47 protein-coding genes and 1 pseudogene (1 of these 48 cut by a window edge) are annotated in these 56,833 nt (G+C 71.8%); 28 read left to right on the forward strand and 20 right to left on the reverse strand.

Annotation, left to right across the window (positions count from 1 at the left end; translation table 11 throughout):
- Window positions 1-26 precede the first annotated feature (26 nt).
- Window positions 27-1,748, forward strand: a complete 1,722-nt coding sequence (locus tag ACIGDI_RS07295) for a hypothetical protein (protein ID WP_399891795.1) — start codon at window positions 27-29, stop codon at window positions 1,746-1,748.
- Window positions 1,749-1,821: 73 nt separating this feature from the next.
- Here ACIGDI_RS07295 and ACIGDI_RS07300 read toward each other — a convergent pair whose 3' ends face one another.
- From ACIGDI_RS07300 to ACIGDI_RS07335, 8 genes are all read right to left on the reverse strand, one after another.
- Entirely contained in the window at window positions 1,822-2,463 is a 642-nt protein-coding gene (locus tag ACIGDI_RS07300; protein ID WP_272175000.1) for a cutinase family protein, read from the reverse strand.
- Between the two features lie 80 nt (window positions 2,464-2,543).
- On the reverse strand, window positions 2,544-3,794 hold the full coding sequence (locus tag ACIGDI_RS07305) for a PucR family transcriptional regulator (RefSeq protein ID WP_399891799.1): 1,251 nt from the start codon (window positions 3,792-3,794) through the stop codon (window positions 2,544-2,546).
- A 122-nt stretch (window positions 3,795-3,916) separates the two neighbouring features.
- The gene (locus ACIGDI_RS07310) at window positions 3,917-4,861 is read right to left on the reverse strand and encodes an alpha/beta hydrolase (RefSeq protein ID WP_399891803.1); all 945 of its coding nucleotides are present in this window, start codon (window positions 4,859-4,861) and stop codon (window positions 3,917-3,919) included.
- 22 nt (window positions 4,862-4,883) lie between these two features.
- Complete coding sequence (locus ACIGDI_RS07315; RefSeq protein ID WP_399891806.1) at window positions 4,884-8,879, reverse strand: beta-ketoacyl synthase N-terminal-like domain-containing protein; 3,996 nt, start codon at window positions 8,877-8,879, stop codon at window positions 4,884-4,886.
- Window positions 8,876-10,633 (reverse strand): fatty acyl-AMP ligase, encoded by a 1,758-nt coding sequence (locus ACIGDI_RS07320; RefSeq protein ID WP_399891811.1) that lies wholly within the window; start codon window positions 10,631-10,633, stop codon window positions 8,876-8,878. Before ACIGDI_RS07320 ends, ACIGDI_RS07315 begins: the two co-directional genes overlap by 4 nt.
- A 60-nt stretch (window positions 10,634-10,693) precedes the next feature.
- Window positions 10,694-12,310: an acyl-CoA carboxylase subunit beta gene (locus ACIGDI_RS07325; RefSeq protein WP_399891814.1), complete on the reverse strand. Its 1,617-nt coding sequence runs from the start codon at window positions 12,308-12,310 to the stop codon at window positions 10,694-10,696.
- 86 nt (window positions 12,311-12,396) lie between these two features.
- The gene (locus tag ACIGDI_RS07330; RefSeq protein ID WP_399891817.1) at window positions 12,397-13,848 is read right to left on the reverse strand and encodes a purine-cytosine permease family protein; all 1,452 of its coding nucleotides are present in this window, start codon (window positions 13,846-13,848) and stop codon (window positions 12,397-12,399) included.
- A 101-nt stretch (window positions 13,849-13,949) separates the two neighbouring features.
- Window positions 13,950-15,398, reverse strand: coding sequence for a glyceraldehyde-3-phosphate dehydrogenase (locus ACIGDI_RS07335; RefSeq protein WP_399891820.1), 1,449 nt, complete (start codon window positions 15,396-15,398; stop codon window positions 13,950-13,952).
- 177 nt (window positions 15,399-15,575) lie between these two features.
- Between ACIGDI_RS07335 and gndA the strand changes: the two genes are divergently transcribed.
- The 7 genes from gndA (at window position 15,576) to ACIGDI_RS07370 (ending at window position 22,428) form a co-directional block, all read left to right on the forward strand.
- Window positions 15,576-17,015 carry an NADP-dependent phosphogluconate dehydrogenase gene (gene gndA / locus ACIGDI_RS07340; RefSeq protein WP_399891822.1) on the forward strand — a complete coding sequence of 480 codons (1,440 nt, stop codon included), beginning with the start codon at window positions 15,576-15,578 and terminating at the stop codon, window positions 17,013-17,015.
- A 46-nt stretch (window positions 17,016-17,061) separates the two neighbouring features.
- Window positions 17,062-17,544 (forward strand): hypothetical protein, encoded by a 483-nt coding sequence (locus ACIGDI_RS07345; RefSeq protein ID WP_399891825.1) that lies wholly within the window; start codon window positions 17,062-17,064, stop codon window positions 17,542-17,544.
- Window positions 17,545-17,685: 141 nt separating this feature from the next.
- Entirely contained in the window at window positions 17,686-19,185 is a 1,500-nt protein-coding gene (locus ACIGDI_RS07350; RefSeq protein ID WP_399891828.1) for a purine-cytosine permease family protein, read from the forward strand.
- Window positions 19,182-19,730 (forward strand): cysteine hydrolase family protein, encoded by a 549-nt coding sequence (locus ACIGDI_RS07355; RefSeq protein WP_399891831.1) that lies wholly within the window; start codon window positions 19,182-19,184, stop codon window positions 19,728-19,730. The genes ACIGDI_RS07350 and ACIGDI_RS07355 overlap by 4 nt, the downstream gene beginning before the upstream one ends.
- Entirely contained in the window at window positions 19,727-20,461 is a 735-nt protein-coding gene (locus tag ACIGDI_RS07360; RefSeq protein WP_399891834.1) for a Type 1 glutamine amidotransferase-like domain-containing protein, read from the forward strand. Before ACIGDI_RS07355 ends, ACIGDI_RS07360 begins: the two co-directional genes overlap by 4 nt.
- 170 nt (window positions 20,462-20,631) lie before the next feature.
- A complete protein-coding gene (locus ACIGDI_RS07365; protein WP_200697733.1) occupies window positions 20,632-21,033 on the forward strand; it encodes an SseB family protein in 402 nt (133 codons plus the stop codon).
- 273 nt (window positions 21,034-21,306) lie between these two features.
- Window positions 21,307-22,428 (forward strand): hypothetical protein, encoded by a 1,122-nt coding sequence (locus ACIGDI_RS07370; RefSeq protein WP_399891837.1) that lies wholly within the window; start codon window positions 21,307-21,309, stop codon window positions 22,426-22,428.
- Between the two features lie 271 nt (window positions 22,429-22,699).
- On the opposite strand, the gene ACIGDI_RS07375 is transcribed toward ACIGDI_RS07370, so the two are convergent.
- Window positions 22,700-23,617 carry an oxidoreductase gene (locus ACIGDI_RS07375; protein ID WP_399891840.1) on the reverse strand — a complete coding sequence of 306 codons (918 nt, stop codon included), beginning with the start codon at window positions 23,615-23,617 and terminating at the stop codon, window positions 22,700-22,702.
- Window positions 23,618-23,717: 100 nt separating this feature from the next.
- Here ACIGDI_RS07375 and ACIGDI_RS07380 point away from each other — a divergent pair, with 100 nt between their 5' ends.
- Window positions 23,718-24,317, forward strand: coding sequence for a TetR/AcrR family transcriptional regulator (locus tag ACIGDI_RS07380; RefSeq protein WP_399891843.1), 600 nt, complete (start codon window positions 23,718-23,720; stop codon window positions 24,315-24,317).
- Here the strand turns inward: ACIGDI_RS07380 and ACIGDI_RS07385 are convergent, their stop codons facing one another.
- The 7 genes from ACIGDI_RS07385 to ACIGDI_RS07415 all read right to left on the reverse strand — a co-directional run bounded on the left by ACIGDI_RS07385 (window position 24,318) and on the right by ACIGDI_RS07415 (window position 30,208).
- Window positions 24,318-24,704 (reverse strand): MarR family winged helix-turn-helix transcriptional regulator, encoded by a 387-nt coding sequence (locus ACIGDI_RS07385; protein ID WP_200697737.1) that lies wholly within the window; start codon window positions 24,702-24,704, stop codon window positions 24,318-24,320.
- A 73-nt stretch (window positions 24,705-24,777) separates the two neighbouring features.
- On the reverse strand, window positions 24,778-25,128 hold the full coding sequence (locus ACIGDI_RS07390) for a VOC family protein (RefSeq protein WP_399891846.1): 351 nt from the start codon (window positions 25,126-25,128) through the stop codon (window positions 24,778-24,780).
- 103 nt (window positions 25,129-25,231) lie between these two features.
- Window positions 25,232-25,975 carry a methyltransferase domain-containing protein gene (locus ACIGDI_RS07395; RefSeq protein ID WP_399891849.1) on the reverse strand — a complete coding sequence of 248 codons (744 nt, stop codon included), beginning with the start codon at window positions 25,973-25,975 and terminating at the stop codon, window positions 25,232-25,234.
- Between the two features lie 48 nt (window positions 25,976-26,023).
- Window positions 26,024-27,055 (reverse strand): LacI family DNA-binding transcriptional regulator, encoded by a 1,032-nt coding sequence (locus tag ACIGDI_RS07400; RefSeq protein WP_399891853.1) that lies wholly within the window; start codon window positions 27,053-27,055, stop codon window positions 26,024-26,026.
- Window positions 27,052-27,957, reverse strand: a complete 906-nt coding sequence (locus tag ACIGDI_RS07405; RefSeq protein ID WP_399891856.1) for a carbohydrate ABC transporter permease — start codon at window positions 27,955-27,957, stop codon at window positions 27,052-27,054. The genes ACIGDI_RS07400 and ACIGDI_RS07405 overlap by 4 nt, the downstream gene beginning before the upstream one ends.
- Window positions 27,954-28,880: a carbohydrate ABC transporter permease gene (locus ACIGDI_RS07410; RefSeq protein ID WP_399891859.1), complete on the reverse strand. Its 927-nt coding sequence runs from the start codon at window positions 28,878-28,880 to the stop codon at window positions 27,954-27,956. Before ACIGDI_RS07410 ends, ACIGDI_RS07405 begins: the two co-directional genes overlap by 4 nt.
- Window positions 28,877-30,208 (reverse strand): ABC transporter substrate-binding protein, encoded by a 1,332-nt coding sequence (locus tag ACIGDI_RS07415; RefSeq protein WP_399891862.1) that lies wholly within the window; start codon window positions 30,206-30,208, stop codon window positions 28,877-28,879. The genes ACIGDI_RS07410 and ACIGDI_RS07415 overlap by 4 nt, the downstream gene beginning before the upstream one ends.
- A 230-nt stretch (window positions 30,209-30,438) precedes the next feature.
- On the opposite strand from ACIGDI_RS07415, the gene ACIGDI_RS07420 reads away from it, so the two are divergent.
- The 3 genes from ACIGDI_RS07420 to ACIGDI_RS07430 all read left to right on the forward strand — a co-directional run bounded on the left by ACIGDI_RS07420 (window position 30,439) and on the right by ACIGDI_RS07430 (window position 34,685).
- Window positions 30,439-32,460 carry a beta-galactosidase gene (locus tag ACIGDI_RS07420; RefSeq protein ID WP_399891865.1) on the forward strand — a complete coding sequence of 674 codons (2,022 nt, stop codon included), beginning with the start codon at window positions 30,439-30,441 and terminating at the stop codon, window positions 32,458-32,460.
- 181 nt (window positions 32,461-32,641) lie between these two features.
- Window positions 32,642-34,201, forward strand: a complete 1,560-nt coding sequence (locus ACIGDI_RS07425; protein WP_399891868.1) for a glycosyl hydrolase 53 family protein — start codon at window positions 32,642-32,644, stop codon at window positions 34,199-34,201.
- Between the two features lie 196 nt (window positions 34,202-34,397).
- The gene (locus ACIGDI_RS07430; RefSeq protein ID WP_399891871.1) at window positions 34,398-34,685 is read left to right on the forward strand and encodes an ArsR family transcriptional regulator; all 288 of its coding nucleotides are present in this window, start codon (window positions 34,398-34,400) and stop codon (window positions 34,683-34,685) included.
- Window positions 34,686-34,707: 22 nt separating this feature from the next.
- On the opposite strand, the gene ACIGDI_RS07435 is transcribed toward ACIGDI_RS07430, so the two are convergent.
- Window positions 34,708-35,547, reverse strand: coding sequence for a ribonuclease BN (locus ACIGDI_RS07435; protein WP_399891875.1), 840 nt, complete (start codon window positions 35,545-35,547; stop codon window positions 34,708-34,710).
- Window positions 35,548-35,730: 183 nt separating this feature from the next.
- Here ACIGDI_RS07435 and ACIGDI_RS07440 point away from each other — a divergent pair, with 183 nt between their 5' ends.
- From ACIGDI_RS07440 to ACIGDI_RS07500, 13 genes are all read left to right on the forward strand, one after another.
- Window positions 35,731-36,693 (forward strand): SMP-30/gluconolactonase/LRE family protein, encoded by a 963-nt coding sequence (locus ACIGDI_RS07440; RefSeq protein WP_399891878.1) that lies wholly within the window; start codon window positions 35,731-35,733, stop codon window positions 36,691-36,693.
- Window positions 36,694-36,861: 168 nt separating this feature from the next.
- A complete protein-coding gene (crcB, locus tag ACIGDI_RS07445; RefSeq protein ID WP_399891882.1) occupies window positions 36,862-37,323 on the forward strand; it encodes a fluoride efflux transporter CrcB in 462 nt (153 codons plus the stop codon).
- The gene (locus tag ACIGDI_RS07450) at window positions 37,320-37,700 is read left to right on the forward strand and encodes a DUF190 domain-containing protein (protein ID WP_399891884.1); all 381 of its coding nucleotides are present in this window, start codon (window positions 37,320-37,322) and stop codon (window positions 37,698-37,700) included. The genes crcB (ACIGDI_RS07445) and ACIGDI_RS07450 overlap by 4 nt, the downstream gene beginning before the upstream one ends.
- Entirely contained in the window at window positions 37,697-38,071 is a 375-nt protein-coding gene (gene crcB / locus ACIGDI_RS07455; RefSeq protein ID WP_399891887.1) for a fluoride efflux transporter CrcB, read from the forward strand. Before ACIGDI_RS07450 ends, crcB (ACIGDI_RS07455) begins: the two co-directional genes overlap by 4 nt.
- 72 nt (window positions 38,072-38,143) lie before the next feature.
- Window positions 38,144-38,980 (forward strand): undecaprenyl-diphosphate phosphatase, encoded by an 837-nt coding sequence (locus ACIGDI_RS07460; RefSeq protein ID WP_200697752.1) that lies wholly within the window; start codon window positions 38,144-38,146, stop codon window positions 38,978-38,980.
- A gap of 168 nt (window positions 38,981-39,148) precedes the next feature.
- Window positions 39,149-39,826, forward strand: a complete 678-nt coding sequence (locus tag ACIGDI_RS07465; protein WP_200697791.1) for a FadR/GntR family transcriptional regulator — start codon at window positions 39,149-39,151, stop codon at window positions 39,824-39,826.
- Window positions 39,823-41,274 (forward strand): amino acid permease, encoded by a 1,452-nt coding sequence (locus ACIGDI_RS07470; RefSeq protein WP_399891891.1) that lies wholly within the window; start codon window positions 39,823-39,825, stop codon window positions 41,272-41,274. Before ACIGDI_RS07465 ends, ACIGDI_RS07470 begins: the two co-directional genes overlap by 4 nt.
- Before the next feature lie 31 nt (window positions 41,275-41,305).
- Entirely contained in the window at window positions 41,306-42,322 is a 1,017-nt protein-coding gene (locus tag ACIGDI_RS07475) for an asparaginase (protein ID WP_399891894.1), read from the forward strand.
- Window positions 42,323-42,440: 118 nt separating this feature from the next.
- Complete coding sequence (gene aspA, locus ACIGDI_RS07480; RefSeq protein ID WP_200697755.1) at window positions 42,441-43,856, forward strand: aspartate ammonia-lyase; 1,416 nt, start codon at window positions 42,441-42,443, stop codon at window positions 43,854-43,856.
- A 323-nt stretch (window positions 43,857-44,179) separates the two neighbouring features.
- Window positions 44,180-45,205 (forward strand): UDP-glucuronic acid decarboxylase family protein, encoded by a 1,026-nt coding sequence (locus ACIGDI_RS07485; protein WP_399891898.1) that lies wholly within the window; start codon window positions 44,180-44,182, stop codon window positions 45,203-45,205.
- Window positions 45,202-47,058, forward strand: coding sequence for a glycosyltransferase (locus tag ACIGDI_RS07490; protein ID WP_399891901.1), 1,857 nt, complete (start codon window positions 45,202-45,204; stop codon window positions 47,056-47,058). Before ACIGDI_RS07485 ends, ACIGDI_RS07490 begins: the two co-directional genes overlap by 4 nt.
- A gap of 79 nt (window positions 47,059-47,137) precedes the next feature.
- On the forward strand, window positions 47,138-48,160 hold the full coding sequence (gene galE, locus ACIGDI_RS07495; RefSeq protein WP_384811425.1) for a UDP-glucose 4-epimerase GalE: 1,023 nt from the start codon (window positions 47,138-47,140) through the stop codon (window positions 48,158-48,160).
- A 55-nt stretch (window positions 48,161-48,215) separates the two neighbouring features.
- On the forward strand, window positions 48,216-49,646 hold the full coding sequence (locus ACIGDI_RS07500) for a UDP-glucose dehydrogenase family protein (protein WP_399891905.1): 1,431 nt from the start codon (window positions 48,216-48,218) through the stop codon (window positions 49,644-49,646).
- On the opposite strand, the gene ACIGDI_RS07505 is transcribed toward ACIGDI_RS07500, so the two are convergent.
- Window positions 49,577-51,325 carry a right-handed parallel beta-helix repeat-containing protein gene (locus tag ACIGDI_RS07505; RefSeq protein ID WP_399891908.1) on the reverse strand — a complete coding sequence of 583 codons (1,749 nt, stop codon included), beginning with the start codon at window positions 51,323-51,325 and terminating at the stop codon, window positions 49,577-49,579. The two genes, ACIGDI_RS07500 and ACIGDI_RS07505, sit on opposite strands and share 70 nt — an antisense overlap.
- 205 nt (window positions 51,326-51,530) lie before the next feature.
- Between ACIGDI_RS07505 and ACIGDI_RS07510 the strand changes: the two genes are divergently transcribed.
- Window positions 51,531-52,460 carry a glutaminase gene (locus ACIGDI_RS07510; RefSeq protein ID WP_200697760.1) on the forward strand — a complete coding sequence of 310 codons (930 nt, stop codon included), beginning with the start codon at window positions 51,531-51,533 and terminating at the stop codon, window positions 52,458-52,460.
- Window positions 52,461-52,473: 13 nt separating this feature from the next.
- On the opposite strand, the gene ACIGDI_RS07515 is transcribed toward ACIGDI_RS07510, so the two are convergent.
- Entirely contained in the window at window positions 52,474-53,238 is a 765-nt protein-coding gene (locus ACIGDI_RS07515) for an alpha/beta fold hydrolase (protein ID WP_399891911.1), read from the reverse strand.
- 171 nt (window positions 53,239-53,409) lie between these two features.
- Here ACIGDI_RS07515 and mptB point away from each other — a divergent pair, with 171 nt between their 5' ends.
- The gene (mptB, locus tag ACIGDI_RS07520) at window positions 53,410-54,807 is read left to right on the forward strand and encodes a polyprenol phosphomannose-dependent alpha 1,6 mannosyltransferase MptB (RefSeq protein ID WP_399891914.1); all 1,398 of its coding nucleotides are present in this window, start codon (window positions 53,410-53,412) and stop codon (window positions 54,805-54,807) included.
- Window positions 54,804-56,141, forward strand: a complete 1,338-nt coding sequence (locus tag ACIGDI_RS07525) for a glycosyltransferase 87 family protein (RefSeq protein ID WP_399891917.1) — start codon at window positions 54,804-54,806, stop codon at window positions 56,139-56,141. Before mptB ends, ACIGDI_RS07525 begins: the two co-directional genes overlap by 4 nt.
- A gap of 50 nt (window positions 56,142-56,191) precedes the next feature.
- Here the strand turns inward: ACIGDI_RS07525 and ACIGDI_RS07530 are convergent.
- Window positions 56,192-56,833, reverse strand: a pseudogene (locus tag ACIGDI_RS07530) (D-alanyl-D-alanine carboxypeptidase family protein); its annotated part runs 303 nt beyond the window's last position; the annotation flags it as partial.

Genomic DNA, 56,833 nt, shown 5'->3' on the forward strand with positions numbered 1-56,833 from the left:
GTCCCGCGCGGTCCTACGGTCCGGCCATGGACACGAGTCGTAGCAGAGGAAGAACCCCCAAGGCCCTGCGCACGGCCGCGCTCGCGGCGCTGCTGACCACCGGGGCGCTCACCGCGGCCGCCCCGGACGCCCACGCGGGCGGCGCGCGCACCGAGACGCCGGTGGGCACCGTGGCCGGGGTCGTCGAGTCCGTGGTGCGGGTGAAGGTGCCGCTGCCGGCGTCCTTCGGTGCGCGTCCGGCGGCCTGCGACTGGCTGTCGTACCTGCGCTACCGCTCCTCCGACGGGCCGGCGGCCTCGGCCGACGCCGATCGCGTCCTGGTCGCCCAGCCGGGCATCCTGGAGGGCGCCGGAGCCTTCGACAGCGTCGCCCGCAACACCGTGACCCGCGCCGCCGAGCAGGGTGAGCACATCGAGTTCTGGGCGCTGGACCGGCGTTCCAACTGCCTGGAGGACCACACCGGCGTCGACTCCGGCGACCAGCACGCCGCCGTCGACTACTACTACCGCGGCAAGCAGGTGAACGGCCGCACCTTCGCCGGTTTCGCCGACAACGGACAACTGGGCTGGATGGCGGGACTCGGCATCCGGCAGACCGTGCGCGACCAGTACGACCTGCTCACCGCCGAGCTGCCCGACCAGAACCTGCGCAAGCGGAAACTGCTGTGCGGCGGGCACTCGCTCGGCGGTGTCGTCACCGGCTACTTCGCCACCGCCGACTTCGACGGCGACCCCGCCACCACCGCCGACGCCGGATACAACCAGTGCGCCGGCTACTTCGCCCTCGACACCACCGTCTCGACCTCCCTCGCCGACCTCAGCGGTTCCATCCCCGGCGACACCAACGTGCCCGACGTGGGCCTCGGTTACGGTGCCGTCCAGGCCGGCCTGGACAGCGGCGTCCTCCCGCGCTCGCTGTCCGCGCCGGTGTTGCTCAACCCCGAGACCATGACCCTGCTGGCCATCGCGGGAGTGGGCGCCCTGCAGAATCCCGGCGGTGAGTCCGACCTGCCGGCCTACCTGCCTTCCAACACCAATATCGAGGCCACCAACCGCTTCCTGTTCTCCAAGGACACCGCCACCTTCCTCACCGGCTCGCCCTCGGTGAAGGACTTCCGGCTCACCAACCAGGCCGTGCTCGGAGCCCTGCTGGACGACAACTCCGTACCCCTGGCCTTCCTGCAGAGCAGCGTCGGCTTCTTCGACGGCGGACCCGTCACCGACAAGAACTTCCCCGCCGCCAACGGAGGTTCACAGCAGCCCGGGCTGTTCGGCACCCGGTACAAGGCCATCCCGGCCGAGCCGCACGGCCCGCTCTACACATGGCGCGATTACGACCGTGTCGGCGCGCCGGACGACCCCGGGTACCGCTCCTCCGACGGCACGCCGTTCACCGACGCCGGTGAAGAGGTCACCGACATCCAGGAGTTGGCGCGCAGCCTGGCCCGGCAGCCGCTGGACTTCACCGAGCAGTACTTCCCTACGAAGCTGGTCACCGACATCGAACTGGCCACCTCGCCGCAGGTGAGACGACTCGTCGTGCACCCGGACGGGTTGACGGCCGATCCGACGCTCACCGTGCTCGCGGGCGACGGACTGCTGGCCGGCCGTTTCCCCGCCGACCTGCACCCCGTGATCGCCGACGGCTACCAGCACCTGGACGTGCTCACCGCCGCGCCCGTGCAGAACGACGGGCGGCCCGAGCCCGTCTCCACCAACCTCGCACGCTTCGCCGAGAACCCCGAGTGACCTGCGCACAGCACGAGCCGAGGGCCCGGGAGGGGATCCCCTCCCGGGCCCTCGGCGTGGCCGGCGCCGGCCGTCAGACCTTGGTCGCCGCGAAGTCGGCCGCCGCGCCCGCGTCGGCGGTGTAGCCGAGGTGGGCCAGGACGTCACCGCCGCCGTTCTCGCAGATCGGGTCGCCCTTGGCGCAGAAGTCGATGGTGCGGCTCTGGTAGGGGCCGGTGACGCTCTTGCCCAGGGCCCGGATCGGGTTGCCGAACAGCAGCACCGCCGCGACTCTCGGTGCCACTGCGGCGGGAAGCGTGGCCACGATGGGGCTGCCCACGACCGCGCCGTCGCTGCTGATGCCGATGGAATTGTCGACCACATTCGCGCCCTGCGAATAGCCGACGAGAATGAAACGCTGGTTCGGGCAGGCCGCCGCCTGACCGCTGACGTGGTTCACGAGGTCCGCGTTTCCCTGCGCGGCCGACGTGAGAGAAAGGTCGGCCGGGTAGTTCACCTTGTAGCTGGAGAGATTACGGCCGGTCAGTTTCTGCTGCAGCGCGGAATACACCGGGTCGCCGACGATCGCGCCCAGTGTGCCCGGCTCGAACGTGCCGCGGGCCGCGACGACGTCGATGTCCGAGCAGGTGGCGGCCGTTGCGGTGGGCGCCGAGAGAGTGGTGAGTCCGGCCCCGCCGACCAGGGAGAGCGCGGCGAGGCACAAGCGGATACGCATGGGGATCCTTTGCGGGTCGGGCGCGTTGCGCGCCTGGGGAAAAGGACCCCCCGAACGTATTCGCGTTCAGTCGCGGGGTGTTATTGCTGGGAATTCAGAAATTCCCCTGATTTTGTTGCGTGCAGACGTGTCTCCTCGGCGCGCAGCGCGAGAATCATCTCCAGGCGGGCATCCGGGTCGTGCAGAGCGTCGCCGAAGACCTTCTCCAGTTGCCGCATCCGGTAGCGGACCGTCTGGGGGTGGACGTGCAGCCGGGTGGCGACGTCGGGGACGTTGCTGCCGCTGAGCAGCCAGGCCAGCAGGGTCTCGGCGAGGCGGGCGCGCTGGCCCTCGGAGACCCGGTCCAGCGGTGCCAGGGCGCGCGCCCGGAGCTGGACGAGCAGGGGTTCGTCGCTGTGCAGCAGCAGGGTCGACAGGTGCTCGTCGCACCGCACGACACCCTGCCGGGGCAGGATGCCCCGCCCCATCAGCCCCAGCGCCAGCGACGCCCAGCGCAGCGACCGCGCGGCCTCGGCGAGCGGCACCGTCGGCCCGATCGCCGCCGGCCGGCCGCGCAGCGCCAGCGCGAAGGCACGTCCGGCGAAGCGGCCCGAGCCGTCCGGATCGGGCACCAGCATCCGCGGCGGCCGCGCCCCCATGTCCACCAGTGCTCCCGCGGCCGCGAGCGGCCGGTCGTCCTCGCGCCGCTCGCCGGCGGCGGCCAGGGCGACGACGGCCACGTACCGCGGCACCGACCACCGTGCCCCGTGCGCCAGTTCGTGCACGGCCTCCACCGGCACCGGCCCTTCGCCCAGCAGCAGCTCCAGCAGACGCCGGCGCCGCCGCTCCAGCTCGTCCGTGCTGCGCAGCCGCGCGTCCGCGTAGCCTTCGGCGGCCGCCTCGGCGACCTCGTGCACGGTCCGGAAGGCGAGTTCGCCCAGCGCGGCCACCACCTGGGAGTCCAGCCCGAGCTCTTCCACGGTGCGGCCCATCAGCCGCCAGGCGTGCAGCCCGCCGATCCGCAGCGCGGACTGCAGCGCGTCCAGACCGCGACCCACCAGGGCCTCGCCGCGCCCGAGTTCGTAGTACGTCGCCGCGATCGCGTCGCCCGGGCCGCGCGGATCGGCGATGTGGTCGACGAACAGGGTCAGGGCCTGCACCACGCCGGCCCGCAGATTCCTCGTGTAGGCCCCGTCCGCCGGGCCCGCGTACTCGGGGACCTGTCTGCGGACCTCCTCCTCCACCTCGTCGGCGACCGCCTCGAGCCGGGAGCGCAGCAGCTCTGCCAGATCGGGCGGGAGCAGTGGGGCCGCCCGCCCGGCCGGCCCTTCGTGGGGGGTGGGGACGGCCATCGAGGTCACTCCTTTCACCCGGAACCGGCTCACCCGCGGGCTGTTGCCCGTGGGACGGGGGGCATGTCCCGTGTTGGACGGTCCTCCCCTGCGCTCCGTTCCGTGCCCCGACGGCACCGACATCACTCCGGCACTCCCAGCGCACGGGCGAGCATCGGCCACGACGCGGTGAACTCCTGCTTCCAGTACTGCCAGCTGTGTCCGCCGCCGGAGTAGAAGTGCTTCGTCACGGCGATACCGAGCCGGTCGAGGGAGTCGGTGAAGCTGTGCGCCGACGGCCACAGGGCGCTCTCCAGCGCCTCGGGCAGCCAGTCGCCGGTGCCGCCCACCACACCGCTGCCGCCGGAGACGTACAGGGGCGTGCCGCGCAGTCCCTGCGCGCGGGCCCTGGGGTTGAAGTTCTGCCAGGTGAGCAGGTCCAGCACCGGGTTGCCCCACAGGGACAGGGGCGCCAGGTTCTCGCGGGCCACGATGGCGTCGACCAGCGTCGGCACGCCGGGGAAGGTGGTGTCGAGGATGCCGCTGTAGGAGGCCGCGGCCGTGAACGCGCCCGGGTGGCGGGCCGCGTGGGCCATGGCGCCGTAGCCGCCCGTGGAGACGCCGGCGACGGCCCGCACCGCGGAGGCCCGGTAGTCGCGGGCGAGCAGCGCCGGCACCTCCGAGAGCTGGAAGGTCTCGTAGTCCGGGCCGCCCCGCCAGGCCGTGGGAATGCCCGTGGGGCCCGCGTCCGGCATCGCCACGATCAGGTTCCGGCCCTCGGTGAAGGCCTCGATGTCGGTCTCTCTCGTCCAGGACGTGTAGTCGTCGTGGGCGCCGTGCAGCAGGTACAGCACCGGGTACGTCCGCCCGGGCTGGGTGTCGAAGCCCGACGGCAGGATCAGCCGTACGGGCGCGCTGCGGCCCAGCGCGGCGGACGGGAGCGACACGTCGAAGGTACGGGCCGTCAGACGGGTGGCGGCCCGCGCGGTGCCGGTCACGGCGCCGAACAGGGCGGCCAGTCCGGTGACCGCAGCTGCCTTGGCGACGGTGCGTCGGGACACTGCGGCGGGGCGGTTCGGGTGGGACATGGCGGCTCCTCGGTTCTCCGGTTCAGCGGACCTGCTCGGCGAACGCCCGCCGCAGCCGCGCGGCGAGCTCGTCGACGTGGGGCGGGTCGAGGAGCGACAGATGGTGCCCCGCGACCGGTACGACGGTCAGCCGAGGACACACCTCGTCCCAGCCGAGCGCCTCGTCGTCGCGTTCGTAGGCCGGGTCGCGCACGGTGTGCGGCGCGGGCTCGGTCGCCCGGTACAGCACCACCCGCCCGTCGTAGCGCCGCGGCCGGTGCGCCTCGCCGATCCTCAGGTCCAGGTAGGAGGCGCGCTGGTGCTCCAGCGCGGCGGCCGGCACCTCGGCGGCCTCCCGCAGGGCCCGCAGCACCGTGTCGATGCGCTCGCCGTCGTCGTCCATCGCGACGAGCTCGTCGTACGGCAGCTCCAGCCGCACCCCGTAGACGTCCGCGACGTGGGCCGCGAAGCCCATGAGGTGGGCGCGCAGCCGGTCGGGCCGGGGCAGGGGCCGTACGGAGTCGATGAGCACCACCAGCTCCACCTCGCGTCCGGCGTCCGTCAGCTGACGTGCCGTCTCCTGTGCGACGAACCCGCCGAAGGACCAACCGCCGAGCAAACACGGCCCGTTCGGGTGGGCGGCCGTGATGGCTTGGGAGTAACGGCGGGCCTTCTCGGTGACCGTGCGGGCCTCTTCGAGCCGGTCGAGCCCGTACACCGACCGGTCGTCGCCGAGGCGTTCGGCGAGGGTGCGGTAGACGTCGGTCGTTCCCCCGGCTGCGTGGACCAGGAAGAGCGGGGCCGCCTTGGAGGCGGTGGCGTTCAGGGGCCGCAGGAGCTCGAACTCCCCGGTGGGGAGGGCTCGTCGGAGGCGGCCGGCGAGGTCGCCGAGGCGGGCGGCGCCCATCAGGTCGCGCAGTGGCAGTTCGATCCGGAACTCGCGCTCCAGCGCCGTGCGGATGCGAACGGCCATCAGCGAGTCGAGTCCGAGGTCGGCCAGCGGGGTGTCGGCGGTGAGACGGCCCGGCGGATGGCCGGTGACGGCCGCGAGGTGGTGACGCAGGCGGCCGGTGACGGAGTCGTCGTCCTCCACCGGCTCCTTCTTGGGCGCCGCCGGGGCCGCCGCCCGCCCGTCCGTCCACCAGTGCCGCGCGTGCCGCCAGCGCGGAGCGGGCAGGTCGATGACGCGCCCGGCCGGCAGCGGCAGCCGCAGGCCCGCCGCGTACAGGGTGCCCAACCGGCCGAGGAAGGCGGCCGAGTCGTCGGCGTCACGGCGGAGCGTGCCCAGGGCCAGGGCGCCCGGCGCGGTGCCGGTGAGGGCCCGCAGCAGGACCGGGTGGGGCGAGATCTCGACGAAGGCGCCGTGACCGTCGGCCGCGGCGGCCGCGACGGCCCGGTCCAGACGGACCGGCCGCCGCAGGTTCGCGACCCAGTGGGCGGCGTCGAAGACGCTCTCCCCGCGCGGGTCGTCGAGAACGGTGGAGTAGACCGGCACGCGAGGCCGCCTGCCCTGGACGTCGACCAGCGACTCGGCCAACTCGGTCAGCAGCGAGTCGACTTGAGGGGAGTGCCCGGCGCCGACGACCTTCATCGCCTTGGCCGCGCGCCCCAAGCCCTGCAGCCGCCGTACGAGCCGGGCCACCGCCTCCTCCTCCCCGGTGACGACCTGCTGTCCGGGTGAGGAGTGCACGGCGACATGAACACCGGGGAAGTCCCGTGGCAGCGCGTCGACTTCGGTCTCGTCGAGGTCGACCACGGCCATCGAGCCGCCCCGCAGCCGACTGAGCAGCCGCGCCCGTACGGCGACGATCCGCGCCCCGTCCGACAGGTCCAGGGCCCCCGAGCACACCGCGGCGGCGACCTCGCCCATGGAGTGGCCGATCACGGCGGCGGGCTCGACGCCATGGGCGCGCCACAGCTCGGCGAGGGCCACCTGCACCCCGAACAGCACGGGCTGGGCGACCTCCAGGCGCTCCAGTTCGCCGCCGGAGGCGAGGTGGTCGTACAGGGAGAACCCGCACTCGGCGGCGAGCTGGGCGTCCGTCTTCTCCACGGCGCCGGCGAAGGCCGGCTCCTCGGCGAGCAGCCGGCGCCCCATGCCGGCCCACTGGCTGCCGTACCCGGAGAAGACCCACACCGGGCCGCGCCCGACACGGTCCCGGTCCTCGGTCACCACCCCGTCATGCGCCCGCCCGGAACCCAACGCGCCCAGGGCTTCGACGAGTTCGGCGCGGTCGCGGGCGACGACCGCGGCCCGAACGGGACCCCGGCCGGTCCGTCCCGCGAGCGTGCGCGCGACGTCGGCCGGGTGCGCGCCGGCGCCTCCGGGGGTGCGCAGCCAGTCGGCGAGCCGGGACGCGGTGTCCCGGATCCGTCCCGCGTCGACGTCGGACAGCAAGTGCAGCCGGGCGGCCGGGCTCTCGTGGGGTGGAGTCGGGGCGGGCCGCCATTCCTCCAGCACCGCATGGGCGTTGGTGCCGCCGAAGCCGAACCCGGAGACACCCGCCACGGCCGTGCCGCCGTAGCGCGGCCAGGGCTCCGGCTCGGTCACCACCCGCAGCCGCGTGCCGTCCACGGCGCTGCCGTCCGCGCAGTGCAGGGACGGCGGGATGAGGTCGTGATGCAGGGCGAGGACGGTCTTGACCAGCCCGGCGACGCCCGCGGCCGACTCCAGATGACCGAGGTTGCCCTTGACCGAGCCCAGCAGCAGCGGCTGGTCGGGATCGCGGTCCGTGCCGAGGACCGCGCCGAGCGCGCCCGCCTCGATCGGATCGCCGAGCGGAGTGCCGGTGCCGTGCGCCTCGACGTAGTCCACTTGCCCCGGTACGGCACTCGCTCGCGCGTACGCGGTGGCCAAAAGGGCTTGCTGAGCGGCCGGATTGGGAGCCAGCAGGCCGTTGGAGCGGCCGTCGGAGTTGACGGCCGTGGCCCGGATGACGGCCAGCACGCGGTCGCCGTCCCGTTCGGCGTCGGACAGCCGCTTCAGCAGTACGGCGGCGCAGCCCTCGCCGCGCCCGATGCCGTCCGCCGCCGTGGAGAACGGCTTGCAGCGCCCGTCCGGGGCCAGGGCCCCTGCCCGCCGGAACGCGACGGTCACGGTGGGGGAGAGCAGCAGGTTGACGCCGGCGGCGATCGCCGTGTCGCACTCGCCCGTCCGCAGGCTCACACACGCGTGGTGCACGGCGACCAGCGACGAGGAGCAGGCGGTGTCGACGGCCATGCTGGGTCCCCGGGTGTCCAGGACGTACGCCAGCCGCCCCGCGGTCACGCTGAGCGCGGCGCCCGCCGGGGCCCACGGGTCGACCGAGTCCGCGTCGGCGCCGGTGAGCCCGCCGTACTCGGGCGCCGAAACGCCCACGAACACACCGGTGTCGGTGCCGGCCAGGGAGGCGGCCGGGACGGCGGCGTGGTCGAGCGTCTCATGCACCACCTCCAGCAGGATCCGCTGCTGCGGGTCCATCACGGCGGCCTCGCGCGGGGTGATGCGGAAGAAGTCCGCGTCGAACCCGGCGATGTCGTCCAGGTAGCCGCCGTGGGGGAGCGCGTCGGCGGGCGGGAAGGCGGTGAAGTCGCGCCAGCGGTCCTCGGGCACCCGACGGATCGCGTCGACGCCCTCGCCCAGCAGCCGCCAGTAGTCGTCCGGACCGTGCACCCCGCCGGGCAGCCGGCAACCGACGCCGATGACCGCCACGGGTTCGCCGGAGGTCACCGGCCGTCCGGCCGCCACGGGCTCGCCGGAGGTCAACAGCCCTCCGGATGCCGCGGGTTCGCGCCCGGCCGTCGAGGTAGCCGCCCCCCACGGGCCGCACAGGCGCTCCACCAGCGCCTCCCCGGTGGGCGCCTCCCACACCAGCGTGGCGGGCAGCTCGCGCCCGGCCAGGACCGACAGCTCCCCGGCCAGGGTCACCGCGTCCCGCGAGGACATGCCGAGGTCCGCCAACGGCCGGTCCATCGGGGCGTGTTCGGCCTCCGTGCCGCCCCACTCGGCCACCCGCCGGGCGATCAGCCGGCGTACCGCCCGCTCGTCGACGGCGCTCACCGCACCCCCTCGGCCGGGTACGCGCCCGCCAGATACCGCTCTCGGGTCAGCGCCCGCGACACCTTGCCGCTGGAGGTCCGCGGCACGGTGCCCGGCGGCACGAGGACGACGTCGGCCAGCCGCAGCCCGTGCCGGGATGACACGGCCGCGCGCACGGCACCCACCAGGGCCGGTACGTCGATCTCGGCCAGGGACGTGCCGCGCACATGCTCGGCGACGACGACCACCCGCTCGCCCGAGGCACCTGAGACACCCGAGGCACCCGAGACGCCCGAGGCCGCCGAAGTGCCGAAGGCGGCGAGCCGGTCGGGCCGCAGGGCCGGGTGGGCCTCCTGGGCGGTGGCCTCCACGTCCTGCGGGTAGTGGTTGCGGCCGTCCACGACGATGAGGTCCTTCAGCCGGCCGGTGACGATCAACTGCCCGTCCAGCACGGTCCCGAGGTCTCCGGTGCGCAGCAGGCCGTCGGGGCCGAAGACGCGCCGGGTGTGCTCCTCCTGGTTCCAGTAGCCGCGCCCGACGTTCGGTCCCTGGACCCGGATCTCGCCGACCTCGCCCTCGGACAGGACGGCGTCCGTCACCGGATCGGTGATGTGCACCCGCTGGCCCGCCGGAGTACCGCAGCCCGCCAGCAGCACGGCCCTGGGGTCCTCGGCCCGGGCGGGCAGCGCCTTGCCGGCCGCCAGGGCGTCCCGGTCGAGGGCGAAACGGTGCGGCGGTTCGCCGGGCCGGGCGGCGCTGACGAAGACGGTGGCCTCGGCCAGCCCGTACGACGGGCAATGCGTCGCAGGATCGAGTCCCTGGGCGGCGAAGGCGGCGTGGAAGCGGTCGGCGGTGCCCGGGCGGACCGGCTCGCTGCCGTTGATCAGCGCGGCGATGTCACCCAGCCGCAGATCCGCCTTCTGCGCCTCGGTGACGGCGGCGGCGCAGTAGTCGTAGGCGAAGTTGGGTGCCGCGCTCACCGCGCGCGGATGTGCGCCCAGCAGTCGCAGCCAGCGCACCGGCTCGTGCAGGAACGCCACCGGGTCCATCAGCACCGACAGCAGCCCGCGCACCACCGGGGCGGCCACACTCAGCACCAGCCCCATGTCGTGGTAGAGCGGCAGCCAGCCCACGCAGGTCACCGGGTGGGCGTCGGCGCAGTAGGCGGTCAGGGCCTGGCGGGCGTTGGCGACGACGTTGGCGTGGGTGATCTCCACGCCCGCCGGGGTGCGGGTGGAGCCGGAGGTGTACTGGAGGTAGGCGACCGCCGACTCCTGAGGCGTCACCGGCTGCCACCCCTCCGCGGCCGCGTCCGGCACCTGGTCCGCGAGGACGACCCGGGCCGCGGTGTCCGCGCAGAAGTCCCGTACCAGGTCGGCGGCCGGGCTCGTGGTCACCACCACCGCCGGGCGGGCGTCGGCGAGCACCGCCGTGAGCCGGTCGCCGTGGCCGGGCAGGTCCGGCGGATACAGCGGTACGGCGACCAGACCGGCCGTGAGCGCGGCGAGGAAGGCGGTGACGTACTCCGTGCCCTGCGGACACAGCAGCGCCACCCGCGCGCCGGGTTCGGTGTCCTCGGCGAGCCGGGCGGCCAGAGCGCGCACCCGCAGGTCCAGGCGCCGCCAGGTCAGCGTGCGGTGGACGCCCCGGGACCCCGGCGCGGGATGGTCGACGTAGGTGAACGCCCGGCGGTCGGGGGTGGTCTCGGCCCAGTGCCGGACCAGTTCCGGCAGGCTGCGGTGGGCGGGCACGAGCGGGGGACGGCGGCTGTCCATCGGGCATGGCTCCTGACGTGGTCGGCGTGTGGGGCGCGGCGGTGGGAGCGGTGCGCGGGGTCAGAGGGGGATGTTGCCGTGCCGGCGCTCCGGCATCGGGGCACGCTTGCCGCGCAAGGTCCTGAGCGCGCGGCACACCTGCTCGCGGGTCTCGCGCGGTGCGATGACCGCGTCGACGTAGCCGCGCTCGGCGGCGAGGTACGGGGTGCCGTGGGTGCTCTCGTACGCGGCGACGAGCCGGGCGCGCAGCGCCTGAGGGTCGGCCGCGGCGGCGAGTTCGCGCCGGTGCAGGATGCCGACGGCGCCCTCGGCGCCCATCACCGCGATGCGGGCCGTGGGCCAGGCGAGGTTGACGTCGGCGCCCAGGTGCTTGGAGCCCATCACCGCGTATCCGCCGCCGTAGGCCTTGCGGATCACGACGGTGACCTTGGGGACGGTCGCCTCGGCGTAGGCGTACAGCAGTTTGGCGCCGCGGCGGATGATCCCCGCCTGCTCCTGGCGGACGCCGCTGAGGTAGCCCGGCACGTCGGCGAAGGTCAGCAGCGGGATGCCGAACGCGTCGCAGAACCGTACGAAGCGGGCCGCCTTCTCCGAGGCGTCGATGTCCAGCACACCGGCCGCGTGCAGGGGTTGGTTGGCGACGACGCCGACGGTGCGGCCCTCGACCCGGGCCAGCGCGCAGATGATGTTGGGCGCGAACAGGGCCTGGACCTCCAGGAGTTCGCCGTCGTCGACGACTGCGTGCAGGATGTCCCGCATGTCGTAGGCCTGTCCCAGCCGGTCGGGTACGACCTCGTCCAGCCAGGCGCCGTCGCGTACGCAGCCCGGGGCGTACTCCGGGGGGCGTTCGAGGTTGTTGGCGGGCAGGTACGACAGCAGGTCGCGCACGGTGTCCAGCGCGTCCTCCTCGTCGGCGGCGAGGAAGTGCGCGTTGCCGTTGACGGCGTTGCTGGTGCGGGCGCCGCCCAGCTCCTCGGCGCTGGTGCGCTCGCCGGTGACGGCCTCGATGACGTCGGGGCCGGTGACGAACATGTGGGAGGCGCCGTCCACCATCACCGTCAGGTCGGTGATGGCAGGGGAGTAGGCGGCGCCTCCCGCGCAGGGTCCCAGGACGACGGAGATCTGCGGGATGACCCCGGAGGCCCTGACGTTGCGGCGCACCAGCTCGGCGTAGAGGGCGAGGGAGGCGACGCCCTCCTGGATGCGGGCCCCGCCGCCGTCGTTGAGCCCGACGACCGGGCAGCCGATCTTCAGGGCGAGGTCCATCAGGGCGACCGTCTTCTCGCCGAAGGCCTCGCCCATGCTGCCGCCGAAGACCGTGGAGTCCTGGGCGAACACGCAGACGGCACGGCCGTCGACGGTGCCGTGCCCGGTGACCACGCCGTCCCCGTACGGGCGCCGGGCACCGTCCCCGGCCGGGCGGGCCCGCACGAACAGACCGGTCTCGGTGAAGGAGCCCGCGTCCAGCAGCCGTTCGATCCGCTCCCGCGCACCGAGTCGCCCGCGCCGTCTCGCGCCGCCCGGGGCCACCGCCCGTACGCGACGGCTCTCCAGTTCGGCGAGCCGCGCGGCGGTGCGGCCTGGGGCGTGCGCCGCCGTGTCCCCGTCCCGGGATGTCGTCGCCTCTCGCGTCACAGCCACCTCCGAAGTGGCTTTCGAATATGGCAGCGAGGCCATGGCGAGGGGGATGGTTGAGGGTTGTGTTTTGCGGGAGTTGAGTGCCCGGGGAGCGCCGTTAGTGCGGCGGTGACAAGGCGGGCGGGTCAGGGCTCGCGGTGCTCGTGCGCCGCGAGCTCCAGTGCCTCGGCCTCCGCCTCGGCCACCCGTTGCTCGGCCGCCACGTCGATCGAGCGGGTCAGCCACCAGTACAGCACCGCGGAGACCGGCAGTCCGACGAACAGCGAGATGTCGGCGCCGTCGAGGGCGTGGGCGATCGGGCCGGTGTAGAGGGTGCCGACGGCGAAGAACGGGATCATGACGGCGAAGCCGACCAGGTAGGAGATGATGCCGTGCCAGCCCCAACGGCCGTACATGCCTCGCGGGTTGAAGATCTCGGCGATGGCGTAGTGGCCGCGGCGCACCACGTAGTAGTCCATCAGGTTCACCGCGGTCCAGGGGATGAAGAGATAGAGGACCAGCAGCAGGAAGTTGTTGAAGTTCTCCAGGAAGTGCGAGGTCGCGGCCAGCGCGCCGACCAGGGAGAGGGCCGCGGTGAGGCCGATGGTGACCAGTCGGACGGCGAGGGTGGGCCGCACCCGCTTGAACGAGTCGATGGCGCTGATGAGGGTGAGCGAGCCCCCGTACATGTTCAGCGCGGTGACCGAGACCAGGCCCAGCGCGGCGAACAGCAGCACGATCGCGCCGAAGCCGCTGAACACCTTGTCGCCCGCCGCGTTGATCGACTTGATCGTGTCGAAGTCCTTGCCCGCCCAGGCGGCGAGCAGGGCGCCGAGGACCATCAGCCAGATACCGCCGAGAGCGGAGCCGAAGTAGGTCCAGTAGAAGGTCTTGCGGACGGTGACGTTCGGCGGCAGGTAGCGGGAGTAGTCGGAGACGTAGATCGCCCAGCTGATCTGGTAGCCGGCGACCACGCCGAACTGGGCCAGGAACGGCGTCCACTTGAAGGCGCCGAGGTCGAAGGAGCCGGCCGGGTAGTGCAGGGTGACCAGCATGCCGACGGTGAAGATGCCGAAGACGACCAGGAAGGTGTAGGTCAGGAACCGTTCGGCCTTGTGGATGATGTCGTAGCCCACCAGCGCGATCACGAGGGCGAGCACGGTGACCACGACCACCCACAGCTTCACTCCGCCGTGCACGGTGGTGTGCATGGCCTCGCCCGCGAGGATCGTGTTGAAGACGTTGAAGCCCGCGTACTGGACGTAGGCGAACAGCCAGACCAGCAGGGCGCCGACGTAGCCGAACTGGGGCCGCGACTGGATCATCTGCGGCAGGCCCAGCTGGGGGCCCTGCGCCGAGTGGAAGGCCATGAAGAAGGTGCCGAGGACGGTGCCCGCCACGATCGCGATCAGCGACCAGATGAGATTGCCGCCCTCGGTGATGCTGATCAGGCCCACGGCCAGTGTGGCGATCTGTGCGTTCGACATGAACCACAGCGGGCCGAGGTGCCACAGCTTGCCGTGGCGCTCGTCCAGCGGGACGTAGTCGATGGACCGGATCTCCAGGCCCTGTACCCGCGGTTCCGACGATGTGGTCACGGCGCCTCCAGCGAACAGATCCACCCTGTGGCCGGATTCATTCCCTGGAAACGTCTGGCCAAAGGTGGCATTGCCGACCCTTGACCAGACGGGTTCCCAGGTCAGGCCGCCGGACTCGGGAAGGTCGGGTATTCGACCCCGGAGACGTGCTGGACGACGCGGATCACCTGGCAGGAGTAGCCGAACTCGTTGTCGTACCAGAGGTAGAGGATCGCGTTGTCGCCCTCCACCTTGGTCGCGCCGGCGTCGACGATGGAGGCGTGCCGCGAGCCGATGAAGTCGCTGGAGACCGCGTCGGGGGCGGTGGTGAAGTCGATCTGGCGCTTGAGCGGCGAGGTCAGCGACACCTCGCGCAGGTAGTCGAGGACCTCCTCGCGGTCCGTCTCCCGGGCGAGCTGCAGGTTGAGGATCGCGATCGAGACATCCGGGACCGGGACGCGGATCGAGCTGCCGGTGATCCGTGCCTTGAGGTCGGGCAGCGCCTTGGCCACGGCGGAGGCGGCGCCGGTCTCGGTGATGACCATGTTCAGCGGCGCCGAGCGGCCGCGGCGGTCGGCCTTGTGGTAGTTGTCCAGCAGGTTCTGGTCGTTCGTGAACGAGTGGACCGTCTCCACGTGGCCGCGCAGCACGCCGTACTCGTCGTCCATGGCCTTCAGCGGCGGCACGATGGCGTTCGTGGTGCAGGACGCGCAGGACAGGATCTGCTCGTCCGGCTTGATCGTGTCGTGGTTGACGCCGTGCACGATGTTCGGGACGTCGCCCTTGCCCGGCGCGGTCAGCACGACCTTGTCGATGCCGGGGCGCAGGTGCTGCGACAGGCCCTCGCGGTCGCGCCACTTGCCGGTGTTGTCGATGAGGATCGCGTTGCGGATGCCGTACGCGGTGTAGTCGACCTCGGAGGGGTCGTTGGCGTAGATCACCTTGATCGCGTTGCCGTTGGCGAAGATCGTGCTCGACGCCTCGTCCACGGTGATGGTGCCCTGGAACTGCCCGTGGATGGAGTCCCGGCGCAGCAGCGAGGCCCGCTTGACGATGTCCTGCTCGCCGCCGCCGCGCACCACGATCGCGCGCAGCCGCAGGCCGTTGCCCGAGCCCGACTTCTCGATGAGCAGCCGGGCCACGAGCCGGCCGATGCGGCCGAAGCCGTACAGGACGACGTCCCGGCCCTCGCCGCGCTCGATCTTGTTGGCGCCCGCGGCACCCGCGACGGCCTCGGCGGTGAACGCCTCCACCGTCAGACCGCGGTCGTCGCCGCGGTAGGTCGCGGCGAGCATGCCGATGTCGATCTGGGAGGGGCCGAGGTCGAGCGCGGTCAGCGCCCGCAGGAACGGCATGGTCTCGGTGACCGACAGCTCCTCGCCGGCGATCTGCCGGGCGAAGCGGTGGGTCTTGAGGATGCTCACCACCGACTTGTTCACCAGGGAGCGGCTGTGCAGCAGGACGGTGACGTCCCGCTCGCGGTGCAGCTTCCCGATGATGGGGATCATCGACTCCGCGATCTCCTCGCGGGTCTTCCAGTTGGTGAACGAGTCGTCGTTGACAGCAGTCACTGATCCATCTTTCGAGCTAGGCAGCGCTCATATGTTAAACCCTGGTTGATCGATCGTTTGAGCGGGGTTCGTCACATCCGCCTCTCGCGGAAATCGAGACGATCCGGCCGCCCGTCCGTACCTGACGGGCATGGGGCACGCCCGCCCCGCCACCGCTCCGATCGAGGGACGAACTCCATGAACGCAACCGCAGCCATCGGCGTGACCGGCCTGGGCGTGATGGGCCGCAACCTGGCGCGCAACTTCGCCCGCAACGGATACACCGTCGCCGTCCACAACCGCTCGGCCAGCCGCACGCGCGCGCTGATCGAGGTGTACGGCGACGAGGGCGCGTTCGTGCCCGCCGAGACGGCCGAGGAGTTCGTCGCCGCCCTCGAACGCCCCCGCCACCTCATGATCATGGTGCAGGCGGGAGCGGCCACCGACGCCGTCATCGACGAGTTCGCCCCGCTCCTGGAGCCCGGCGACATGATCATCGACGGCGGAAACGCGCACTACTCCGACACCCGCCGCCGTGAGGCCGCCCTGCGCGAGCGCGGTCTGCACTTCGTCGGCACCGGCGTCTCCGGCGGCGAGGAGGGCGCGCTGGAAGGACCGTCGATCATGGTCGGCGGCTCGGCGGAGGCGTACGACGTCCTCGGGCCGATGTTCGAGAGGATCAGCGCCAAGGTCGACGGCGAGCCCTGTGCCGCCCACATCGGCAGCGACGGCGCCGGGCACTTCGTCAAGATGGTCCACAACGGCATCGAGTACGCCGACATGCAGCTCATCGCCGAGGCCTACGACCTGCTCCGCCAGGTCGCCGGGTACACGCCCGCCGAGATCGCCGACGTCTTCCGCAGCTGGAACCGGGGCCGCCTCGGCTCCTACCTGGTGGAGATCACCGCCGAGGTCCTCGCCCACATCGACGCCGAGACCGGGGCCCCCTTCGTCGACATCGTCGCCGACGCCGCCGGCCAGAAGGGCACCGGCCGCTGGACCGTGCAGACCGCGCTCGACCTGGCCTCGCCGGTCACCGCCATCGCCCAGGCCACCTTCGCCCGCGCCGCCTCCGGCCAGAGCGAACTGCGCGCCGCCTACGCCGGGCTGCCCGGCGGCACCCGGCCCCCGCTCAGCCGTACCGAGGCCGAACGCTTCACCTCCCAGGTCGAGCACGCCCTGTACGCCTCCAAGGTCATCGCCTATGACCAGGGGCTGAAGATGATCCAGGACGCGGCCGCCGAGTACGGCTGGAAGATCGACCTCGGCACCGTCGCCCGGATCTGGCGCGGCGGCTGCATCATCCGCGCCTCCTTCCTCGACCGCATCCGCGCCGCGTACGCCGCCGACCGCGAACTGGTCAGCCTGCTCGGCGAGATGGAGTTCGCCATGGAGATCACCGACGCTCAGGTGCCCTGGCGGGAGACCGTCGCCTCCGCCGCCCGCCGCGGCATCCCCGTCCCCGCCTTCTCCGCCGCGCTCGCCCACTACGACACCCTGCGCGCCGACCGCCTGCCCGCCGCCCTCCTGCAGGGCCAGCGCGACTACTTCGGCGCCCACACCTACCTCCGCACCGACCGTCCCGGCGCCTTCCACACCCACTGGGCCGCGCCCGCCCGGCCCGAGACCCCCGCCTGACCCACACCGCCGTGACCCCCGGGCGCAACGGGTCGTTCCCTTCTGCATGATCCACATCAAGCGCGGACTCCTCACGGCCGCCGCGGCGCTCGCCGCCCTGGCGGCCCTGACCGCCCCCGCCGCCCACGCGACCGACAACGTGCCCTGCCACAGCCCCGTCAAGCGGGACCTCACCGACCCGCTCTCCGGCCGGGTGTGGCCGGGCACCACCGTCCTGCACTGCAACCTCACCCGCGGCCATGTCCCGGTGTTCGCCTCGCGCTCACCGGGCGCCCCGGTCGTCGGCCACCTCGAACAGGGCGGCGCGGCGAACTGGTTCGTCACCGAGATGAAGGGCGAGACCTTCCGGGACGGCGCCGCCGAGAACTACTGGTGGGGCAGCACCATGGCCGACAACGGCCGCTGGGGCTGGGTCCCCGAGGTCTACTTCGCCGGCGGCGACAACAACGAGGACGACGCGGGCCTGCTCATGCCCGGCGGCTACACCTGCGCGAACGTCTGCGCGCCACTGCCGTTCTGGGCGCGCTGAGGCTCCCGGGCCACCGGTGGAACGGGAGCACCCCGCCCGGTTCACGGCGAGCCGGGCCGGGGTCCCGCCCGTTGATCATTGACGGCCGCCCGGCCCCCACTTAGCCTCCAGCCATCACGCGCGCAACACGGGAGGTCGTCGATGGCAGGGTCCCCGGACAACCCCGAGGGCAGAGCGGCGGCCCGGCAGCTCCAGGTGGAGACGCACGGGCTCGACGTGATCGGTGACGCCGAGCGCAAGGGCACACCCCGCACCCTGTTCTGGCCCTGGTTCGGAGCCAACGTCTCCATCCTCGGACTCAGCTACGGCGCCTTCGCGCTCGGCTTCGGGATCTCCTTCTGGCAGGCGCTCATCGCCGGGATCATCGGCATCGTCTTCTCGTTCCTGCTGTGCGGCTTCATCGCGGTCGCCGGCAAACGCGGCTCGGCGCCGACGATGGTGCTCGGCCGCGCGGCCTTCGGGGTGCGCGGCAACCGCCTGCCCTCGGTGATCTCCTGGGTGCTCACCGTCGGCTGGGAGACCGTGCTGTGCGCGCTGGCCACCATGGCCACCGCCACCGTCTTCTCCCGCCTCGGCTGGGGCGGCGGCACCGAGACCAAGGTGGTCGCCCTGATCCTCGTCGGCGCGCTCACCGTCGTCGGCGGAGTCATGGGCTTCGACCTGATCATGAGGCTGCAGACGGTGATCACGGTGGTCACGGGCGTCCTCACCGTCGTCTACGTCGTCCTCGTCGCCGACCACATCCACTGGAGCACCGTCAGCGCGATCCCGGCGGGCTCCGCCCAGGAGTTCATCGGCGCGCTCGTGTTCATGATGACCGGCTTCGGCCTCGGCTGGGTCAACGCCGCCGCCGACTACTCCCGCTATCTGCCGCGCGGCTCCTCCAGCCGCGGCGTGATCGGCTGGACCACCTTCGGCGCCTCGGTGGCCCCGCTGCTCCTGCTGGTCTTCGGCCTGCTGCTGGCCGGCTCCTCCGACAAACTCGCCGCGGCGATCGCCGCCGACCCCATCGGCGCCCTCACGATCCTCCTGCCCACCTGGTTCCTGGTGCCGTTCGCCGTCGTCGCCGTCCTCGGCCTGGTCGGCGGCGCCGTCCTCGACATCTACTCCTCCGGACTGGCCCTGCTCTCCGCGGGCCTGCGGATCCCCCGCTACCTGGCCGCCCTCGTCGACGGCGTCCTCATGATCGCCGGCTCGGTCTACATCGTGTTCGTCGCCGACGACTTCCTCGGCCAGTTCATGGGCTTCCTCACCACCCTGGGCGTCCCCATCGCCGCCTGGTGCGGCATCATGCTCGCCGACCTCGCCCTGCGCCGCCGCGACTACGACGAGACCGACCTCTACCGCCCCGCCGGCCGCTACGGCGACGCACCGCTCACCCCGCTCCTGCTCACCGTCGCCGCCACCGCCCTCGGCTGGGGCCTGGTCACCAACTCGGCCGCCCACTGGCTCACCTGGCAGGGCTACCTGCTCCAGCCCTTCGGCCTCGGCGGCAAGAGCGGCTCGTGGGCCTACGCCAACCTCGGCGTCCTCGCCGCCCTCGCACTCGGCTTCCTCGGCACCCTCACCCTGGGCCGCGCCCGGGTGCGCGACCAGGAAGCACAGGCCCCGAGCCCCGCGGACGCGGGAGCGGTCGTATGACCAGCGGACTGCTCGCCGTCATCGACATGCAACGCGTCTTCGCAGAGCCAGACAGCCCCTGGGCGGCCCCGCGCTACGCCGAGGCCGCGGCGGGAGTACGACGCCTGCTGCCGGCCCACGGCGACCGCACCGTCTTCACCCGCTTCGTGGCCCCCGCGCGACCCGAGGGCGCCTGGCGTGCCTACTACGACCGGTGGCCCTTCGCCCTACGGCCGCCAAACGCCCGTCTGTGGGAGCTGACCGACGACTTCGGCGACCTGGCCCCGCGCGTCCTGGACGCCCCGACCTTCGGCAAGTGGGGCCCATCCCTCGCCGCCCTCGCGGAGCCGGAGGGCCGTCTGGTCCTGGCCGGCGTGAGCACCGACTGCTGCGTGCTGTCCACCGCGCTCGCCGCGGCCGACGCCGGCATCGAAGTACTGGTCGCGGCGGACGCCTGCGCGGGCGCCGACGACGACTCGCACGCCAAGGCGCTGCACATCATGGATCTCTACCGGCCGTTGGTCCGAGTCACCACGGTCGCCCAGCTGCTCGCGGAGGCGCAGTGAGAGCCGGAACGAACCCGACCCCGACCCCGCGACGACGCGTGGCCCTCCTCGGCGGAGGCTTCAGCAGCGACGACGACGGGCTTCTGGACGACTGGATGCTCAGCCATGTGCGCACCGACTGGCCGCGCATCTGTTTCCTGCCGACCGCCAGCGGTGACGCGCCCGAGTACATCGAGCGGTTCCTCGACGCCTTCCGGCCCCGCCGGCACTGCATGCCGTCCGTACTTCCGTTGTTCCAAAGGGAGTTGGACAACGAGGCTTTGCGCGCACATCTGCTCTCCCAGGACGTCGTGTACGTCGGCGGCGGCAACACCGCCAACATGCTCGCGGTATGGCGCGTGCACGGCGTCGACCGGCTGCTGCGCGAGGCCTACGACCGCGGCACCCTGCTGTGCGGCATCAGCGCCGGCGCCAACTGCTGGGCGGAGGGCTCGCACACGGACTCCTTCGGCCCGCTGACCTTCCTGCGGGACGGACTGGGCCTGCTGCCCGGCTCCGTCTGCCCCCACTACGACAGCGAACCGGGCCGGCGCCCTTCCTACCCGTCCACCGTCGCCGCCGGATCGCTGCCGGCCGGCTGGGCGCTGGACGACGGGACGGGCGCCCTGTTCACGGACGGCCGGCTGACGGAGACGGTGACCCGCCTGCCGCACGCCCGTGTGCACCGGGTGGAACCGGACGGGCGCGGCGGCGCCGACGAAGAGGCGCTGGAGTGCCGGCCGCTGCCCTGAACCTTCCGGTGCCGATTCCCTGACGGTCCGCAGCGCGGGAACGAACCATGCCGGATTCCCCTGCCGTCACAGGAATGGGCCGCTGGGGTTCGGGTACGCGAGCAGAACCGTGCCCGGGCGCGATCATGCCCCGGGCAGGCCGTACGACCGCCGCTACCTGGGGATCTTCCATGGACACACCTGCCAATGACCACCCCGCGACACCGGCTCGGCAGGCGCTGGACGCGCTGGCCGTGAACACCGACGACACCGCGGCGCTGGACACCCTCGCCGGCAGCGAGGTGCTCGTGCCCGTACCCGACGACGCGAACCCGGAGGACGGCGCCGACCCCTCGGCGGTGGCGCTGCCCGTCCTGGAGCAGCCGGGCGGCGACCCGGTGGTGCCCGTGTTCACGTCGGAGGGGGAGCTCGCCGACCTGCTGCCCTTCGTCTCGCGCTACCGCCTGGTTCCGCTCGGCGCCCTCGCCTCCCAGTGGCCCGCCGACGACCTGTCGCTGACCATCGACGCCGGCTCCGACCACCCGCTGACACTCACCTCGGAGGGCGTCCGCACCCTGCTGGCCCGGCCCTAGGCACCGTCGCCCAGCCCATACCGGGTGGGCCCGGCCACCGATCACGTAAGCGGAGCAGCCGGGCCCCCGGACGGGCGCGTGCGTTTCCCGCCCCGCACCCGAGGCGGACGTTCCGTACTGCCCTGACCGGGGACTGCCCGCTGCTGATCGCGGGGATGCCGCTGCCGTACCCGACCGCGCTGCCGCAACGCCGATCGCGGGGTGTCGCGCCGGCCCCGGCCTGCGCCGCCCCACCGCTGATCGCCGGGCGTCGGCTCGGGTCACAATGGCCGCATGACATGGATCTCCGGCGTGGCCGGCGGGCTGCTGCTGGCGGTCATGGTCTTCAGTGTGCTGCGCACTCTGGTGGTGCCCCGAGGCCTGTACTCGACGCTGGTGTACCGGCTGTGGTGGACGCTGCGCCGGCTGCTGCGGCTCGCGGCCCCGCGCGGTGACTACGGCGCCATCGACCGCGCGCAGACCTGGCTCGCCCCGCTGATCCTCATGGGCATGCTCGCCACCTGGCTCGGCGGCGCCCTGGCCGGCTTCGGACTGCTGCTGCACGCCCTGTCCGGGCTGTCCTGGGGCAGCTCCTTCCGGGAGGCGGGCTCCAGCCTGCTCACCCTCGGCTTCGCCAGCGGCGCCCGGCTGCGGCTGTCCGCGCTGGACTTCGTCGCGGCGGCCACCGGCCCCGTCCTCATCGCCCTGCAGATCGCCTACCTGCCCACGCTCTACGCGGCCTACAACCGCCGCGAACTGGAGGTGACGCTGCTGCAGTCGCGGGCCGGCGAACCGGCCTGGGGTCCCGAGATCCTGGCCCGGCAGTACCTCGTCGACACCGAGACCGCGCTGCCCGAGCTGTACCGGGCCTGGGAGCGGCTGGCCTCCGACATCGGCGAGAGCCACTCCACCTACCCTGTCCTGCTGGCGTTCCGCTCACCGCGGCCCTACCGGCACTGGCTGGTCGGCCTCGTCGCCGTGATGGACGCGGCGGCCATGCAGCTGGCGCTCACCCCGCGCAGCGCCCCGCCCGAGGCGCGCCTCGTGCTGCGGGCCGGGTTCACCGCGTTGCGCGACGTCGCCAGGGCCCTGCGCATCCCCTTCGACCCCGATCCCGACCCGAACGCCCCGATCCAGCTCGACCCCGTCGAGTTCGAGGCAGCGGTCGCCATGCTGGAGGCGGCGGGCTTCCGCGTCGAACGCGCCACCGCCGAGGCCTGGCCGCACTTCCACGGGTGGCGTGTCAACTACGAGGCGATCGCCTACCGGCTGTGCCGCCGCTGCGACGCCGTACCGGCGCTGTGGACCGGTCCACGCGACTTCACCTCGACCCCCATCCCGCCGCGCCGCCCGGCGGACCGCAGACCGGGCGAGGGCTCCTCGGGCCGACCACCGGCAGCGGGACCGACGCACTGAGCCCGACCGCGGCGCGACGCAAGGCGCGGCCAGGAGGCCCGGCAGGCGATGGCCGCGGCCGTCCTGGGCAAGCGCCCCAAGGACGTGTTCCGGCAGCGGGTGACCCTCGCGAGCGTGCCCCGTCGGAGAGCGACGACGGTGGCCGGGCGGACGGTGCAAGGCGGCCGGTGCCGCGAGTGTGCGCGACCGCGGCGCGTCAGAAGGCGACCGCGGTGACCAGGCAGGCGATGCCGAGGAGGAGTACGGCCGTGAGGAGCAGAGCCGTCACCGCTCACACCCGCGCGGCGGCCGCGGACAGCGGGAAGGCGACGCCGGTCAGTTCCTCGGAGACGTCCCACAGGCGGCGGGCGGTGACCGGGTCGCTGGCGGCGGCGGAACGGCCGACCAGGGCCGGGGCCCCGCGCATCTCACCGAGGCCGTCCGGTCCGACGTAGCTCGCGCCGGGCAGGTCCTGGACGGCGGCGTACAGGGTGGGCAGGGCGCCGGCCTTGCTGTCCTGGGCGAGGAAGCGGTTGCCGACCTGCATCAGGACGCGGCGCAGCACGCTGCCGTCGTGGCTCTGGAGGTTGGTCGCCGCCCAGCCCGGGTGCGCGGCGAGCGCCCGCACGGACGAGCCCGAGGCCTCCAGCCGGCGCTGCAGTTCCAGGGTGAACAGCAGGTTGGCCAGCTTCGACTGGCTGTAGGCCTTCATGGGGGCGTACTCGCCGGTGAGGTCGAGGTTGTCGAAGTGGATGCGCGGGCTGCCCGGCATCCGGTGCATGCCGGAGGACACGGTCACCACCCGGTCGGTGATGTGCGGCAGCAGCAGGTTGGTCAGGGCGAAGTGGCCCAGGTGATTGGTGCCGAACTGCGTCTCGAAGCCGTCCTTCGTGGCGGACTCCGGGATGTTCATGACGCCGGCGTTGTTGACGAGCAGGTCCAGGTCGCCCTGCCACTGCGCGGCGAATTCCCGCACGGAGGCGAGGTCGGCGAGGTCGAGGCGGCGTACCTCCACGCTGCCGTTCACCCGCGCCGCGGCGGCGGTGCCACGCGCCGGGTCCCGCACGGCGAGCACCACATGCGCGCCGGCGCCGGCCAGCGCCTCCACGGTGGCGATGCCCAGCCCGCTGTTGGCGCCGGTGACGACGGCGGTACGGCCGGTCTGGTCGGGGATGTCGCTGAGGTTCCACTTGCTGGATCGAGTAGCCATGAACGCAAATGTAGGCGGCGCCAACAATGCTGTCAATGACAACAATAGTGACGGCGACAACAATGTAGGCGTCACAAACATGACCGTTACACTGATGCCCATGCACTCCCGGACTCGCCGCTACCACCACGGAGATCTGCGCGCCGCCCTGCTGGCGCGAGCCGAGCAGACGCTCCGTGAGAGGGGGCCGGCCGACCTGTCGCTGCGTGAACTCGCCCGCGATCTCGGCGTCAGCCACGCCGCGCCGAGCCGTCACTTCAAGGACAAGCAGGCGCTGCTGGACGCGCTGGCGCAGGCCGGCTTCGAACGGCTGCGGGAGGTCCTGGAGTCGTCACAGGAGGGGGTCGGCGAAACCTTCGCGGAGCGTTTCGACGCGATGGTCCGCGCCTACGTGGGCTTCGCCCTGGAGAACGCCGCGCTGCTGGAGCTGATGTACTCGCTCAAGCACGCCCCGGAGGCGTCCGAGGCCCTGGTCGTGGCCACCGAGCGCTGGTCTGAGCTGCTGGAGCGGCTGATCGAGGAGGGGCAGCGCAGGGGAGAGGTGCGCAAGGGGTCGCTGGAGCGGGTCGGGATCCCCATCTTCGCCGTGCTGCACGGCTACGCCGACCTCGCGGCGACCGGACACCTGCCCCCGGAGGTCGGCGAGACGGGGCTCGACGACGTCATCGCCTTCGTGCTGCGGGGCTGCGCGCCGGACTGATCAGCCGAGCATGCGCCCCAGCGCGGCGCGCTGCAGCGGCAGGACCTCGGCGTGCAGGTCACGCCCCTTGCGGGTCAGGGCGACCCATACGCCCCGCCGGTCCTCGGCGCAGACCGAGCGCTCGACCAGGCCGTCCTTCTCCAGCCGGCCGATGAGCCGGGACAGCGCGCTCTGGCTGAGATGGACCCGCCCCACCAGGTTCTGCACCCGGCACTGGGCGCCCTCCTCGGGCGCCTCGGACGCGAGGATGTCGAGCACCTCGAAATCGCTCGCGCCCAGGCCGTGCGGGTGCAGCGCCCGGTCGATCTCGCACATCGTGCGCGCGTGCACGGACAGGATGTCCCGCCACTTCGCCTCGAGCCGGGCGTCTGCCGTCTTCACCGCCATACCCGCACGGTAACACCGAATCGGCCAGTTGTTGAGTGTGCAACTAGTGCGGATGCATGCGGCTCGTCGGTCGTCAGGCGGCCGGGTCCTGGAGCAGTCCGATGAGGTTGCCGTCCGCGTCCTTCAGGGAGGCGATCAGCCTGCCGTTGCCCACGTCGCGGACGTCCTCCAGCACCTCGGCACCCGCCTCCACCAGCGCGGCGAGCCGTCCCCGGATGTCGGAGACGTGCCAGTACGGCACCGCCCCGGTCAGCCCCTGCGCGTGGCCGTTGGGGTTGAGGCCGACGTCCTGTCCGGCGTCCTTGAAGCCGACGTAGTACGGCTCGTCCGCGTAGGGCTCCGTCTCCAGCAGGGCGCTGAACAGCGCCTTCGCCCTGGCGAGGTCCTTGACGGGGTAGATGATCGTGTTCAGGCCGGCGGTCATGGCGTTCTCCTCGGCTCAGCGGTGTCACCGACGGATTTCGTCGGTGGTTTCACGCTAGAGCGGGGGAGGGGCTGCGGCTTCTCGGATCCTGACCGGTTGCGATTCAGACATCGGCGACCAGGAGCCGGTAGCCGACGTCGAGGGTGTCCAGGGTGAGCAGACCGGCGTGCCGGGTGTGCCAACGCCCCGCCGCGAGGTCGTCGGCGAGCGCCGCCAGCCCGGGTGCGAGGGCGTCCCCGCCGGTCTGCGCGAACAGGGAGATGCCGGCCCTCACCCGCGGGTCGAGATAGGCGTGGGGGCGGCGCCAGAACGCGGCGCCGAAACCGTCCGTGCAGTCGTGCGGGACGGGGACCGGCTCCTGGCGCGCCCCGCCGAGCTGGGCGGCGAGGCGGTCGACCGGAACGGCCCGGGAGTCGTCGAAGGCGGCCGCCGCGGGCAGGTAGTCGCGCACCAGCCAGAACCGCTCGCGGAAGATCCGCTGGTCCCAGGTCAGTACGACGATCCGGCGGCGGGCGATTCTGCGCAGTTCGGCGATCCCGGCCGCAGGGTCGGTCCAGTGATGGACGGTCAGCAGCGCCATGACGGCGTCGGCGGCGCCGTCCCGCAGCGGAAGACGCTCGGCCACCGCGCGCACCGCGGGCGCGCTCCCGGGCGGGCGCTGGGCCACCATGACCCGGCTGGGCTCGACGGCGAGCACGGTGCGCGCGGGCTCGTAGGAGCCGGTGCCCGCCCCGACGTTGACCACGTCCGTGGCATCCCCGAGAGCCGCGTGGATGCGTGCGGCGATCCGTGGATCGGCCCGACGGGTTCGGCCGTACGTCGTGCCGAGCGTGTCGTAGAGGGCCATGCCCCTCAGTATGGGCAGGGCCACGACCACCGGGGGCCCGCCCGGACGCTACGTCGAGTCCCGCTTGACCAGTTCCGTCGGGAGGATCACCGCCGCCGCGTCCTCGCCGCCGATCTGCGCGAGCAGTACCCGCACCATCTCGGCGCTGATGCGGTCGTAGGGCTGCCGGATGGTGGTGAGGGCGGGGGTGGCCTCCACGGCCGCGACGGAGTCGTCGAAGCCGCCCACGGCCACGTCCTCGGGGACCCGGCGGCCCGCGCGGGCCAGCGCGGTCAGCGCGCCCTGCGCCATCAGGTCGGAGGCGACGAACACGGCGTCCATGTCCGGGGCCTGGGCCAGCAGCCGTTCGGCGCCCGCCTCGCCGCTGGCCCGGCTGTAGTCGCCGGAGACGATGAGCCGTTCGTCGATGTCGATGCCCGCTTCCCCGAGCACCTCCTTGTAGCCGGCGAGGCGGTCGACGCCGCCCGGCAGGTCCAGCGGGCCGGTCACCATGCCGACGCGGCGGCGGCCCAGGGACAGCAGATGGCGCACCATGTCCCGGGCGCCGTCCCGGTCGTCCGCCGCGACGTAACTGACCTTGGAGGCGGGCCCCATGGGCTTGCCGCACTGCACGAGGGGCACCCCCGCCTTGCGCAGCTCCTCGGCGACCGGGTCGCCGGAGTGACTGGAGACCAGCAGCACCCCGTCGACGTGACCGGCGGTGATGTAGCGGGTGATGCGCCGCCGTTCGTCCTTGGTGCCCGCCAGCATCAGCAGCAGCGGCATGTCGTGCGCCGCCAGCGCCTGGGTGCAGCCGCTGAGCAGCACGTTGAAGTTCGGGTCCTCGAAGAACCGCTCCTGAGGCTCCGTCAGCAGGAAGCCGACGGAGTCCGAACGGCCGGTGATCAGCGAGCGGGCGTGCCGGTTGACGACGTACCCGGTCCTGCGGATCGCCGCGTTGACCGCCTCCGCCGCGGCCGGGCTGACGTAGTGCCCGCCGTTGAGCACCCGCGAGACGGTGCCTCGTGAGACACCGGCCTCGCGCGCGACGTCGTGGATCGTCGGCGGCCTGCGGCGGCCCCCCGTGTTGCTCACGGTCATGACTTTACGGCCCCGGAGAGCAGATCGAGGCTCCAGAACCGTTGGATGACCAGGAAGAGAGCGATCAGCGGGAGCACCGCCAGGAAGGCGCCCGTGATCACCAGGGTGTACAGCGCGGGCTGGTTGGAGCCCTGCTCGAGCAGCGTGTAGAGACCCAGTGTGATCGGGAACTTCTCGTCGTCGCTGAGCATGATGTACGGCAGCAGGAAGTTGTTCCACACGGCCACGAACTGGAACAGGAACACCGTCACCAGGCCCGGCACCATCATCGGCAGCGCGACCCGGGTGAAGATCCGCCACTCGCCGGCCCCGTCCATCCGCCCGGCCTCCACCACGTCGGCAGGCACGGCGGCGGCGGCGTAGATGCGGGCGAGGTAGACGCCGTAGGGGGAGAGGATCTGCGGCAGCAGCACCGACAGGTAGGAGTCGGTGAGGTCCGCCTTGGCCAGCAGCAGGTACTGCGGGATGGCCAGGATGATCGGCGGCATCAGCACGCCCGCGAGCAGGACGTTGAAGATCGTCTCGCGGCCGCGGAACCGGTACGTCGCCAGTGCGTAGCCGCTGAGCGCCGACACGCACGTCGACAGCAGCGCGCCCAGACCGGCGTACAGGGCCGAGTTGCCCATCCACGTCCAGTACACGCCGTCGCGGTAGGCGTCGAGCTGCTTGATGTTGTCGGCGAAGCCGGTGCCGGGCAGGAACGTGAACGTGGAGAACAGCTCGCTGCCCGACTTCGTCGAAGCGATGATCACCCACGCCACCGGCAGCAGCGTGTAGACCGCGCCCAGCACCAGGGTGAGCGTGGGGACCAGGGCGACACGGCGGCGCAGCGGCGGCCGGCTCCGGAGGGCGCCGGTGGTACCCGCGGCCGGCGGGGCCTCCCGGACGGCGAGGGAGCTCATCGGGTCGCCTCCTGCCTCTGGCGGCGGTTGGCGGCCCGCAGGAAGCCGAAGGACATCACGAGCGTCACCACTGCGATGATCACGGCCTCGGCGGCGGCCTGGTAGATGTCGCCCTTGCGGAACGCGTCCTGGTAGACGGTCATCAGCGGACTCCAGGTCAGGGGCAGGGAGTTGGTGAGCGGCTTGAGGGTCATCGGCTCGTTGAACACCTGGAGCGTGGCGATGATCGAGAAGAAGAAGGTCAGCACCAGCGACGGTGCCACCATCGGGATCTTGATCCGCAGCGCGGTCTGCAGCGGGGTGGCGCCGTCCAGCCTCGCCGCCTCGTACACCTCGGCCGGGATCGACCGCAGCGAGGTGTAGATGACGATCATGTTGAAGCCGGTGCCGCCCCAGACGGCGATGTTCGACATGGCGAGGTACAGCGGACCGCCGTCGAGGAGGTCCGGCTGCGGCAGGTGGAGCTTTTCGAGCACGTAGTAGAAGGGGCTGACGTCCGGCAGGTAGAGGAAGCCCCACATCAGGGCCGCGACGACGCCGGGGATGGCGTACGGCAGGAAGATCGCGAGCCGGGTGACGGGCGCGAACCGCACCTTGTCGGAGTCGAGCATCAGCGCGAAGAGGAGGGCGAGGCCCAGCATCACCGGTACGACGATGCAGCCGTAGCCCAGCACGCGCAGCGCTCCGTGCATCAGCTCGCCGTCGGTCAGGGCGTCGGTGTAGTTCTCGACGCCGCCCCAGACCTCCTTCCGGGCACCCGACCCCAGGCCGAGCCCGGAGACGTGCACCTTGCGGAAGCTGAGGTAGACGGCGTAGCCGATGGGCAGCGCGAAGAACAGGGCGAAGAGGATCGTTGCTGGAACGAGGAAGGCATACGGGGCCCCCTTGACCCCGTACGACCTCCGGCGGGCGGCGCTGGTCACCGAGAGACCCCGAAGCCCTGCTTCTTCAGGTCCGCGACCGTGGCGTCCTGCATCGTGTTCAGGGCGGCGACGAAGTCCGACTTGTTCTTGGCGGCGGCGCCGAAGGCGTCGTTGAAGGTGGTGTAGGCGACGTTCACGTTGGGGCCCCAGGCCGAGGGCGCGGTGGTCTTCGCTATCTCGGCGGCCTTGGTGTAGAAGTCCGACTGGTTGGCGAAGTAGGCCGGGGGAGTGGTGAAGGCCCCGCTGGTCTGGGCGTTCGTGGCGGCCGGGTAGATGCCGCTCTCCTTGGCCAGCGCCTGCAGCGCGGAGCCGTCGGTGTTCAGCCACGCGGCGAACTTCGCGGCGGCGTCCTTGTGGGCCGAGTCCGTGGTGACGGCCGTCGAGGAGCCGCCCCAGCTGCCGGTGACGTTCTGGCCGGCGGACCACTGGGGGAGCGGGGCCATGGCCCACTTGCCCTTGGTGGCGGGCGCGGCCGTGGTCAGCGTGCCCGGCGCCCACACGGCGGAGACCCAGGCGATCTGCTTGCCGGTGTTGAGCGCCTTGTTCCAGGCCGGGGTGTACATCGGCTGGTTGTCGACGGCGCCCTCCTTGACCAGGCCGCCCCAGAACTTGGCGACCTTCTGCGTCGCCGCGTCGTTGATGCCGACCTTCCACTTGTCGCCGGAGGTCGTCCACCACTTGGCGCCGGCCTGCTGGGCGAGGCCCGCGAACAGGCCGGAGTCGTTGGCGGAGAAGGTGGTCAGGTCCTTGTCCGGTGCCTTCTTCTTCAGCTGCCGGGCGACCTGCGCGAACTCGTCCCAGGTCGTCGGCACCTTCAGGCCGTACTTCTTGAACAGGTCGGCGCGGTAGTAGAACATCATCGGCCCGATGTCCTGCGGGATCGCGTAGACCGCGTCCGTGCCCAGCGTGGTCTGCTGCCAGACGCCGTCGGCGAACTTGCCCTTGGCGTCGCCGACCTCCTTCGCTATGTCGGCCAGCGCGTCATTGCTGACCAGCGTCGGAAGCGCCTGGTACTCGGCCTGCACCAGGTCCGGCGCCTTCTTCGCCTTGTGCGCGGTGAGGATCTTGGTGACCAGGGAGTCGCCGGACGCCTGCTTCTTCACGACGACCGTGATCTGGTCCTTCTTGCCCGGGCCCTTGTTCCACAGGTCCACGACCTTGTCCATGCCGGGCGTCCAGGTCCAGTACGTCAGCGAGACCGGACCGGACTCGGCCTTGCTGTCGCCGTCGGACGAACCGCAGGCGGCGAGTGCGGTGGCGCCGAGGGCGACGGCGAGGGCGGACGCTGCACTTCTGACGACGAGACGGCGGCGCTGCGCGTTGGGCATGGATCTCTCCCCTGACCTGGGTCCCGCCTTCTGCGGGAATCTGCCGTGCGAATCACATGAGCCGGGCCCCCGCCCGTCGCGAGGACCTGTGGTGCTGCTCTGTGAGCGTTCACAGTAGAGAAACATCCCGGACACTTGTCAATGGTTGTTGCTGTGCGGTTATGTTGGGCTCGCACCGCCCAGGATGTGTGTGCACGTTCCCAAATGATCGACCAATTCGGGAGAGATCCATGCCGGAGAACAGCCCCAGGGGCCTCACCAGGCTCGCCTTCGGTGGGGACTACAACCCCGAGCAGTGGCCGGAGAGCGTGTGGCAGGAGGACGTCCGGCTGATGCGCGAGGCCGGCGTCACCATGGTGAGCGTCGGGATCTTCTCCTGGGCCCTGCTGGAACCCTCACCCGGCGAGTACGACTTCGGCTGGCTGGACCGCGTCGTCGACCTGCTGCACGCAAGCGGCATCCGCGTCGACCTGGGCACCCCCACCGTCTGCCCGCCCGCCTGGTTCTACCGAGCCCATCCGGAGGCGCTGCCCGTCAGCCGCGAGGGCGTCCGCTACGCGTTCGGCTCCCGCGCCGCCATCTGTCACAGCAACGCCGACTACCGCGCGGCCGCCGCCGGGATCACCACCCGGCTCGCCGAGCGCTACGGCGCCCACCCGGCCGTGGCGATGTGGCACGTGCACAACGAGTACGGCGTCCCGGTCTCGGCCTGCTACTGCGACTCCTGCGCCGCCCACTTCCGACGCTGGCTCGAGTCGTCGTACGGGAGCGTCGAAGCCGTCAACGAGGCCTGGGGCACGGCCTTCTGGGGCCAGCGTTACACCGGTTTCGAGCAGATCGGGCCGCCCAGTGCCACCCCGACGGCGGTCAACCCGGCCCAGGCGCTGGACTACAAGCGCTTCGCCGACGCCACCATGCGCGAGAACTTCCTCATGGAGCGGGACATCCTGCACCGCCTCTCGCCGGGCGTGCCGGTCACCACGAACTTCATGACCGCCCTCAGCCAGTGCGACTCCGTCGACTACTGGGCCTGGGGCCGCGAGGTCGACATCGTCACCAACGACCACTACCTGATCACCGACGGCCGCCGCACCCACGTCAACCTCGCCATGGCCGCCGACCTCACCCGCTCCGTGGCGGGCGGCGCCCCCTGGCTGCTGCTCGAACACTCCACCTCGGGCGTCAACTGGCAGCCCCGCAACCCCGCCAAAGCGCCGGGCCAGATGGCCCGCAACTCCCTGGCGCACGTGGCCCGCGGCTCCGACGGCGCGATGTTCTTCCAGTGGCGCCAGTCCCGGCGCGGCGCCGAGAAGTTCCACTCGGCGATGGTCCCGCACGGCGGCACCGACACGCGCGTGTGGCGCGAGGTCGTCGAACTGGGCGCGTCCCTGGACTCCTTGAGCACCGTCCGCGGCACCCGCACCGAGGCCGACGTCGCCGTCCTGTGGGACTGGCACTCCTGGTGGGCGCAGAACCTCGACTGGCGCCCCAGCGAGGACCACGACGCGCGCGAACGCGCCGACGCCTTCTACGAGGCCCTCTACGACCGCCACCTCACCGTCGACTTCGCCCATCCGGAAGCCGACTTGTCGAGATATCCCCTTGTCGTCGTGCCCGCCCTGTACCTGATGACCGAGGCCGCCGGGAACAACCTCAGGGAGTACGTCGAGAACGGCGGCACCCTCGTGGTCTCGTACTTCTCCGGCATCGTCGACGAGCACGACGCAGTCCACGAGGGCGCCTGCCCCGGCGCGCTCAGGGACGTGCTCGGTCTGACCGTCGAGGAGTTCTCGCCGCTGCTGCCGGGCCAGTCGGTGCGCCTGACCGGCCCCGACGGCTCCGAACTCGCCGGCGACGTCTGGACGGAGTTCGTCGTCCCGCGCGGCGCGGAGACCGTGTGGACGTACGCCGACGGCCTGACCGCCGGCCACCCGGCCGTCACCCGCCACCGCCTCGGCGAGGGCACCGCCTGGTACGTCTCCACCCGCCTCGCCCCCGAGGGCCTGGACGCCCTGCTCGGCTGGGCCGTCGAGGACGCCCGCGTCGCGGCGCCCGCCGACCTGCCCCGCGACGTCGAGGTCGTACGCCGCACCGGCGACTCGGGCAGCTACCTCTTCGCGATCAACCACACCGCCACGGACGCCAAGGTGCCGCTGGAGGCGCACGGCACCGAGCTGCTCACCGGCGAACGCGCCGCGGGCCGCCTGGAAGTGCCCGCGGGAGCCGTGCGGGTCGTACGACTCGACGGCTGAGCCGACTCCCCTCCGCCCGCGTGTGCCACGAGAGCCGCGGGCGGAGGGGCTCTCCCTCCGGGCGCCACCGGAAGGGCGCCTCCACCGGAGCGCGCCTCGACCGGAAGCGCGCCTCCACCGGAGGGGCACCTCCATCGGAGGGGATCCCCATCCCCATTCGTCGAAGGGACGACGGACGACGATGTTCCATCCCAGACGCACCCTCAGGGCCCTGCTGCTGCCGCTCGTGGCCGGGCTCGCCCTCATCGCCCTGCCCGCCACCAGCGCGCACGCGGCCGCCACTTTGGCCAACGGCGGCTTCGAGTCCGACGGCGCGGGCGTCGCCGCCCCCGCCGGCTGGTCCGAGTACGGCGACACCGGCGCCTCGTACACCGAGTCCGGCGGTCACAGCGGGCGCTACCGGCTGTCCCACTACTCGGCGTCCGCCTACAAGGTGGAGACCTACCAGTACCTGTCGGGCCTGACCAACGGCAGCTACACGCTCACCGCCTGGGTGCGCTCCAGCGGCGGGCAGAACTCCGCGTACGTGTCCCTGAAGAACTGCGGCAGTTCCGAACAGCGCACCGACCTGCCGGTGTCCACCAGCAGCTGGGTCCGCATCGTCACGTCGATCAAGGTGACCGGCAACCAGTGCACCATCAGCATCAACAGTGACGCGAACGCGGGCAACTGGATCAATGTCGACGACCTGACGTTCGCATCCGGATCGACCGGACTGTCCGTCAAGGGTGCCGACATATCCTCCCTCGCCAAGAGCGAGGCCCTCGGCGGCGTCTACCGGACGAGCTCCGGCACCAGCGGCGACGCGGTCACCATCCTCAAGAACGCCGGTATGAACTACGCGCGCCTGAAGGTCTGGGTCAACCCGGCCGACGGCTACAACAACAAGACGCGCGTGCTGGCCATGGCCAAGCGGGTCAAGGCGGCCGGCATGAAGCTGCTGGTCGACTTCCACTACTCGGACAGCTGGGCCGACCCCGGCAAGCAGACCAAGCCGGCCGCCTGGTCGAGCCACACCTACGGTCAGCTCAAGACGGACGTGTACAACCACACGTACGACGTGCTCAACGCGCTGAAGGCGCAGGGCACCACCGCCGACATGGTGCAGGTCGGCAACGAGATCAACGGCGGCATGCTGTGGAGCGAGGGCTCCACCGACAACTGGTCGCAGCTCGCCGGCCTGCTCAACTCCGGCTACAGCGCCGTCAAGGCGGTCTCCGCCGGCACCCAGGTGGCGCTGCACCTGGCCAACGCCGGTGACGACTCCACCGTCCGCTGGTGGTTCGACAACGCCAAGACGTACGGCGTCGACTACGACGTCATCGGCCTGTCCTACTACGGGTACTGGCACGGCTCGCTCGCCACCGCCCAGGCCACCCTGGACGATGTCGTCTCCCGCTACGGCAAGCCGGTGTTCGTCGCCGAGACGGCCTACCCGTTCACCCTCGCCCAGGACGACCCGCTGGAGAACCAGATCGACACCACCGGCGAGCTCGTCACCGGCTACCCGGCCACCCAGGCGGGCCAGCTGGCGTGGATGAACGCCGTCGCGAACATCGTGGAGGCCGTCCCCGGCAACAAGGGCCTCGGTGTCTTCTACTGGGAGGCCACCTGGACCGCGGTCACCGGCAACGGCTGGGACCCGACCGACTCCGCCTCCGGCAACGGCTGGGAGAACCAGGCCCTGTTCGACTACAACGACAGGGCCACCTCGGCCATGAGCTGGTTCAGCCATCGCTGAACCTGTGTGGAGGGGGCCCGGTCGCAGGGGAGCGGCCGGGCCCTCGCCCAATTTCCCGTCGGCGGGACCAACAGCCCATCCTCCATCGGGCCGTCGGGTCCCGGACAAAGGCCACCGAGTCCCGGACACGGCGGCGCGCCCTGCGGGACAGTGGGAGGACGCGGTACGCGGTGGCCCGTCCGGTAAGGGGGACGAGATGCTGAGGACTCCCGGCGGCACGCTGCGTCAGGACATCCTGGAGTGGCTCAAGGACCCGGCCGCGCACTTCGCCCCGCAGCCGCACGGCGACCCGGTCGAGGACGGTGTCACCGCGGACGCCGTGGCGACCAAGCTGGGCGTGCCCCGCGCCGTCGCCGTGACCCACCTCGACCTCCTCGCGAACCTGGGCCTGCTGCGCACCCGCAGGAACGGGCAGCACACCTACTACCGGCGCGACGAGATGCGCATCGCCGAGGTGGCCCGCATGTTCGAGAAGGGCTGGTAGGCGTGCCGGGCCGGACGGCCCCCTAGACCGTCCCCCGCGACGACGGCACCGCCGACGGCCCCTGATCCGAGCCGCCTTCGTCCTCGGGCGGCTCCTCCGTGTACCCGAACCGCTCGCACAGCAGCCGCCCGACCAGCGCGCCGCCGAACACCACGAACCCGACGCCGACCAGCCAGGACTCCACCACCAGGATGGTGCCCATGGGCCCGTAGCTGACCGCGTTGGTGATCAGCAGCGGGGTGAAGACCAGATACGAGAACCAGCGCAGGCCCACCAGACCGGCCATCGTCGCGAGGGCCCCGGGCAGCAGATGGCGCCAGCGCACCTGGCCGGCGAGCAGGAAATGGGAGCTCCACCAGAAGAACAGGATCCCGACCGTCAGGCTGAGCGAGATGCGGGGTGCGCCGCCCAGCACACTGCGGGTCTGCACCTGCGTGTACACGTACACCATGAGCACCACCAGCCACACCACTTGGCGGTAGAGCCGGTGCCAGGGGCCGGCCGACGGCCTCCAGATCCGCTCGTAGCCGTTCTGCACGCTGGACGCGAAGGACAGCCCGAACAGCGCGAGCAGCGCCACGCTCCACGCGCTGGTGGTGCTGATGACCTTGCGCGGCGGGGTGAAGACGCGCGAGAGCGCCTGGGCGGACCGGCCCGACAGGTCCATGCCGTCCACCAGCCACAGCGCGAACCCGCCGTGCCCGAGCGGATCCGCCGCCGCGACCACGATCAGCAGCGGCGCCAGTGTGACCAGGGCGAGCGTGGCGAAGCCCAGAGCCCGGTGCAGCAACTCCAGTTCCGCGCCGCGCCGATGGAGCTCGGCCAGCCCCAGCCGGTGCCACCACGCGGACGACCGTGACATGGGACCACCCCTTCTTCGTGACCGGAACAACCGCTGTGCGCATGGTCCGGTGGAGACACTGGTGGCGATGGACTGAGTGGGCAGAAAAGCCACGAGGTAAACCTGATCGAGTGACCCGGTACCCGTCGGACGTCCGTACGCATGCCAGCATGAACTGTCCCGACCTCGACGAGGAGGTTCTCCATGGACCGTCCCGCCGCACTTGTCCCGCTGAAATACGTCGCCATCGGCGGCCGCGGCCCCGAGGACGTCGTGGCCGACGCCCGCGGCCGCGTGCTGACCGGCGTGGAGGACGGCCGCATCCTGCGCATCGACGGCCTCACCGACGACTCGCCCGCCCGCGTCGAGGTCCTCGCCGAGACCGGCGGCCGGCCCCTCGGCCTCGAACTGCTGCCGGACGACGCCCTGCTGGTCTGCGACGCCGAACTCGGCCTGCTCCGCGTCGACCTGCGCGAGGGCATCGTCCGCATCCTCGCCGACTCGGTGGCGGGGGAGCGGCTGCGGTTCTGCAGCAACGTGGTGGCGCTGTCCGACGGCAGCGTCTGCTTCACCGTCTCCAGCCGCCGCTACCCCCTGGACCAGTGGATCGGCGACATCGTCGAACACACCGGCACCGGCCGGCTGCTGCGCCTGGCGCCGGGCAGCGAACACCCCGAAGTGCTCCTGGACGGACTGCAGTTCGCGAACGGGCTGGCGCTGAGCTCCGACGAATCGTTCCTGGTCGTCGCCGAGACCGGCGCCCGCCGGCTCACCCGCTACTGGCTGAGCGGACCGAAGGCCGGGCACGGCGAGCCCTTCGTCGAGAACCTCCCCGGCATGCCCGACAACATCTGGCGCGGCGCACCCGACGGACCCGTCTGGGTCTCCCTGGCCGGCCCCCGCATCCCCCCGCTCGACCTGCTGCACCGCACCGCCCCCGCCGTCCGCGCCGCGGCCGCCCGCGTCGCCGTCCGCGCCCCCTACCGCCCCACCGGCACCATCGGCGTCCTCGCGGTCGACGACCGGGGCACGGTCGTCCACCACCTCACCCGCCACCGCTCCGGCTTCCGCTTCGTCACCAGCGTCTGCGAGGCCGGCGGCCGCCTCGTCCTGGGCAGCCTCCGGGAGCGCGGAGTGGCGGTGTGCGAGCGGCCGGACCCGAAATGACCTCCGCGCGGCCCGGACGCTACGCTGTAGCCCGGCCGCGACCCCCTTCGCGGCGCGGCGGTGGGGCCCGCCGTACCCGAACCGCGGCACCGGTGCCGCCAACGGTCCCTACTTGCGAAGGAGCGGCGCCCGCGCACCCGGGCCCCGGCGAGTAGGAGACGTACGACCATGACCGCACCGGAAGCCGAGAGCCTGCGCGCCCCGGCCCGCACCCGGCGAGCGCCGGCCTGGCGCACCCAGGCACCGGTCCTCGCGGTGGTCGCGCTGGGCGGGGCCCTCGGCGCGAGCGCCCGCTACGCGCTCGCCCTGGCGTGGCCCACCCCACCCGGCCACTTCCCGTGGGCGACCTTCTGGACCAACGTCCTCGGCTGCGCCGTGATCGGCGTGTTCATGGTCGTCATCACCGACGTGTGGGCCGCCCACCGGCTCGTGCGCCCGTTCTTCGGCACCGGGGTCCTGGGCGGCTTCACCACCTTCTCCACCTACGCCGTCGACATCCAGAAGCTCGTCGACGCCGGCCACCCGGTCACCGGGGCGGCCTACCTCGCCGCGACGCTGCTCGCGGCCCTCACGGCGGTGTGGCTCGCGGTCACCGCCGCCCGCCGCGTCCTGAAGTGGAGGCAGCCATGACGAGGCTGACCGGCAACGCCCTGCGCGTGACCGTCTTCGTCGGCGAGAACGACACCTGGCACCACAAACCGCTGTACTCCGAGATCGTCCACCGCGCGCACGCGGCCGGCCTCGCCGGCGCCAGTGTCTTCCGCGGCATCGAGGGCTTCGGCGCCTCCTCGCTGATCCACACCTCGCGGCTGCTGTCGCTGAGCGAGGACCTGCCGGTGGCGATCGTCGTCGTCGACACCGAGGAACGGGTCCGCGCCTTCCTGCCGCAGCTCGACGAGCTCGTCGAGGAGGGGCTCGTGATCCTCGACGACTGCGAGGTCATCCGGTACGTGGGCCGCGAGACGGCCCCCGGTGCGTCGGGCAGGAAGGGTAAGAAGTCGTTGTGAACTGGCTGTCGGTCGTCGCGGGCGCCATGGTCGGCGCACCCCTGCGCTACCTCACCGACCGCGCGGTGCAGTCCCGGCACGACTCGGTCTTCCCCTGGGGCACGTTCGCCGTCAACGTCACCGGCTGCCTGATCCTGGGCCTGCTGACCGGCGCCGCGGCCCAGGGCGCCGCGGGTTCCCAGACGCAGCTGCTCCTGGGAACCGGCCTGTGCGGAGCGCTGACGACCTACTCCACCTTCTCCTACGAGACCCTGCGGCTGACCGAGACGGGGGCGGGGCTCTACGCTGCGGCCAACGTCGTCGGAAGTGTGACGGCGGGCCTCGGTGCGGCCTTTGCCGGGGTTTCGCTCGCCCGGGCGCTGTGGGGGTAGGCGCAAGGCCCCCGCCCGCTCGTAGTAAGACTGTCTACAGCACTGTCGACCAACTCCTCAGAACTGGATCCCATGAGCGTCATCAACGTCGGCCAGGCCGCCGTCCTCGGAGTCGTGGAAGGGCTGACCGAGTTCCTTCCCGTCTCCTCCACCGGGCATCTGAAGATCACCGAAGGGCTCATGAACATCCCGGTCGACGACGACGCCGTCGTCGGCTTCTCGGCGGTCATCCAGGTCGGCGCGATCGCCGCGGTGCTCCTGTACTTCTTCAAGGACATCGTGCGGATCGTCTCCGCGTGGGGCCGGGGACTGGCCAACAAGGAGGAGCGCTACCACCACGACTACAAGTTCGCCTGGTGGGTCATCTACGCCACCATTCCCATCGTGGTCGTGGGCCTCGCCGCCAAGCCGCTGATCGAGGGCCCGCTCGCCTCGCTGTGGGTGGTCGCCGGTTCGCTGATCGTCGGCAGTGGCGTGATGTGGGCGGCGGACCAGATGGGCCGGCACAAGCGCGGTGAGGACGACACCACGTTCAAGGACGCGATGCTGGTCGGCGGCTCGCAGATCCTCGCCCTGCTGTTCCCGGGCTTCTCCCGTTCCGGTGCCACCATGTCCACGGCGCTGATCCTGGACCTGGACCGCGTGGCCGCCACGCGCCTGTCCTTCTTCCTCGGCATCCCCGCGCTGACCGGTGCGGGCCTGTACGAGCTCAAGGACGCCCTGGGCGCCGGGGTGGGGCTCGCTCCGCTGGCCGTCGGCACCGCCACCTCCTTCGTGGTCGCCTACGCCTCCATCGCCTGGCTGCTGAAGTACGTCGCCAAGCACTCCTTCAACGCTTTCGTGATCTACCGGATCATCGTCGGCGTGCTGCTGCTGGGCCTGCTCGGCGGGGGCGTGATCAACAGCTGACCGGTCAGGTCGCGCGACGCGGGGTGTGGGATCTGTTTTCAGATCGCACACCCCGCGAATCTTTTCATTCACCTCCCTTGACAGCCCCCGTACGTCACCCGCAGGATCACTCCCGTGAACCTGTCAGACAGCAAGACAGCCAGTCAGGGTCCGCGGCGCATCAGCGCCATGGAAGCGGTCCTGGCCCATCTGCGCGCCGCCATCGAGAACGGCGAGTACGCGGTGGGGGACAAGCTCCCCTCCGAGGCCGAGCTGTGCCGCACCCTCGAGGTCAGCCGGCCCGTCCTGCGCGAGGCCCTGCGGGCCCTGCAGACGATGGGCCTGACCGTCTCCAAGACGGGCAAGGGCACCTTCGTCGTCGCGAGCGCCGTCGAGGACCCCACCTTCGGCGACTACGCGGCCAGCGACCTGCTGGAGGTGCGCCGCCACGTGGAGATCCCGGTGGCGGGCTACGCGGCCCGGCGCCGCACCCCGGAGGACCTGGACCACCTGACGCACCTGCTGGAGCGCATGGAGCGGGAGACCGACACCACCTCGTGGGTCGCCCTCGACTCGCTGTTCCACCTCGCCGTCGCCCAGGCCGCCCAGAACCCGGTCTTCCGCCGGGTCATCGAGGAGATCCGCGACGCACTGGCGCGTCAGTCGGCCTTCCTCAACGAACTGGGCGGACGCCGCGAGCAGTCCAACCGCGAGCACCGGGCGATCGTCGAGGCGCTGATGGACGGTTCCGAACTCGACGCGACGGACGCCATGGCGCACCACCTCGACCGCGTCGAGACCACCCTCACCGACATCGTGCGCCCCTCGCGCGCGGAGACACCTACGGAAGGCGGACCCGAGGCGTGAGCGAGCACCTCAAAGAAGAGACGCGCACACCGGCCGCACACGTCGACGCCGGCGACGCGGGCTACAGCAAGTCCCTGAAGTCCCGGCATGTCAACATGATCGCCATCGGCGGCGCCATCGGCACCGGTCTCTTCCTCGGCGCGGGCGGCCGCCTCGCCGACGCCGGCCCCTCCCTGTTCATCGCCTACGCGGTCTGCGGCGTCTTCGCCTTCCTGGTCGTACGCGCCCTCGGCGAACTCGTCCTGTACCGGCCCTCCTCCGGCGCCTTCGTGTCGTACGCCCGCGAGTTCATGGGCGAGAAGGGTGCCTACACCGCGGGCTGGATGTACTTCCTGAACTGGGCGACCACCGGCATCGCCGACATCACCGCCGTGGCCACCTACACGCACTACTGGGGCCTGTTCTCCGACATCCCCCAGTGGCTGATCGCCTTGATCGCCCTCGCCGTCGTGCTGACGGTCAACCTGATCTCGGTCAAGATCTTCGGTGAGCTCGAGTTCTGGTTCGCGATCGTCAAGGTCAGCGCGCTGGTGGTGTTCATGTGCATCGGCATCTTCCTGCTGGTCACCCAGCACCCCGTCGACGGCGCACACGCCGGACCGTCCCTGATCACCGACAACGGCGGCGTCTTCCCCAACGGCCTGCTGCCCATGCTGCTGATCATCCAGGGCGTCGTCTTCGCCTACGCCTCCGTCGAACTGGTCGGCGTCGCGGCCGGCGAGACCGAGAACCCCGAGAAGATCATGCCCAAGGCGATCAACTCGATCATGTGGCGCGTCGGCCTGTTCTACGTCGGCTCGGTCGTCCTGCTGTCGATGCTGCTGCCCTGGAACAAGTACAGCGCCGCCGAGAGCCCCTTCGTGACCGTGCTCTCCAACATCGGCATCCCCGCGGCGGGCGGTGTGATGAACCTCGTCGTCCTCACCGCGGCCATGTCCTCGCTCAACTCCGGCCTGTACTCCACCGGCCGCATCCTGCGCTCCATGGCCATGTCCGGCTCCGCGCCCAAGTTCACCCGCGTGATGAGCCGCAGTCAGGTCCCGTACGGCGGCATCCTGCTCACCAGCGGTTTCTGTGTCCTGGGCGTGGGCCTGAACTTCGTGGTCCCGGCGGACGCCTTCGAGATCGTCCTGAACTTCGCGGCGATCGGCATCCTCTCCACCTGGGGCATGATCATGGTCAGTCACCTCCTCTTCTGGCGGAAGACCCAGCAGGGCGAGCTGACCCGCCCCGGCTACCGGCTGCCGGGCTCCCCCTGGACCGAGCTCGTGACGCTGGCCTTCCTCGCCTCCGTCCTGGTCCTCATGTACGCCGACGGAGGCGCCGGCCGCACCACCGTGCTGTGCCTGCCGCTGATCGTCGGAGCCCTGGTCGGCGGATGGTTCCTCATCCGCGGCCGTGTCGGACGCACCTCCACCGAGAACGCATCGACCGGAGCCGACGCGTGACCCACGCGGCGCTCCCTGACAAGAGGCAGTGATGTTCAGCAGTTCCGTCGCGGACGCACCCCTGATCCGCGAGCCCCTCCACGCCCCCGTCGCCCACCTGATACGCGGCGGGGTCGTCGAGGGCATCCACTACGGTTCCGTCGTCGTCCTCGGCACCGACGGGAAGGTCGACTTCCAGCTCGGTGACATCGAGGCCGCCTTCTACCCGCGCTCGGCCCTCAAGCCCGTCCAGGCCGTTGCCATGGTCCGGGCGGGGCTGCCGCTCGACGACGAGCTTCTGTCGCTCACCGCGGCCAGCCACTCCGGCGAGGAGCGGCACCTCGCCGGGACCCGGCGCATCCTCGAACTCGCCGGTCTGACCGAGGCCCATCTGCGCAACGTCCCGGACATGCCCTTCGACCCCGTCGTCCGGGACACCTGGGTGCGCGAGGGCCGGCCGCCCTCGCGGCTCGCCCAGAACTGCTCGGGCAAGCACGCGGCGATGCTGTACACGTGCGTGCTCAACGACTGGCCGCTGGAGGGGTACCTCGACCCCGTCCATCCGCTGCAGCAGGCGATCGCCGAGATCGTCGAGGACCTCACCGGGCAGCGGATCGCCCGCGTCACGGTCGACGGGTGCGGGGCGCCGCTGTTCTCGGTGTCCCTGCACGGGCTCGCCCGGGCCGCCGCGCGCGTCACCACCGCGGCTCCCGGCACCCCGGAGGCGCGCGTCGCCGACGCGATGCGTGCCCACGCCGAGATGGCCTCCGGCTCGGGACGGGACGTGGCCGCCCTCATGCGGGCCGTGCCGGGGCTGCTCGCCAAGGACGGCTTCGAGGGCGTGCAGGTCGCCGCGCTGCCGGACGGTCGGGCCGTGGCCGTGAAGATCGCCGACGGGGCGAACCGGGCGCGGGTGCCGGTGGCGGCGGCCGCCTTGGCGCGGGCCGGCGTCGATGCGGCGGCGCTCGCCGAGTTCCAGGGTGAGGCGTTGCTCGGTGGGGGGCAGCCGGTCGGGTGTGTGCGGCCCGCTCGGTCGTTGGACCCCGTTGTCGTCAAGGCTTGCGCCTAGGGCCCTGCCAGATGTGCAGTTTCGCGACTGCGGGCCGGGTGTGGCCGGTCGCGCAGTTCCCCGCGCCCCTTGCAGGGGCGCTCATGTCCCCTCTCTCGGAAAGAGGAACCGAACCCTCATGACCGCCCCTGTCACCCGTAGCGAGCACGATCTGCTCGGCGACCGTGATGTTCCCGCCGATGTCTACTGGGGTGTGCACACCCTGCGGGCCACGGAGAACTTCCCGATCACCGGCATGCCGATCTCCGCCTACCCGCATCTGATCGACGCCCTCGCCGCGGTCAAGGAGGCCGCCGCCCTCGCCAACGAGGAGCTCGGGCTGCTGGCGCCGGAGAAGGCCGCAGCGATCGTCGGGGCCTGCCGGGAGATCCGGGGCGGCAGGCTGCACGACCAGTTCGTCGTCGACGTCATCCAGGGCGGTGCCGGGACCTCGACCAACATGAACGCCAACGAGGTCGTCGCCAACCGGGCGTTGGAGCTGCTGGGGCACGAGAAGGGGCAGTACGGGTTCCTGCACCCCAACGAGGACGTCAACCTCGGGCAGTCGACCAATGACGTCTACCCGACCGCCGTCAAGATAGCGACGGTCTTCGCGGTGCGTGGACTGCTCAAGGCGATGTCCGTACTGCAGGACTCCTTCGCGCGCAAGGCCGTCGAGTTCCGTGACGTGCTCAAGATGGGCCGTACACAGTTGCAGGACGCGGTGCCGATGACGCTCGGTCAAGAGTTCTCGGCGTACGCGGTCATGATCGACGAGGACCGCAACCGTCTTGACGAGGCGGTCCAGTTGATCCATGAGATCAACCTCGGTGCCACGGCCATCGGCACCGGACTCAACGCGCCGGCCGGATACGCGGAGGCGGCCCGCCGTCACCTCGCCGCCATCACCGGTCTGCCGCTGGTCACGGCCGCCAACCTCGTCGAGGCCACCCAGGACTGCGGGGCGTTCGTCCAGATGTCCGGCGTGCTCAAGCGGATCGCCGTCAAGCTCTCCAAGAGCTGCAACGACCTGCGGCTGCTGTCGTCCGGGCCGCGTGCGGGCCTGGGCGAGATCAACCTGCCGCCGGTGCAGGCCGGTTCGAGCATCATGCCCGGAAAGGTCAACCCGGTGATCCCCGAGGTCGTCAACCAGGTCGCCTTCGAGGTGATCGGCAACGACGTCGCGATCACCATGGCGGCCGAGGCCGGGCAGCTTCAGCTGAACGCCTTCGAGCCGATCATCCTGCACTCCCTCTCGGAGAGCATCACCCACCTGCAGAGCGCGTGCGTCACACTGGCCGAGCGATGCGTGGACGGCATCACCGCCAACACCGAGAGGCTGCGCGCGAGCGTCGAGAACTCCATCGGCCTGGTGACCGCCCTCAACCCGCACATCGGGTACACGGCCGCCACCGACATCGCCAAGGAGGCCCTCGTCACCGGGCGCGGGGTGGCCGAACTGGTCTTGGAGAAGGGCCTGTTGCCGTCGGAGCGGCTGGCACAGCTGCTGCGGCCGGAGGTGCTCGCCGGCAGCGGCGCGCCGCAGGCGATCTGACGTCGGGCCCCGCGTGCGGCGAGCGCAGGCGTACTGCGCCGAGCCGACACGCGGGTGCGCCGTCACACCCAGGGATGAAGCGAGGCCCGCACCGTGTGAGCCTCGCCCCGCCTGATGCCGGGGCGGCACGGCGCGGAAGCGTCCGAGCGGGTACCGGCTGTTCGGCGCAGCCCATGTCGCCATTGTCTGAAAAGTCCTACTAACGCACATATGCTGAATTCGCGGCCCTGACGGAGGGTCGTCTCCTGCCCTGGTGGACCGCGCGCCCACGCATCTTCTACCGGACGGAGCGACGGGATCCCGAAGTCGATTCAGGAGAATTCATGCGTGTGGCCGTGACAGGTGGCGGGGGTTTTCTCGGATCCCATCTGTGCGAGGCGCTCCTTCGGCGTGGTGACGAAGTCGTGTGTCTCGACGACTTCTCGACCGGTGACCCGGCGAACATCAGCCCGTTTCTCGGTATGCCGGGTTTCGAGCTCGTGCGTGGTGACGTCAGCCGGTCGGCCGAGGTGAGCGGCACCGTCGACGCGGTGGCCCACCTGGCCAGCCCCGCCTCGCCGCCCGACTACCTCAGACGCCCGCTGGAGACGCTGGCCGTCGGCAGTCGCGGCACGGAGAACGCGCTGCGCCTGGCGGCGCGCCACGAGGCCCGCTTCGTCCTCGCCTCCACCAGTGAGGTGTACGGCGATCCCGAAGTGCATCCGCAGGACGAGACGTACTGGGGGCACGTGAATCCGGTAGGACCGCGCAGTGTCTACGACGAGGCCAAGAGATTCGCGGAGGCGCTGACCCAGGCCTACCGGACGAATCGCGGAACGAACACGGGAATTGTCCGCATCTTCAACACCTACGGTCCGCGTATGCGCCCGCACGACGGTCGGGTCGTCTCCAGTTTCGTCGTGCAGGCCCTCGCCGGGGAACCGCTGACCGTCTACGGAGACGGAAAGCAGACCCGCAGTTTCTGCTACGTCGACGACCTGGTGCGCGGAATCGTCGCCATGCTCGACAAAGACGAGCCCGGTCCGGTGAACCTCGGCAATCCGGTCGAACTGACCGTCATGCAACTCGCGCGAATGGTCCTGGATCTGACGGGGTCCCAGGCCGAGATCCAGCACCATCCGCTGCCCGTGGACGACCCCACCCGCCGCCGCCCGGACATCACCAGGGCCGCACGGCGCCTGGGCTGGACGCCCGAGGTCGGCATCGAGGAGGGGCTGCGCAGGACGGTGGAGTGGTTCGCCTCCCGTCCCGCCGACATCGCCGCCGCGCTCTCCGCGATCCGCGGGGGCCAGCAGGACGGTACCGCGACCCTCCAGCCCGGTGCGGTCGCGACCTCGGCCGCCTCGTGACCCAGATCAGTCACGGTCACGCGCCGGCCGGCGCTCGCCACGCGCCGCCGACCGACCGTGAAACGCTCGGAGGCCAGCTGCGCACCCTGTCGGCGGGCAACGTGGTCGAGGTGTCCGCCGACGGCCCGGTCTTCGGCAAGCCGCGCCGCTCGCTCGTCCTGCGGCCCGAGTTCTGGACACACCGGCTCGCACCGCTGGACCGGATCGTGGTGTCACTCCTCGCCGTGTGCTGGTGGACCGCCCTGGTCTGCTTCTGGGAGTGGTGGCTGCGTCCGGAGCACCGGACGAGCTGGGCCGGCTTCGCCGTCAACTCGGCGCTTCTGCTGTACCTGTCCCTGATGCCGCTGTACTTCGTCGTGGTCATGCTGCGCCTGCGCACCCTCGACGCCTCCGTCGAGGTGCCCCCGCTGCGTACGGCGTTCGTGGTGACCCGGGCGCCGTCGGAGCCCTGGCGGGTCGCCCGCACCACCCTGACCGCCATGCTGCGGCAGCGGTTTCCGCACGAGTACGACGTATGGCTGTGCGACGAGGACCCGGACCAGGAGATCCTGGACTGGTGCGCGGCCCATGGCGTGGGGATGTCCTGCCGGCGCGGTGTCACCGCCTACCACCGGGACGTCTGGCCTCGCCGTACCCGCTGCAAGGAGGGCAACCTCGCGCACTTCTACGACCACTGGGGCTACCGCGACTACGACGTGGTCGCCCAGCTCGACGTCGACCATGTGCCCCACCCCGACTACCTCAGGGAGGTGGTCCGGCCGTTCGCCGATCCCGCGGTCGGCTACGTGGCCGCGCCCAGCGTGTGCGACGCCAACGCCCGCACGTCCTGGTCGGCTCGTGGACGACTGCACCGCGAGGCCACCTTCCACGGTCCGATGCAACTGGGCCACTCCGACGGGCTGGCACCGCTGTGCATCGGCTCCCACTACGCCGTACGCACCCGCGCCCTGCGGGACATCGGGGGACTGGGGCCCGAGCTGGCCGAGGACTTCTCCACCACCTTCCTGCTGAACTCGGCCGGCTGGCAGGGTGCGTTCGCCATCGACGCGGAAGCGCACGGGGACGGCCCGATCACTTTCGCAGCCATGGTGACGCAGGAGTTCCAGTGGTCGCGGAGCCTGGTGGTGATGCTCCTCGGCATGCTGCCCAAGCACCTGCGGCGGATGTCCGGGCGACTGCGCATGCGCTTCGCGTTCGCGCTCTCGTACTACCCGCTGCTCGCGCTGACCACCACGGCGGGCCTGCTGCTGCCGCCGGTCGCCGCCGTCACCGGCCATTCGTGGATCAACGTCAACTACGGCGGATTCCTCCTGCGCTTCTGGGCCATGTCGTTCTTCCTGGTCATGCTGACGGCGCTGCTGCGCCGACGGGGTCTGCTGCGCCCGGTCGACGCCCCCCTGCTCAGCTGGGAGGGCTGGCTGTTCGGGCTGACCCGCTGGCCGTACGTGGCGTGGGGTGTCATGGCCGCCCTGGTCCAGCGCGTTCGGCCCAAGAAGGTCGTCTTCAAGGTCACGCCCAAGTCCCGCGTGGGGATGGAGCGGCTGCCCCTGCGTCTGGTGCTGCCCTATCTGCTGATCACCGTCGTGCTCTCGGGCGCGGCACTGGTCGGCGAGCTGACCGGGCCGGCCGTCGGTTACGTGTTCCTGTGCCTGCTGGGCTCGGTGTCCTACGCGCTGGTGACCCTCGCGGTCGGTGTGCTGCACGTCCGGGAGACCGCGAGGTCCGAGGGCGTCGGCGTGCACCGGGCCCTGCCCACCGCCGCCCTGCCCCTGGCCACGGGCCTCCTGGCGCTGGTCCCGCTGGCCTGGGCGCTCCTGCTGTTCCCCGTCTACCTGCGCGGATTCATCGGCTGAGCCGTACCCCTCCCCGGCGCCGCGCGCCCGCGCCGCACCCAAGACGGTTCCCCTGACGAGAACGGAACGAGGTGCACCGATGCCCCGAACGGTCCTGGTGACCGGTGGCGCCGGATTCATCGGCAGCCACACCTGCGTCGAACTGCTCACCCACGGCTGTGAAGTCGTCGTCGTGGACAACCACGTCAACAGCTCCCCGCACGTCCTGGACCGTATCGCCAAGACCGCCGGACGGCCGCTCGCCGCCGCCTACCGGGCCGACGTCCGCGACCGCCGGGCCCTCGCCGAGGTGTTCGCCGCCCACCCCGTCGACGAGGTCGTCCACTTCGCCGCGCACAAGGCGGTCGGCCAGTCGGTGGCGCGGCCCGTCGAGTACTACGACACGAACGTCGGCGGGACCTGCGCCCTGCTGTCCGTCATGCACGAACACGACGTCCACCGGCTGGTCTTCTCCTCGTCCTGCTCCGTCTACGGCGACGCGCGGTCGGTGCCGCTGACCGAACGCAGCCCGGTGGCGCCGACGAACCCCTATGCCGCCACCAAGCTGACGTGTGAGCGCATCCTGGAGGACGTCTGCGCCCACCTGCCGCACATGCGCGTGCTCGCCCTGCGCTACTTCAACCCGGTCGGCGCCCACCCGAGCGGCCTGCTCGGCGAGGACCCGCAGGGCGTGCCGGACAACCTCATGCCGTACGTCGCCCAGGTCGCCGTGGGCCGGCGGGAGAGGCTCAACGTCTTCGGCGACGACTACCCCACTCCCGACGGCACGGGAGTGCGTGACTACATCCACGTGATGGACGTGGCCGAGGGGCACCGGGTGGCCCTCGGCCATCTGGACGACCGTCCGGGCATGCAGGTGTTCAACCTCGGCACGGGCACCGGGACCTCGGTACTGGAGCTGGCGGCGGCCTTCGCCGAGGCGAGCGGCCGCCCCGTTCCCCACCGGGTCGTCGAGCGCAGGCCGGGGGACGTCGCCGCCCTCGTCGCCGACGCGAGCGCGGTCGCATCGGCCTGGGGCTGGACCACCACGCGCGACCTGGGCGACATGTGCCGGGACGCCTGGCGCTTCCAGGAACGCAACCCCGACGGCTACACGCGCTGACCGACGTCGACGACCACGGCCACGACGACCACGGCCTCACGACAGGAGAACGCTCATGCGGTTGACCGTCATCGGAACGGGATACCTCGGAGCCGTGCACGCCGCGTGCATGGCGGACATCGGACACGACGTCCTCGGTGTCGACACGGACACACGGAAGATCGAAGCGCTCGCCGCGGGCCGGGCGCCCTTCTTCGAGCCCGGTCTGCCGGAGATCCTCGTCCGCAACACCCGGGCCGGGCGGCTGCGGTTCACCACCTCGCTGCAGGAGGCGGCCGACTTCGCGGATCTGCACTTCGTGTGCGTCGGCACCCCGCAGCGGGCCGACGGTCTCGCCGCCGACCTGAGCCATGTCGAGGCCGTCGTCGACGGCCTGGCACCGCTGCTCACCCGCGACAGTCTCCTTGTCGGCAAGTCGACCGTACCGGTGGGCACCACGAGAGCCCTCGCCCGCAGAGTGGCCGCACAGGTCCCACCCGGGATCGAGGCCGAGGTCGCCTGGAACCCGGAGTTCCTCCGGGAGGGGTTCGCCGTCCAGGACACGCTGCGCCCCGACCGGCTGGTCCTGGGTGTCACCTCCCCGCGCGCCGACCAGGTGCTGCGCCAGGTGTACGCACCCATGCTCCGGGCCGGGATCGCCTGCATCAGCACCGATCCCGCCACCGCCGAACTGGTGAAGACCGCCGCCAACTCCTTCCTGGCAACCAAGATCTCGTTCATCAACGCCATGGCGGAGGTCTGCGACGCGTCGGGCGCCGACGTGGTCACGCTGGCGGACGCCCTCGGTCACGACGCGCGCATCGGGCGGCGGTTCCTCTCCGCCGGCCTCGGGTTCGGCGGTGGCTGCCTGCCCAAGGACATCCGCGCCTTCCTGGCCCGGGCCGAGGAGCTGAAGGTGGGGGAGGCGGTCTCCTTCCTGCACCAGGTCGACCGGATCAACGAACGGCAGCGCCGCCGGACGGTCGACCTCGCCCGGCAGCTCGTGGGCGGCACTCTCGACGGCCAGCGCATCGCCGTGCTGGGCGCCACGTTCAAGCCCGACAGCGACGACGTGCGCGACTCACCGGCGCTGGCCGTCACCGCGGCGCTGGTGGACCAGGGCGCCGACGTCCGTGTCCACGACCCCGAAGGCCTCGACAACGCGCGCGCGGCGCTGCCCGGCCCGGCCTACTGCGACGACGTCGTGGAGACCTGCCAGGACGCGGACCTGGTGCTGCACCTGACGGAGTGGCCCCATTACCGCGCCCTCGACCCGCGGGCGTTGGCCCAGGTCGTCCGGTCCCCGCGCGTGCTGGACGCGCGCAACGCCCTGGATCCCACGGCCTGGCGGGCAGGCGGCTGGTACGTGCGCGCCCTGGGCCGTCCCGCCCACGTTCCCCAGCCGACGGTCGTGGACACCCTGCGGGTGACGATTCCTCAGGCGCTGGGACCGGCGTGCGCCGCCGCCCCCACACCGGGCGACCCGCTGAGCGGCGCCCCGAAGTAGTCCACCGGCCCCGGGTCGACTCCGATCGCCCGCAGGTCCACGGCGGCGCCCTTCAGCGCGTCGGCGCACCGGGACGCCAGTGCGCCGCGTGCCGGACCGGCGCTGCCGACCCGGGGGCCGGCCGTCGGCAGGGGCACCTGGGTCAGGCAGGGATCGGCGTCGGTGCCGGTGGCCTGCGGGCCCAGTTGCTCCTGTCCCGTCTCCCCGCGCCAGGTGGCCAGGTCGGAATACCAGCGGTCCCCCCACAGCAGGTTCAGGGCCCCGGCGCCGTGGTAGTCGTTGCCCTGCATCAGCACGGCGGCGGTGTCGAAGGCGCCCAGGGCGGAGACCACGGGCGGGCCGTCGGTGGCGAGTACGTTGTTGCGCACGGTGACGGAGCCGAGGCTGGGTTCGAGCCGCAGCGCGGGCGCCCTGACCGGGCCGTTCGCCGTGGCCAGCACGGTGTTCTGGTAGATCGCCAGGTTGGTGAGCCGCGCTCCGAACGCCACGATGCCGCCGTACTCCTGGATCTTGCGGGCGTTGCTGTGGCTGACGTTGAACCGGATCGTGTTGTTCTTGTGCGCGTCGTTCAGGACGGCGGTGTACGCGAGGAAGCCCGCGCCGTCGTTGCCGTAGGCCAGGTTGTACTGCATCAGGGAGTCGGACACGTTGTTGTCCAGGCCGAATCCGCCGCCGTCCACGCGCGAGCCGGTGTGATTGTCGTAGGAGACGTTTCGCTGGAACGTCATCCGTGTCGAGTTGTAGGTCCAGATGCCCTCGGGACCCTCCTTGGCGTCCGCGGCGGAGGCCGCTCCGTTGCCGTGCGCCACCGACTGTTCCACCAGGCCGTGGCTGACACTGCCGAGCACGATGCCGCTGCCGGTGTTCCGGTCCCTCGCCCCGGGGTCGCCGACGTTGGCGTACGCGGTCACCTTCGAGACCGTCACCCTGTCGTGAGCGTAGGCGGGCCGCTGCGCGTCGAAGGCGGGGCCGTCCGTCACCAGGCCCGCGTCCTGGTTGTCGTGCAGGACGGAGTCGGTGATCCGCACGTCCCGGAAACCGGACCCCGCGGCACCGCCGTGCAGCCGGACACCGTTGCGGAAGCCCGACACCTCGACGCCGGAGACGCGGACATACGGCAGTTTCCGGTCGCCGGGCAGATCGCTGACGAAGGCGATGCCGTCCTGGAGCCGGTAGGACGCCCGGTCGCCGACGATGACCAGGTCGCGGATGCTCACGCCGCTCGTGTCGTGCACCTCGATACCGCGTGTGCCGACGGCGGCGATCGTCGCACGGCCCGATCCGTAGGACTCGATCACGACGGGCCTGCGCACGTCGCCGGCGTCTCCCGGTCCGATGCTCAGGGTGCCGGTGAAGCGCGCCCCGCCCTTCAGCCGCAACCGGTCGCCCGGCTTGAAGCGCAGGGCGTCCGCGTGCCGCAGGGTCCGCCACGCGGTCTGCGGCGTGCGGCCGTCGTCACCGTCGTCGCCCTGCGGACTGACGTAGAACGTCCGGCCGCCCTGGGCATTCGCCTGCAGGGGGACGTGCGGGCGGGGCATGGCGCATCCGGCCAACAGCAGCGCTGTCGCGCACAGTCCCGCCGCGGCGCGTCTGCGCCGCGGGCCGATCGCTCCGGGTCTGCTCCCGTCGGCTCGTTCCGGCGAGCCGGTGGCTTCGGTGCCTTCGTTGTGCCGGCGCAACGTCGCTCCTCCTCTGCTCGATGGACAGCTTCGGACCGTGATCGGCGCGGCCCGCGCCCTTCACCCTGACCTGCCGCGCGCCCGGCGCCGGGGCAGCGCGCGGGGATCGGTCCGAGTCATGCCTGATTGGCCTCCTGCCGGGGCGGGAAAGGGGCCGCACCGGGTCACCGCCGGTCCGCCGTGCGGTCAGCGCCGCGCCTACGGCATGATGAAGATCATGCCCGCGCTGTTCCAACCGGTTCTCGACCGCATCCTGGCGGAGATCGAACGCACCCCCGGCCGCGGCCGGCCCGCCGACTACATCCCGGCGCTCGCCGCCCGCGACCCGCGCCGCTTCGGCATGGCGGTGGCGGAGCTGGACGGCACGGTGCACGGCGTGGGGGACTGGCGGGAGCCGTTCTCCACGCAGTCCATCACCAAGGTCTTCACCCTCGCCCTCGACCTGGCCCGCGAGGGCGACGAGCTGTGGGAGCACGTGGGCCGGGAACCGTCCGGCAACCCGTTCAACTCCCTGGTCCAGCTGGAGTACGAGAACGGCATCCCGCGCAATCCCTTCATCAATGCCGGCGCGCTGGTCGTCACCGACCGCCTGCACACCCGTACCGGCGACGCGGCCGGCGAGCTGCTGGCCTTCCTGCGCGCCGAGAGCGGCAATCCGGCGCTCGACTTCGACAAGGACGTCGCCGCGTCCGAGGCGGGGCGCGGCGACCGGAACGCCGCCCTGGCCCATTTCATGGCGTCCTACGGCAACATCGACAACCCCGTCCCGGTCCTGCTCGACCAGTACTTCCGCCAGTGCTCCGTCACGGCCTCCTGCGCCGACCTCGCCCTGGCCACCACCTTCCTGGCCCGCCACGGCATACGCGCCGACGGCACCCGGCTGCTCACCCGCAGCCAGGCCAAGCAGGTCAACGCCGTGATGCTGACCTGCGGGACGTACGACGCGGCCGGGGAGTTCGCCTACCGGGTCGGCCTGCCCGGCAAGAGCGGCGTGGGCGGCGGCATCATCGCGGTCGTGCCGGGGCGCTGCACGCTGTGCGTGTGGAGCCCCGGGCTCGACGAGCGCGGCAACTCGGTGGCGGGGGTGGCGGCCCTGGACCGCTTCACCACCCTGACGGGCCTGTCGGTGTTCTGAAGCAGGATCGCGCTCAGTCCAGGAACTCGGTCAGCAGCGGCACCAGCACCGAGGTCCGCCGCATCAGGGTCACATGCGTGGTGGCGGGCAGGACGGCCAGCCGTGCCCCGGGGATCAGCGCCTGCATCTGCGCCGCGTGCTCCACCCGTACGAAGTCGTTGTCGCCGATGACCAGGAGGGTGGGCGCGGTCAGCGCGCGCAGGTCGTCGGCGGTCCAGGGCAGTGCCGCGTGGGCCGCGCCCGTGACCTTGGCGAGGAAGTCCTGGAAGTGCTCGGGGTGCGGGGCGACGGCGGCGTACGCCTCGGCCATCTCCTGGAAGTCGGCCTGACTCGGCAGGCGCGGGGAGGCGAAGTCCGATGTGCGGACGTCGTCGTGGTAGCCGTCCTGGCGGTAGTGGGTGGCGGCGAGCACCAGGCGTCCGACGCGTTCGGGGTGGCGTACCGCGATCTCCAGCGCGGTGAGCCCGCCGAGGCTGAAACCGAGGAAGTCGGCCTGCTCGATGCCGAGTTCGTCGAGGAGCGCCAGGACGTCCGAGGCGAGGTTCGCCACCGTCATCTCGCGCGCCGTGTCGGCGGTGCGGCCGTGCCCCTGCAGCTCGGGCGCGACGATCAGCCGGCCGTCGGCCAGCGCGGGCAGCACGGCCGCGAATGACAGTTCGACGGTGTGCACCCCGCCGTGCAGCAGCACCAGGGGGCGTCGTTCGCCGTCGCCCGAGCCGTGCAGTTCGTAGTACATGTGGAGACCGTCGACCTCGGCACGGGCGGAGCTGTCCGGCATCGTCATCACGTCCGTTCGCTGGTGTGTCGTATGCCGGTAGGACCCCTCGACCCCGCGGAACTCATCGCCGCGGCCCCGGGATCACACGCCGGTCACATCCAGGTCCCCGACGCGAGGGCGGCGCGTCAATCTCCGGCCATCCGGCGTTGACACGCTTTCCGAGTGTTGGCCATGGCTTTTCCCGTCGATCTCCGCCGCTGCCAGGTGCTGGGGCTGGCCGGTACCGCCTTCCTCGCGCTCGGTGGCGAGACGGCCGGCGCCCTGCCCGTCGAGGAGCTGCTGGACCCCGCCAACGTGCGCGTGGCGCTGGGGCTGGTCTGCGTGTACTTCGGTGTCGTTCTGCTGATCGCCGCCTGGCTGCTGCTCGGCAGGCTCGTGCGCGGCGCCGAGCCTCCCACGACACGGGCCCTGCTGCTGGTCCTCGCCGTCTGGGCGGCGCCCCTGCTGCTCGCCCCGCCGCTGTTCAGCCGGGACGTCTACAGCTACCTCGCCCAGGGCGCCATGGTCGACGCCCACATGGACGTGTACACATACGGTCCCGCCCACCTCGGCGGCCCGCTCGCCGACGAGGTCCCCGCGCTGTGGCGGCACACGGCGACCCCGTACGGCCCGGTCTTCCTGGGCGTGGCCTCCGCCCTGACGGGCCTGACCCGGGGCGAACTGCCGGCCGGGCTGCTCGGGATGCGACTGGTGGCGCTGCTCGGCGTGGCTCTGATGGCGGCGGCGCTGCCCCGCCTCGCCCGCCACAGCGGCACCGACCCCGCCCAGGCGCTCTGGCTCGGCGCCCTGAACCCGCTGGTCCTGCTGCACCTGGTGGCCGGTGCGCACAACGACGCGATCATGCTCGGGCTGCTCGGCACGGGGCTGGTGGCCGCGCTCGGCCGGTGGCCGGTGCTGGGAGCCGTGCTCGTCACCCTGGCCGCCCTGGTCAAGGCACCCGCGGTGCTCGGTCTCGTGGCGGTCGTCGCGCTCGGTGTCCGCGCGGGCCACGGGCCGGCACGCGCCGTGCTCACGACCGCCGCGGCCGCCGTCGCGACGACCGTCGCCACCACCGCCCTGACCGGTACCGGCTACGGCTGGATAGCAGCGCTCAGAACGCCCGTCTCCCCGCACAACTGGGCGCTGACCAGCCTGCTCGGTCGCGCCACCGCCACGCTGCTCACGAAGGCCGGCAGCGATCTGGCCCCGCTCGCCGTCCCCGCCTGGCAGACCGTCGGCCTCGTCGCCACCGGAGTCGCGATCCTCGTCATATGGAAGCGACGGGGACGACTGACCCCCGTGTACGCGCTCGGCCTCAGCCTGGCCGCCGTGGTCGTCCTCGGCCCGGCGATCCGCCCGTGGTACGCCCTGTGGGGGCTGTTCCTGATCGCCGCGGCTGCGCCCAGCACATCGACAGGGCGTCGTCTGGCGCTGGTCACGGGGGCGGTGGCGTTCCTCGCCCTGCCCAGCGGGGCGCCCGCGGGCACCGACGAACTGGTGCTGGCCGTCTCCGGCGGTCTGCTGGCCGTGGTCGTGCTGTGGCAGGTCCACCTGGCGGCGAGGGCCCCGGCCCTGGGACGCACCGCGTGACGCCCCCCGGCACCGACCGCGGGCGGATCCTGCTGGTCCTGGCAGTCGCCACCGCCGTCACGGCCTTCACCGCGACCGTGCCGCTGCTGCGGGACTGGTTCGACCTACGCGTCTACTACGGCGCCGTCGACACCTGGGTCCACCACGGCGGCCGGCTCTACGACTACCGGGTGCCGGGGACGACGTACGGCTTCACGTACCCGCCGTTCGCCGCGGTCGCCATGCTGCCCATGGCACTCGTCGGGCTGCGCACGGCGATCGTCCTCGCCCTGCTGCTGAACCTGGCGGCCCTGGCACTGATCGTGCACCTGCTGACGGACGGAGCCTGGCGGCGCCTGGGCTGGTTCGGCTGCGCGCTGGGCGCCTGTCTGCTCGCCCTGTTCGAGCCCCTGCGCGACACGTTCAGCTTCGGCCAGGTCAACCTCCTGCTGCTGGCCCTGGTGCTGATCGACGCCCGGCTGCTGCGCACCGGACACGACCGCTGGGCCGGCGTCGGCATCGGCCTCGCGGCGGCGGTCAAACTCACCCCCGCCGTCTTCATCGGCCTGCTGCTGCTCGCCGGCCGTCGGCGGGCGGCCGCCACGGCCGCGGTCGTCGCGTGCGCGGCGACCGCGTTCGCCGCGTGGGTGGCCCCGGGCGCCTCCCGCTTCTACTGGACACGGGCGCTGTGGGACACCGGCCGGGTCGGCCGCCTGGACTACGTCTCCAACCAGTCGCTGCAGGGCGTCCTGGCCCGCCTCGGAGTGACGGACCACGCCGTGTGGGCGTGTGCCGTCCTCGTGGTGCTCGCCGTGTGGGCCCGGCGGACCCGGCGGGCCGTCGCCGCGGGCGACTGGCCGGGCGCCTTCGCCCTCACGGGCCTGACCGCGTGTCTGGTCAGCCCGATCACCTGGGTGCACCACCTGGTGTGGGTGCTGCCTGCGCTCGCCGTGCTGGTCCGCGCCGGGCATCCGCGGACCGCCGGTGCCCTGTACGCGGTGATGTGCACCAGCGTGGTGTGGCTGTGGTTCGACGACGCCTCCGGCATCGACGGATTCCTGGGCGGCAGCACCTATGCGTGGATCACCCTCGGTCTGCTGCTGCGGCTGCCCGTCGGTCAACTCTCCGACGAGCGCGGGCTTCTGCCCCGCAGCACGAGCGCCACGGCACCGGCGCCCAGCGCGGCGGCCCCCGAGATGGCACCGGTCTCCGGCCATCCGGGGCCGCCCTCCGGCACCACCACCGCGGCCACGGGCGCGGCGTGGGGCCCCGGGCGGGGCCGCACCCGCAGCCCGTCCAGCGACCCCACCGGAGCCACCCGCCCGGCCGCTCCGAACCCCCAGTCGAGCAGCTGACGGGCCTCCTCGTAGACGGTGACTCCGCCACCGGCCTGAGGATTCATCACCGTGACGACGAGGGTCCGCCCGCCCCGCCGGGCGGCGGCGACGAGGGTGTTGCCCGCGTTGGTGGTGTAGCCGTTCTTGACGCCGATCAGCCCGCGGTAGGGCTCCACACCGTCCGCTCCGGTCAGCAGCCGGTTGGTGTTCCGGATGCCGTACGACCTCCCGGCGCCGTCCGGGAACTCCGCCTCGGCGGTGCCGCAGTACCGCGCGAAGTCCGCGTTGCGCAGCCCCGACCTGCCGAAGACCGCGAGGTCGTACGCCGACGACACCTGGCCCGGTGTGTCGTAGCCGTCGGGCGACCGCACCTGCGTGTCCAGCGCGCCGAGAGCCCGCGCCTCGGCCTGCATCCGGGCGGCCGTCGTGGCCCAGCCGCCGTTGAGGGCGGCGAGGACGTGCACCGCGTCGTTGCCGGAGTTGAGGAACACCCCGCGCCACAGGTCGGCGACGGTGTACGTGTGTCCCTCGGCGACCCCGACCATGCTGCTGCCGGGTCCGATGCCCGCCAGCTCCTCCTTCCGCACCCGGTGCCGGATGCCGCCCGGCAGGGTCGGCAGCACGGTGAGGGCGAACAGGGTCTTGAGGGTGCTGGCGGGCGGCAGCCTGCGATGCGCGTCGTGCGCGGCGAGCACCTCGCCGCTGTCGGC

This window comes from Streptomyces sp. NPDC085900 (assembly GCF_044540925.1).
Classification (GTDB): Bacteria; Actinomycetota; Actinomycetes; order Streptomycetales; family Streptomycetaceae; genus Streptomyces; species Streptomyces gilvifuscus.

What these genes read in the sequence shown, in the direction of transcription:
- ACIGDI_RS07295 (WP_399891795.1), top strand. Translation starts at nt 27, where the DNA reads ATGGACACGAGTCGTAGCAGAGGAAGAACCCCCAAGGCCCTGCGCACG.
- ACIGDI_RS07300 (WP_272175000.1), bottom strand. Translation starts at nt 2,463, where the DNA reads ATGCGTATCCGCTTGTGCCTCGCCGCGCTCTCCCTGGTCGGCGGGGCC.
- ACIGDI_RS07305 (WP_399891799.1), bottom strand. Translation starts at nt 3,794, where the DNA reads ATGGCCGTCCCCACCCCCCACGAAGGGCCGGCCGGGCGGGCGGCCCCA.
- ACIGDI_RS07310 (WP_399891803.1), bottom strand. Translation starts at nt 4,861, where the DNA reads ATGTCCCACCCGAACCGCCCCGCCGCAGTGTCCCGACGCACCGTCGCC.
- ACIGDI_RS07320 (WP_399891811.1), bottom strand. Translation starts at nt 10,633, where the DNA reads ATGGACAGCCGCCGTCCCCCGCTCGTGCCCGCCCACCGCAGCCTGCCG.
- ACIGDI_RS07325 (WP_399891814.1), bottom strand. Translation starts at nt 12,310, where the DNA reads ATGGCCTCGCTGCCATATTCGAAAGCCACTTCGGAGGTGGCTGTGACG.
- gndA (WP_399891822.1), top strand. Translation starts at nt 15,576, where the DNA reads ATGAACGCAACCGCAGCCATCGGCGTGACCGGCCTGGGCGTGATGGGC.
- ACIGDI_RS07345 (WP_399891825.1), top strand. Translation starts at nt 17,062, where the DNA reads ATGATCCACATCAAGCGCGGACTCCTCACGGCCGCCGCGGCGCTCGCC.
- ACIGDI_RS07350 (WP_399891828.1), top strand. Translation starts at nt 17,686, where the DNA reads ATGGCAGGGTCCCCGGACAACCCCGAGGGCAGAGCGGCGGCCCGGCAG.
- ACIGDI_RS07355 (WP_399891831.1), top strand. Translation starts at nt 19,182, where the DNA reads ATGACCAGCGGACTGCTCGCCGTCATCGACATGCAACGCGTCTTCGCA.
- ACIGDI_RS07365 (WP_200697733.1), top strand. Translation starts at nt 20,632, where the DNA reads ATGGACACACCTGCCAATGACCACCCCGCGACACCGGCTCGGCAGGCG.
- ACIGDI_RS07370 (WP_399891837.1), top strand. Translation starts at nt 21,307, where the DNA reads ATGACATGGATCTCCGGCGTGGCCGGCGGGCTGCTGCTGGCGGTCATG.
- ACIGDI_RS07375 (WP_399891840.1), bottom strand. Translation starts at nt 23,617, where the DNA reads ATGGCTACTCGATCCAGCAAGTGGAACCTCAGCGACATCCCCGACCAG.
- ACIGDI_RS07380 (WP_399891843.1), top strand. Translation starts at nt 23,718, where the DNA reads ATGCACTCCCGGACTCGCCGCTACCACCACGGAGATCTGCGCGCCGCC.
- ACIGDI_RS07385 (WP_200697737.1), bottom strand. Translation starts at nt 24,704, where the DNA reads ATGGCGGTGAAGACGGCAGACGCCCGGCTCGAGGCGAAGTGGCGGGAC.
- ACIGDI_RS07390 (WP_399891846.1), bottom strand. Translation starts at nt 25,128, where the DNA reads ATGACCGCCGGCCTGAACACGATCATCTACCCCGTCAAGGACCTCGCC.
- ACIGDI_RS07395 (WP_399891849.1), bottom strand. Translation starts at nt 25,975, where the DNA reads ATGGCCCTCTACGACACGCTCGGCACGACGTACGGCCGAACCCGTCGG.
- ACIGDI_RS07400 (WP_399891853.1), bottom strand. Translation starts at nt 27,055, where the DNA reads ATGACCGTGAGCAACACGGGGGGCCGCCGCAGGCCGCCGACGATCCAC.
- ACIGDI_RS07405 (WP_399891856.1), bottom strand. Translation starts at nt 27,957, where the DNA reads ATGAGCTCCCTCGCCGTCCGGGAGGCCCCGCCGGCCGCGGGTACCACC.
- ACIGDI_RS07415 (WP_399891862.1), bottom strand. Translation starts at nt 30,208, where the DNA reads ATGCCCAACGCGCAGCGCCGCCGTCTCGTCGTCAGAAGTGCAGCGTCC.
- ACIGDI_RS07420 (WP_399891865.1), top strand. Translation starts at nt 30,439, where the DNA reads ATGCCGGAGAACAGCCCCAGGGGCCTCACCAGGCTCGCCTTCGGTGGG.
- ACIGDI_RS07425 (WP_399891868.1), top strand. Translation starts at nt 32,642, where the DNA reads ATGTTCCATCCCAGACGCACCCTCAGGGCCCTGCTGCTGCCGCTCGTG.
- ACIGDI_RS07430 (WP_399891871.1), top strand. Translation starts at nt 34,398, where the DNA reads ATGCTGAGGACTCCCGGCGGCACGCTGCGTCAGGACATCCTGGAGTGG.
- ACIGDI_RS07435 (WP_399891875.1), bottom strand. Translation starts at nt 35,547, where the DNA reads ATGTCACGGTCGTCCGCGTGGTGGCACCGGCTGGGGCTGGCCGAGCTC.
- ACIGDI_RS07440 (WP_399891878.1), top strand. Translation starts at nt 35,731, where the DNA reads ATGGACCGTCCCGCCGCACTTGTCCCGCTGAAATACGTCGCCATCGGC.
- crcB (WP_399891882.1), top strand. Translation starts at nt 36,862, where the DNA reads ATGACCGCACCGGAAGCCGAGAGCCTGCGCGCCCCGGCCCGCACCCGG.
- ACIGDI_RS07450 (WP_399891884.1), top strand. Translation starts at nt 37,320, where the DNA reads ATGACGAGGCTGACCGGCAACGCCCTGCGCGTGACCGTCTTCGTCGGC.
- ACIGDI_RS07460 (WP_200697752.1), top strand. Translation starts at nt 38,144, where the DNA reads ATGAGCGTCATCAACGTCGGCCAGGCCGCCGTCCTCGGAGTCGTGGAA.
- ACIGDI_RS07465 (WP_200697791.1), top strand. Translation starts at nt 39,149, where the DNA reads ATGGAAGCGGTCCTGGCCCATCTGCGCGCCGCCATCGAGAACGGCGAG.
- ACIGDI_RS07475 (WP_399891894.1), top strand. Translation starts at nt 41,306, where the DNA reads ATGTTCAGCAGTTCCGTCGCGGACGCACCCCTGATCCGCGAGCCCCTC.
- aspA (WP_200697755.1), top strand. Translation starts at nt 42,441, where the DNA reads ATGACCGCCCCTGTCACCCGTAGCGAGCACGATCTGCTCGGCGACCGT.
- ACIGDI_RS07485 (WP_399891898.1), top strand. Translation starts at nt 44,180, where the DNA reads ATGCGTGTGGCCGTGACAGGTGGCGGGGGTTTTCTCGGATCCCATCTG.
- galE (WP_384811425.1), top strand. Translation starts at nt 47,138, where the DNA reads ATGCCCCGAACGGTCCTGGTGACCGGTGGCGCCGGATTCATCGGCAGC.
- ACIGDI_RS07500 (WP_399891905.1), top strand. Translation starts at nt 48,216, where the DNA reads ATGCGGTTGACCGTCATCGGAACGGGATACCTCGGAGCCGTGCACGCC.
- ACIGDI_RS07510 (WP_200697760.1), top strand. Translation starts at nt 51,531, where the DNA reads ATGATGAAGATCATGCCCGCGCTGTTCCAACCGGTTCTCGACCGCATC.
- ACIGDI_RS07515 (WP_399891911.1), bottom strand. Translation starts at nt 53,238, where the DNA reads ATGCCGGACAGCTCCGCCCGTGCCGAGGTCGACGGTCTCCACATGTAC.
- mptB (WP_399891914.1), top strand. Translation starts at nt 53,410, where the DNA reads ATGGCTTTTCCCGTCGATCTCCGCCGCTGCCAGGTGCTGGGGCTGGCC.